This is a genomic window from Hymenobacter cavernae, assembly GCF_014641455.1.
GTDB classification, from domain to species: Bacteria; Bacteroidota; Bacteroidia; order Cytophagales; family Hymenobacteraceae; genus Hymenobacter; species Hymenobacter cavernae.
Map to the genome: position 1 here is coordinate 300,370 of NZ_BMHT01000005.1, position 57,671 is coordinate 358,040.

Here is a 57,671-nt window from a genome sequence, read left to right on the forward strand (position 1 = left end):
GAGCCAGGAGCGGAAGTTGCGGTCGGCGAGCGAAAAGATGGGTGTGGGAAAGGTGTACCACCGCTCCTGCACCCCAAACAGTACCGTAATTTCGCCGTTGCGGCATACTGCCTGCACCGCTACCGAGTGGAAAAGCTGAAGATTGAAGATCCGCTGGCGGTTTTGCTCCAGCCGGCGAGCTAGCTTCGGGGCGGCAATCGTATCTCCTTCTTTAAAGTCCAGCTCCGCACGCAAGGTGCTTTCCTTGGTTACTTCATTCCCGACAAACAGCACGGTAGCCACGCGCAACACACTGTAGCCCGGGCACTGCGCCTGCATCAGGCTGTCCAAGGGTGCACGCCGGACTGAGTCGGGTGGCGCCAGCGGGGCAGCCGTAGCAACAGGATTCCACCCCAGCAGCAAAGCCAGCAGGAGTAAGAAGGTAACGTTCTGAATGTAGCGTTGTGGCTTAATAACGATAAAGGCTGCTGAGCTTAGGTTTGAGCAAGAAGCTTGCCTTTACGCTTGCCTGTTAGCTCCTCAACAGCTGTTAAAGGCTCAGGTATTTCAGCAGGGCGTCGAACCTAGCTTGCTCATCTTCGCCTACTTCGCTGGCCCCATTAAATTGAGCCGTGATGACATAGCCAAACCGCTCCAGCGTAGCGATAATGCGCGTGAGGTTAGGCGTATTGAGCTTGAGCGTCAGGCGAATCTTATAAGGGTCCTGCTCATCCTTGGCTACGTGCGCGCTCAGGATTTTGGCGTTGTTTTCCTCAACGTAGCGGCTGATCTGGGTGAGCGAGTAGTCGCGCTCATCCATGGAAAGCACCAGAATGCCGCCCTGTCCTACCCCAATGGGCATTTGCCCGAAAGCCGCTACAGTGTCGCCGATAGATACGACGCCAACGTACTCGCGCTCATCGTTGAGCACTGGCACCAGCTGCACTTTGTTCTGAATAGCCAGTTCCATCACGCTGTAGAAGTGCTGGTTATACTGCACATGCAGGTCAGCATACCCGATCGGAACGGTTGCCAGCAGCTCATCCGGATTAGGATGATCCAGCAGGTCGGCTTCGGTGAGGAGGCCACGGTACTCACGGTTGTTCAGCACTGGCAGCTGACCGATGTGGAATTCCTCCAGCCATCGGGTCGCTTTGCCGACTGAATCCGACACTTTCAGCGGCGGAATCATGTGATTGAGCAGGTCTTCGGCAATCATGCAGTATATCGGCGAGAAAACGGAGAGCGTAGCCAAACCGTGCTACGCGCAGAATTGATAAGTAAGCAATAAAGCAGACGCTTTGCTTATTAGCAAACAGAGTCGCTGATTGTTTACCGGCTTGCTACCATCTGTGTTGCCGTACGCCGCAAAAACTTATCCAGTAATGCGTTAAACTCGTGCGGGCGCTCCATCATAGGCGCGTGGCCGCAGTGGTCGAGAAAGTGCAGCTCCGAATTGGCAATTAGGCGGTTGAACTCGTGCGCTACCACGGGCGGCGTAATGGTATCGTTCAGGCCCCACACCAGCAGCGTGGGGGCGGCGATTCGACCTAGGTCTTTGCTGAGATTATGCCGCTGCGCCGAACGCGCAATACTAATGATGCGCAGGCACTTAGAGTTGGAATTGGTGACGCTGAACACTTCATCTACCAACTCTTTGGTAGCCACATTCGGGTCGTAGAACGTGTAGCCTACCCGCTCCTGCACAAAGGTGTAGTTGCCGCGCTTCGGAAACGAGCCGCCCATCGAATCTTCAAATAGGCCGCTGCTGCCGGTGAGTACCAGTCGGCGCACGTGCCCCGGATTACGCAGGGTATACTCCAGCGCTACGTGGCCGCCCAGGGAGTTGCCGAGTACGGTAAGTGGCTCATTCAAACCTAGCTCTTTGACGAAACCCGTCACAAACGCCACCAGCCCCGGCACGCTCGCTTTGGTGAGCGGCATCTCGTAGATAGGCAGCAGCGGAATCACGACGCGGTACGCCGGTTTGAACGTTGCAATAACTTCTTCCCAGTTGCTGAGGGCGCCAAACAGGCCATGCAAAAGCAAAAGCACCTCGCCCTGGCCTTCGTCTATGTACTGAAACTCACCGCGTTCTTTAACCTGAAATTCCATAATATGAGTGGGCCCTAGGTCCGGTTGATGCCAGCCCGGCGGCCTTTGCAATGATACAATACTTGACCCAATTGCGGAGCAAAGCTAGCCCTTGCGTGGTGAGCAGCGCTTCGGGGTGAAACTGCACACCGTAAAGTGGCAACGTACGATGCCGGAAGGCCATCAGTTCGCGGTGCTCGTCGGCGGTATAGGCCAGCGGTAGCAGCACCGAGGGAAGCTCCTCAACGACAAGCGAATGGTAGCGCGTAACGGTTAGCTGCGGCGGCAAATCCGTGAACAATGGGTTATCTGTCGCGCAGTCTATCTGCGATACTTTGCCGTGCATCGGCCGAGCGGCGCGCTTTATCTGACCGCCGAAAAACTGCCCCAGCGCCTGATGGCCCAGACAGACACCTAGCATCGGCAACTCGCGGTGGTAACGCTCGATAACCCGCATCAGATTGCCGGCGCTGCTTGGTGTGCCCGGCCCCGGCGACAGAACGATTCCGTCGAACTGCTGGCGCTCCAGCGCGGCCAACGGCACATCATTGCGGCAGACGTGGGCCGTCACGCCTACTTGCCGCAGGTAATCGAGCAGGTTGTACGTGAAGGAATCGAAATTATCCAGCAGGAGAATATGCACGATAGACTAACTGAGTAGCGGCGCTGGATGTTCAACGATCTTGCGCAGCCTTCATTGCGCAGCACTTCTTAGAACACGGCCCGCAGCTGCGTTAGGAGCTTGCCGGCGAAGGGCAGCACGAGGGCTACGAGTTGCAGCGCCACAGGAGTGGCCTTCTTCACTAAGGGTAAGACCTGCGAATCGGCAACTACATTCGGGGAAATCAGCTGGATATCCGCCAGCCCGATGCCATACAGAAACAAGCTCAGGCCCAGCAGCCACTTGACGGCACCTAGGGCACCGCCCAACAGGTTGTCGAGGATACCTAACGGGGTTAGATGCACGGCCGTTTTGATGACTCCGCCCAGCAGATGCACGCCCCAGCCGATGAGCACAAACACCAGCAGAAACGAGAAGAAAGACAACATCCCGAACGCTTCCCCGATATAATGCCGCACGAACGGCACCGCATCACTAAGCAAAGCCAAGCCGCCGACTACGCTCAGCACGAAGGCCAGCAGCGAAGCCAACTCTATAACGAGGCCGCGCCGAAAGCCCTTCACCGCTCCAACGGCTAATAGCAGCAGCAACAGAATATCGAGGCCAGACATAGCGGTGAAATGGTGAGGTGGCGAAATGGTGAGTTTAATGTTCTTTAAGCAATTTAGCTACAGCACCATCTCACTAGTTCACCACCTCACCTTTTACGCGTTTGTGTTGTTGAGCAGGCTGTTTACTACTTGTGAAATCATGCGGCCATCGGCTTGGCCTGAAAGCTCGCGGGCAGCTACGCCCATCACCTTACCTAGGTCGGAAGGGCCAGTGGCGCCAACGCGCTGGATGATGCCGACGAGCTTTTCTACCAGATCCGCTTCGGAAAGCTGCTTGGGCAGATACTCTTCAATGACGGCTAGCTCGGCCAACTCTATTTCTTCGAGGTCGGAGCGGAACTGCTTCTGGTAGGTTTCGGCGGCTTCGCGGCGCTGCTTGGCGGCTTTGGTCAGGAGCTTGATTTCGGCGTCGGGTGTGAGGGCCGCGCCGTGGGCACCTTCGGCAGTTTCGGCCAGCAGAATCTGCGACTTGATGCTGCGCAAGGCTTGCAGCCGCACTTTGTCTTTGGCCAGCATTGCCTTTTTGATGTCTGCGTCGATGGTTTCTTTCAGAGCCATGGGAGGGAGTGGTTTAGTCGGGAACCGCTGCGGGAAATGATTTCAAATTCCGGCGGTTTCGCGAGGCCGTGTACTTTTGAAGCGTACTAGCCGTATGAGAGAACTAGATTCAGGCGTTAAAATCCGATGACAAAGCTAAGCGTAAACATAAATAAAATAGCCACCCTGCGGAATGCCCGCGGGCACAACCGCCCCGACTTGCTACAGGCCGCCCAGGACTGCGAGCGGTTCGGCGCGGAAGGCATCACCGTTCACCCCCGCCCCGATGAGCGCCACGTCCGCTACCAGGATGTGCGCGATTTGAAGAACATCGTGACGACGGAACTGAACGTGGAAGGCAACCCCACGCCCGACTTTCTGGAGCTGGTGCGCCAGGTGCGCCCCGAACAAGTGACGCTCGTACCCGACGCGCCGGACGCCATTACCTCCAACGCGGGCTGGGATACGATAAAAAATCAGGTGTACCTCCTAGGTATCGTCACGGAGCTGAAGGCGCTGGGCTGCCGCGTATCTATCTTCCTCGACCCCGATCTGGCGATGGTGAAAGCCGCCGTCGGAACCGGTGCCGACCGCATCGAATTGTACACGGAAGCCTATGCGCAGCAGTACAAAACTGACCCAGCAGCGGCGCTTGCTCCTTATAAAGCAGCCGCTGAGCTGGCTCAGCAGCTAGGCCTAGGTCTGAACGCCGGCCACGACCTCGATCTGGAAAACCTAGCCTACCTGCACCAGAACTTACCCGGCCTGGAGGAAGTTAGTATTGGTCATGCCCTGATCTGCGACGCTCTGTACCTAGGTTTGGAAAACACTATTCAACTGTACAGAAGACAACTTACATCTACCATTTAACATTTACCAATTAACATTTAACAACCTAGGTGCGAACTACTCCAGGATAACTCGTATCAGGTGAATGATAACTACCAGATGCTACTTGGCAAATGGCAGATGTTAATTGGTAAATGTTAAATGATAACTGAAACTCATGCCCCGTCTTCCGCTCTCCGACTTTCTACAGAGTCCCGTTGATGCTCCTATTCTTGATGCGCGGGCGCCGGTGGAGTATGCGCAGGGGCACATTCCGGGGGCGGTGAGCTTTCCACTGTTTTCGGATGAGGAGCGCGCCCGCATTGGCACGACCTACAAGCAGGTTAGCCAAGAAAAGGCGGTGCTGGTCGGGCTGGATTTCTTTGGCCCGAAGATGAGCCGCATGGTGAAGCAGGCGCAAAAAATCGCGCCCAATAAAGAAGTACGGTTGCACTGCTGGCGTGGCGGCATGCGCAGCGGAGCCGTGCAGTGGCTGTTGGAGCTGGCTGGCTTTCGGGTGCATCTGCTCGACAAAGGCTATAAAGATTACCGGCGGTGGGCCTTGGCGGAGTTTGCACAGCCTAGGCCGCTGCTAGTTCTGGGTGGCCTCACTGGCTCGGGCAAAACCGATGTGTTGCAGGAGCTAGCCCGGCAGCAGCAGCCAGTTCTCGACCTGGAAGGATTGGCCAATCACAAGGGTTCTTCCTTCGGCGCTATTGGTCTGCCACCTCAGCCTACGCCCGAACAGTTTGAGAATGACCTAGCCTTTGTTCTTAGTCAGTTACCTGCCGATGCCGTGCCGTGGGTCGAAGATGAAAGCCTAACCATTGGTTCCATTGGCATCCCCAAACCCTTCTTTGAGCAAATGCGCCATGTCCCGCTGGTGGTGCTCGACATTCCGCAGCCGGTGCGCATCCGCAAACTAGCTTCCGAGTACGGCCGCGAAGACCCGGAGCAGCTAGCCGAAGCCATTCGGCGCATTAGTAAGCGCCTTGGTGGACTAGCCACCAAAGAAGCTCTGGCCGCCATTGAAATTGGTGACATGGAGAAAATGGTGGCTATAGCGCTGAGCTACTACGACAAAACCTACAGCTACGGCCTCGCCGAGAAGAAGAATGTTCGGGTGGTGCGAGTTCCTTCCGATACCTGCGACGCGGTAGAAAACGCGTCGCGGGTGCTGGCCGTAGCGCAACAGGAAGGCTTGCGGCAACTGGCAACGCAGTCGGTCCGTGGGCCTTTGCAGCCGGACACAACGCCGAAAGAAGCTCCCGACAACGCAGCCTGGAGCCAATAAATAGCCTGGCTGCGCACCTAGGTCCGGCCTTCTTTGTTAAGAATAAAACAGCTTTTGCACATGACTCCCGACCAAGAAATCACCGATACCATCCGCCTTACGCAATACAGCCACGGCGCGGGCTGCGGCTGCAAAATCGCGCCGAAAGTGCTCGACCAGATTCTGCACACCAGCCTGCCCCAGCCCCACGACGACAAGCTGCTGGTGGGCAACAGCAGCCGCGACGACGCCGCCGTGTACGACATCGGTGGCGGGCAGGCCCTGATCAGCACGACCGATTTCTTTATGCCCATCGTGGATGATGCGTACGACTTCGGCCGTATTGCCTCCGCCAACGCCATCAGCGACGTGTATGCCATGGGTGGCCGGCCCGTGATGGCTATTGCCGTGCTCGGTTGGCCCGTCGATAAGCTAGCCCCGGAAGTAGCGCGCCGCGTGATTGAGGGCAGCCGCAGCATTTGCCAGGAAGCGGGCATTCCGCTGGCGGGCGGCCATAGCATTGACTCGCCGGAACCCATCTTTGGCTTGGCCGTGACAGGTATGCTGGACATTAAAAACCTGAAGCAAAACGATACAGCCACGGCCGGCTGCGAGCTTTACCTGACCAAGCCGCTCGGCGTCGGGATGCTGACGACGGCTCAGAAGCGGGGCATCTTGAAGCCGAAGCACGAAGCCATTGCGCCGCAGCAGATGATGCAGCTCAACAAAATCGGCTACGACCTAGGTCAGCTGGAAGCTGTGCGCGCCATAACGGATGTTACGGGTTTTGGCTTGCTGGGTCACCTCTCGGAAGTGTGCGAGGGCAGCAACCTGACCGCCGAAATTGACTTCCGCAAAGTGCCGTTGCTGGCTGAAGCCGAAGAATACCGCCAGCAGAAAGCCGTTCCGGGCGGCACTATGCGCAACTGGGACAGCTACGGCCATAAGATCGGGACGATTACGGACGAGCAGCAGCAGTGGCTCTGCGACCCGCAGACCAGCGGTGGACTACTCGTGTGCGTAGCACCGGAAGGTCGCGCCGCTGTGCAGGCCGTTTTTGAAACATATGGTTTGGACTTAGAGCCTTTCGGCAGCCTGCGCGCGCATCAGTCCGACGAGCCCTGGATTCTGGTGCACTAACGGGTGAAGCTACTTGCGTTTCTAAGGCCGCTGCTGGAGTTCAGCTTTGCCGTGCTGACCATTGTGGTAGGCTTGCGCTTTATCACCAGCTTTTTCAGCACGAAAGGCAAAGTATTCCGCCCGACGTTTTTGCGGCAGTTTTACCTGCTGTTTTGGCCGTTGCTGTGCTTGTGCGTGGGGTTGCCGTTCCTGGGTTCGTTCTTATACCTAGGTTCACTCGCGGTCTACGAGCTGATTTTGCTGACGGCGCTGGCCGCGGTAGTCCTAGGTTTTTCGGTGCCGGCGCTGATATTGCACGCGCAGTATTACGCTCGCAATCTGCGCACTACGCTTGTCTTCGACCCCAAGCAAAACAAGCTCGAAGTGTACGAAGGCAATTTCCGCATTCCGTTTGAGCGGCGCGATTTGCAGCGCGTTGAGTACGTCGTCTGCAAATCGCGCCGCTTGTTCTGGAGCAACTACAGCTTTCTGCGCCTGCACCTAGCTACCGGCGAAACCCTGACACTCACTTCTTTGCTCACGAACCTGGAGCCGATAGCGGAGTTTCTGCGTAATACGAGCCTAGAGACGCGTCAGCGCTGGTTCTGCTTTGTTTAATCATCGTTGCAGGCGGCCGACCTGAATAATCTTGCCGCCTTACCTTTGTCTTCATTATGCAACTACACTACCGCGAGCTAGGCCAAGGCACGCCGCTGCTGATTCTACACGGCCTGTTTGGCACTTCCGACAACTGGCAAACGCTGGCTAAGCGCTGGGCTGAAGCTGGCCACCGCGTCATCGTGGCCGATTTACGTAACCACGGCCGCTCACCGCACGCACCCGAACATACCTATGAGCTGATGAGCGCCGATTTGCTGGAGCTTTTCAATACGCTTCAGCTTCAGGACGTAACGCTGCTCGGCCACAGCATGGGCGGTAAAGTGGCCATGCGCTTTGCCCTGGATCATCCTGAGTACCTGGCTCGTCTGATCGTGCTCGATATTGCGCCTGGCTTTTCCGATATGCGCCACCAAGACGAGGTTATAGCTGGTCTGCGCGCCGTAAACCTAGGTAGTTTGCAAAGCCGCCAACAGGCCGATGAAGCGCTGGCACAGCATATTCCGCAGCCCGGCGTGCGGCAGTTCTTGCTCAAAAACCTCTACCGTCGGGAGGATAACTCCTTCGCCTGGCGCCAAAACCTGGATGCGCTGACTATGCACATCGCCGATATCGGCGCGGAAATCACCAGTGCGCAGCCGTTCCTAAAGCAGGCGCTATTCATCCGCGGCGGCCATTCCGACTATATTACGGCCGAAGACAAGCTCTATAGCATTCCGGCGCTTTTCCCAAACTCACAAGTCGAAACGGTTCCCAATGCCGGCCACTGGGTTCATGCGGAAGCTCCAGACCAAGTATTTGAGTTGGTGCAAGCGTTTATGGGCTAGGTTGATTGTTAAATAATTACTACTTCAGATTTCTCCTATTTACAAACTCAACATTCAACACTTCCTTGAAAGGCACCCTTTACCTTATTCCTACGGTACTTGCCGACGACACGGCGGCGCAGGTGTTGCCGGCTCAAATAGCAACGCAGGTAGCGGCCCTCTCCTACTTTCTTGTTGAGAATGCCCGCACGGCGCGTCGTTTTATCAAAAGCGTTTCGCCTGCTCAAGTCATTGAGGAGCTGCACGTTACCGTCATCGACAAAGACTCATCGCCCACTGATATCAGCACGGCGTTGAAGCTGGTACAAACCGGAACAGATGCCGGCGTGATTTCAGAAGCAGGCTGCCCCGGCATCGCTGATCCTGGCGCCGAGCTAGCCCGCGCCGCGCACCAGCTAGGTATTCGGGTAGTGCCGCTGGTTGGACCCTCGTCGCTGCTGCTTGCGCTCATGGCATCCGGCATGAATGGGCAGAGCTTCACGTTTCACGGCTATCTGCCAATTGAGAAAGCCAAGCGGATTGCGGCGCTCAAAAACCTGGAACGGCTGGCTCTCACGCAGAACCAGACGCAGCTTTTCATCGAAACGCCTTACCGCAACATGCAGCTGCTAGAAGATTTGCTCACGCAATTGCAGCCTTCTACGCGCCTGTGTATCGCCGCCAGCCTCACCGCCGCGAATGAATATGTGCGAACCAGTACCGTAGCCGATTGGAAAGGCAAGCTACCCGAGATTCATAAGCAGCCGGCCGTGTTTCTGATCGGACGTTAATTCTCCTTATCATGCATCCTGCATCAGGATGGATGATAAGAGCTTGAAGCTGCCTACTTCATCAGTTGATAAATCGTCAGGGAAGCAACGTAGGCTAGGCCCGTCATGTATAGCAGTTGCAGCATAGGCCACTTCCAGCCTTTTGTTTCACGGTACACAACGGCCAACGTACTCATGCACTGCATCGCAAACACGTAAAATACCAGCAGCGAAAAGGCGCGGGCCGGCGTGAAAAAAGGCTGGCCTTGGTCGTCCTTCTCAGCAGCTAGCTTTTGCTGCACAGTACGCATGTCCGCATCCTGCCCCACGCTGTAAATGGTAGAGATAGTACCTACAAAGACCTCGCGCGCCGCAAACGAAGTTATCAGCGCGATGCCCACTTTCCAGTCGAAGCCTAACGGACGAATAGCCGGCTCCAGCGTACGACCAAAAAGACCAGCGTAGGAATTTTCCAGCTTTTCAGATGCGATACGGTTGTCAGTTTCAGCAGGAGTCAGGTGCTGCTCTGCGGCTACAGCACGCGCCTTTGTTTCCGCTTGTTCCAGCGCGTTGCCGGGGCCGTAAGAAGCTAGCACCCATAATATTACCGATATAGCTACGATAACTTTACCGGCCTGAAATACAAAGGTTTTCACCTTTTCCACGATAGTAATGCCCACGTTTTTCCAACGCGGCCAGCGGTACACCGGAAACTCCATAATGAAGTAGCTCCGCTCCTTGCGCCGCAGCAAAATCTTCAAGGCCAGCGCCGAAAGAATAGCCGCGAAGAAACCTAGCAGGTACAAGCCCATCAGGGCAATACCTTGCAAGTTAAAGAAACCCAGCACCTTCTGATCCGGTACTACCAAAGCAATCAGCACCGTGTACACCGGAATGCGAGCCGAGCAACTCATAAGCGGCGTCACGAAGATGGTGATGATGCGATCCTTCCAGTTCTCAATCGTGCGGGCACTCATGATGGCCGGTACAGCACATGCCACACCCGAAATTAGCGGCACGACGCTCTTACCATTCAACCCAAACTTGCGCATGATGCGGTCCATCATAAACGTGACTCGCGCCATGTAGCCGGTTTCTTCCAGCACCGCAATAAAGGCGAAGAGCAACGCAATCTGAGGAATGAAAATTAGAACGCCACCTAGGCCTGCCAGCACACCTTCAGTCAGCAGATTAATAAGTGGGCCGTGAAAGTTGGTCTGAATGAGCTGATTAATCCAGGTTACGCCTTGGTCAATCAATTCCATCGGGTAGCTAGCCCAGGCAAATACCGCCTGAAACAGCATGAACAATACACCGAAGAAAATGAGGTAGCCCCATACTTTATGGGTCAGAACCCGGTCGAGGCGGTTGCTGTAGGGCTCGTTGCGCTCGGTGCGCGTCACCGATACCGTGTTCAGCAGAATGTCGTTGATGCGCGCGTAGCGGTCAATTGTTTCCTGCGCCTGCCGGGGTGTCGGCTGAAAATCATACTGTTCCGTTAGCTCCTGAATGTAAGCTTTATCGTCGGCCGATAGGAAACTGATGTGCCGGAACTGGTGCGCGTAGTGAAGTGCTAGGTAGTCGTTGTGCAGGTTGAAATAGTAGCGGATCTGCCGGATCATGGGCAGCAACTCTTCGGAGGGCTGATAAAACGAAACTGTAGGCAGATTCAGCGTCTGTGCCATCACAATCTTGAGCGCCGCCACTCCAATGCCTTTGCGGGCATTCATCGGAATAACCGGCACACCTAGCTCCTGCTGCAACTGCGCTACGTCGATATGCACGCCGTGCTGCTCGGCCACATCCATCATATTCAGCGCCAATACCGCCGGCAAACCTAGGTCGGCGAGTTGCGTGAACAGCAGCAGGTTACGCCGCAGATTGGAAGCATCTGCTGTTACTACCACGAAGTCCGGGTACTGCTCAGACGTCTTATCGTAGAGCAGGTCCGTAATAACCTTCTCATCCAGACTCTTTGGGTACAGCGAGTAGGTACCGGGCAGGTCGATGATTTCGGCGCGGTGCTGCGGTGTCAGCTGGCTCACGCCGGTCTTACGATCCACCGTCACGCCCGGAAAGTTGCCGACCTTCTGGTTCAGGCCCGTAAGCTGGTTGAACAGCGACGATTTGCCGGAGTTCGGGTTGCCTACTAACGCAATGCGAGTCAGTCCTTTATGATCACGCGGCAGGTTAGCCGCCACAGCTTCTAAAGCGGCTGCCGATGCTGCCGAGGCAGCTCGGTCAATTGTAATTCCTCCGCCGACCATGCTCCAAAACTTAGTCCTTCAAAAAAATAGTAGCCGCCTCGCTCACTCGTAACGACAACGTGTAGTCGTCATCGCCGAGCACCAGCGTAATCGGGCAACCTAGGGGTGCCCTGCTGTTCAGGCGTACCTGCGTGCCCGGTATACAGCCCATTTCCAATAACTTAAGCGCCATTTCCGGGTCTTTCAGGCAGCAAATCGTGCCGCTTTCCCCAAGGCGAAGATCAGACACACGGCGTTGCTCAGCGGGCTTGAGAGATTTGGAACGAATAGACACAGGCAGGATTCTTTTATTTAGATTCTATTCAAACAAAGGTACTACCCATTTAGGTTTCGCCCAACTTATACCTTATCTGCAATAAAATTTGCCCGAAACAGCTAAGTATCTGATTAAGAGAAACAAGCCAGCTGAACACCTAGGTTATGACTATTCTGCGGAAGGTTGTATTCGATTGGCACACTCATTGCAGTTTCGCTATACCTCACGCTTATACTCTATGTTCAAACGTATACTCCCTCTCGTCTCTTTTGCTCTACTGTTACCATTAATGAGCTGGGCTCAGGAAAATCGCATCTCGGGTCGTATCGTAGATCAACAGACCAAGGAGCCTATTCCATTTGCCTCGCTCGGCCTACGTGACGAACAATCCGGTGCCCTCACAAACGAATATGGCTTCTTCCAAATGTCCGGGCCCGAGAAAAACGCCCAAGACTCCCTCATCGTGCTGGCACTTGGCTACGCCCGCAAAGCCGTTCTGGTAAAACGAGGCGTTAGTCAGAAGGACTTGATTATTGAAGTTCCCAAACGGCAGATCCTGCTTGGCAACGTAACGGTAGAGGCCAGCAAGGTCAAAAACCTAGGTTTGGGCGCCAAGTCGAACACCCCCGGCGATGGCATGATGCAGGGGCTACCGGGTCAGCAATATGCTTTCTACGTGAAAAACGAGAAAGGCAAAAAGCTAGGTAACATCCGCTCAGCCTCCTTCTACATCGGCGAAAACGGCTTCCCACGCGAACCATTCCGGGTGCGCATCTACAAAGCCGACGGCAACTATAACTCGCCTAACACCGACCTTCTCAACGACAACGTTGTGGTCTCAGCGCCAAAAGGCGGTCAATGGTACACCATCGACCTCACTCCCTACAACATTCCCGCGCCTGACGAAGGGTTCTTCGTGGCAATGGAATGGATTGTGAGCGGTGACAACTTCTACACCACCAACTTCATGGACTCTTACACGCCCTATGGTCAGATTATGCGTCCTACGTTCGAGTTCAAAGAAAGCCGGACCTGGAGCTACACCATCGGTAAAGGCTGGAGCCTGCTCACTCTTGCCAGCAACGGCCAACGCTGGAACGCCATGATCAAGGCCGAAGTAGACGTTTATAAATAAGGAATAATTAGCTGTTTATTGATTTGCTAATGTGCTGATATAATTACTTTAGGTAATGATTACTAAAAGTAAGAAGGCCGACTCTTTACGAGTCGGCCTTCTTACTTTTAGAGTTTTTCTTCAGGAAGGTGGTACTACCTAGGTTACTTGGTGCGCACGGCAATTTCTACGCGGCGGTTTTGCTGGCGGCCGCTTGCCGTAGCGTTAGAGGCTACTGGCTCTGCCTCGCCCATCGGCTCAACACTGATGCGTGAGGCATCGATTTTTCCATTCTGGACAAACCAGTTCTTCACGGCGTCGGCGCGCTTTTCGCTTAGGTCTTTGTTGTAGTCTTTGTCGCCGCGCGCATCAGCAAAGCCCATAATACGCACTTCATTTTTGCCGTAGCGCTGGGCAATGGAAGCAGAAACCTGCTGCAACGCTTTGGTTGCCGTTGGCTTTATCTCAGCCTTATCAGTGTCGAACAGCACCTTTTCTTCAAGGCCGTACACGTTGTAGCTTTCATCACCGCGCACGTTGATATCGGGCAGGTTGATTTCCGGCAGCTTTACATCGGCCAGCTTCTCCTTGGTCATGTCCCAGGCACTAGCGGCAACGCCACCGGCATCAGTGGCCATAGCAGCCGTTTTTGCCCCAGCATCCGAAACCGCTCCGGCAGCGGTTTCACCAGTGCGGGCTACTACTGCGGTATCGGCGGTGGCTTCGCTAAGCTGGTCTTTAGTTTCGGGTTTCTTTAGGTCGTTGCAGGACGCTAGCATTGCCGCCAGTGCAACAACAGATAACAAGTTCTTTTTCATAGTGATTGGGAGGAGAGTTGATTTCAGGTAGCATACGAAAAGAGCTAGGTTCAGTTACCTAGCTCTTTTCGTATGCTACCTGAAGATGGGGCGAAGCGCCTTATTTCTGCACCTGCTTCATAATCCACTCCCGAATAATCTCCTTTGCCTCGGGCGAGAATGTTTCCCGCCGCTGCCCATTCACTACCGGCCACTCTTCCGGGTCCGACTGAAATAAGTGGTTGACTTTCGGCAACTTGTAAGCTGTCACGTTCGGATTGGTTTTCAAGCCTTTCGACAAAGCGTTGATATTCGCGTCGGCGGCCGTGTAGTGGTCGGCGGTGCCATTCAGCAACAGCACCGGGCACTTCACTGAAGGAAGCGGCGCCAGCGGGTCAAAAGTAAGGAAGGCGCGATACTGGGGCGTCGTCAGCTGTGCAGCCCGTGCTAGTGCGGCAATCTCATCTACTGAGCCATCCTGCTTTTGCAGCATCGACATGATGATAGAACGCGCCCGCTCATTGTCGGGCGTGCGGCGCACTACTTCCAGAATCTCCTGCTCATTGCGCACGGCGGTCTGCATTTGGTCGCCGTACATGCCCAGCGAATGCAGCATAGTGATTTGCTGCTGATAAACCAAGTCGCTGGCCGGAACACCGTACGCGGCCATTGTCACGATGAAAGCAGGTGCCTTTTCCTTGGCGGCGGCCAGCAGGGCTACGTTGCCGCCTTCCCCGTGACCAATAACCCCAATGTGTGCTCCTTCTATTTCCGGGCGCGAGCGCAGGAATTCAAGGCCGGACTGCACATCGCTCACCAAATCAATGGTTGTGCTGCTGGCAGGCGTGCCGGTTGAGCTACCAATACCGCGGTCGTCGAAGCGCAACACGGCAATGCCACGCCGCGTGAGGAAGTCGGCCAGAGAACCTAGGGGGTGATAGTCACCCAGGGTACCATCCCGGTCGTGTGCGCCGGCATCCGACATGAGCACCACCGCCGGAAACGGACCAGGGCCAGCGGGCACCGTGAGCATACCGCCCAGCCGCAGGTCGGCGGGTATGTTCTTGAACATCACTTCTTCTTCCCGGTAGGGTGGCGTGAGGCGCGCGTTCTTTGTGCTAACCAATGGAGGCAGAAACTGAAGCACCAACGGAGCCGTGTAGCCGGGCTGTTTCCAGGTGCCTTGCAGCTGCTGGCCATCCGAAGCTAGCTTGCCGGTGAAGCGGCTGCCGGCTTCTTCCGCCAGAAACATAATCGTGTCGCCCTGCGTGGCCACTTGCACCATCAGGTTTCCAATGCGTTGCTGAGGCACGTCGAGCGCGGCAAAATAGCCGCCGCTGGTGAGGCTTACCAATCGAAACACGATTTCCAACTCGCCTCCCGGCACTTTCAGACGTCCTTTCCAGCGGCCTTCCAGTGGCGGAGCTTCCGCCCGAACACTCTGACTGGCGGCAGCACCCAGCAGCAGGAACAGCACCAGCCCAAAACGGCACAGACTTGAGTAAATGTTTCTCTTCATTATGCTAGTTGAAAAAGGCTGCATTCAAACGATAGTATTTTGTATTATAACAAGCAAGCACAAGTTTACTTCAGGTTATTGGCAAAAAACAAGGCTGGTTGCAACGGGAAGCACCGATCTACTCAACCGAATTATAAGCCAATTTTTTGCCTGTTCTCTTGGTAATTTGATGTATTCGTGTGTATTTACTAAAACAACAACGGCAGTAATAATCATGCCATTAAAATATAATTATTTCCATTATATCTTATCTGATAGACCCTGTATCCAACCTAGCTTTCTCCTAATAGCCTCCTGTGGCTGGTGCTTGTAAGCGCAGCCTATACCTAGGATCGAGGTAGTGTTAAGCGAAAAGCTAGGTTCTAGATTCTGCGCACCTACTCGGCGAAGAACACGCGCTTCACTCGCTCGCTCACGCTGGTCAACAGCTCATACGGAATGGTGCCAATCCGGGCCGCCAAGGTGGTGAGCGGCATTTCCTCCCCGAAGATGATAGCATTGTCGCCGGCCTGGGCTTCCGGAATAGCCGTTACATCAACCATGCACATATCCATGCACACGTTCCCAACAACGGGTGCCGGCTGACCCCGCACCACAACGTGCCCCACACCATTGCCGAAGCGACGGTCGTAGCCATCGGCGTAGCCAATAGCCAGGGTGGCGATGCGACGCTCGTGCGCCACGGCCTGACCACGTCGTCCGTAGCCGACTGTGTGGCCCGCTGGTAAGGTTTTTATCTGCGAGATGGTAGTCCGGAGGCTGCTCACTGGACGCAGGGCTTCCTGGTTTTCGCCGCTGGCTTCTACCCCATAGAGGCCGATGCCGAGGCGCACCATATCGAAGTGTGCGTCGGGAAAGCGCAGAATACCAGCGGAATTCAGCGCGTGTTTGATCACGGAGTAGCCTAGCGCGGCTTCCAACCTAGGTGTCATGCGCTGGAAGGCGGCGAGCTGCTGCCGCGAAAAGTCGTTGTGCTGGGCCTCGTCGGCGCCGGCCAGGTGGGTGAGCATGCTGGCAACGCGCAGGCGAGCGGCGTTTTCGCGCAACACGATGCTCAGCTCGTCTATATCTTCCTCGGCAAAGCCCAGGCGCCGCATACCAGTATCGAGCTTGAGGTGAATGGCCGGCAAGGGCTGATCGTGGGCTGCCCGCAGATAATCGCGCAGGCGCTCAAACGAGTAGATTTCCGGCTCCAAGTGATACTGCTGCATCTTCTGAAAACTATCCGGCGACGGGTTCATCACCATAATAGGCAGGCTGATACCGTGCTGGCGCAGCTCCACTCCCTCATCGGCGTAGGCGACGGCCAGGTAGTCGGCCCGGTGGAACTGGAGCAGATTGGCTACCTCGTAGCTGCCGCTGCCATAGGCAAACGCCTTCACCATCACCATCAGCTTGGTGCCGGGCATGAGGCGGATGCGGTAATAGTTAAGGTTGTGCACCAAGGCATCCAGGTTTACCTCCAGCACCGTGCCGTGAATTTTCTGCTGAAAGGCGGCCACAATGCGCTCGAAACCAAATCGGCGGGCGCCCTTCACCAGGATCGTTTCGTGCTGAAATTGATCGGAGTGAAAGTTGGCGAGGAAGTCTTCCGTTTGCGGGAAGAAAGCTCGCTCAACACCATCAAACAAAAGCTGATGCTGACTGATTTCCGGCCCAATCCCGATTAATCGCTCTACTTTATGGGTGGCTAGCTGGGCGGCTACGCGGCCGTACAGCTCGGCCGCCGGGAGGCCCGATTCGAGCACATCGGAGAGAATGAGCGTCCGGCGCCCCCGACGCGGCTGGCGTGCCAAGGCATCGAGCGCCAGAGTCAGACCGGCCAGGTCGTTGTTGTAGGTATCATCCAGCACGTAGCAATCGTTGAGCGCCTGCTTCATTTCCAGGCGCATTGCGACGGGTGCAAGACGGTCGAGGCGGCGCTGAATTTCGGTGGCGGGCACCTGACGCCACAGCAGAACGGCCAGGCCATGCAGCGCGTTTTCCACCGAGGGTTCATCGGCAAACGGCAGCGTGAAGGTGTGCTCCTGCGCCAACGGCCTAGCAATGCCTACGTGCACAACCGTGCGGTCGGCGCTGGCCTCTGCCACTGTGACGGCGACGTGCGCGTCGTGGGGGTGGCGGCGGCTCCAGGTAAACAGGCGGTGTTCGGGTAATAGCGCCTGCGCGGCAAGGTGCACCGCTTCGTGGTCACGGCAGTAAAACAGCGTGTCGACGTCGGCGAAGAGCTGCATCTTCTCCCCTACTTTCTCCTGGGGTGAGGCAAAACCCGCGTCGTGCGCGGTACCTAGGTTGGTGAAGATACCCAGGGTCGGTTTGATGACGCGGGCTAGCCGGGCCATTTCGCCGAGCTCCGAAATACCCGCCTCAAAAATACCAAGCGTATGCGTACTGTTCAGCTCCCACACGCTGAGCGGCACGCCCACCTGCGAGTTATAGCTGCGCGGACTTTTGCAAATCAGCTCATCCGGGCTTAACAACTGCGCCAGCCATTCCTTCACAATGGTTTTGCCATTGGAACCCGTGATGCCAAACACCGGAATCCGGAACTGCTGCCGATGATGAGCCGCTACGGCCTGCAAGGCTAATAAGCTGTCTTCCGTCAGCAAAAAGCTAGCTTCCGGGTAAGCACCCAGGCCTTCGGGAATTTCCTCGGCTCGATCTACCACGAACAGGCGCACGCCTCGGCGGTACAGATCGGGCAGGTAGCGGTGACCGTTGTGCTGGGTGCCGCGAATGGCAAAGAACAAGGCGCCACCCGGCTGCCCCAGGCGTCGGCTATCAAGCAGGAGCTGGTGGATGGCAGCGGAAAGGGAGCTAGCCTGAAGCAGCGTGCCGCCGGTAATGGCTGGCAGATCAGAGAAGGAAAGCATAGTACGGATAACAACTGCCACAAAGGTATAGTGGTTACGATTGTAGCCCGACGCGAGTCACAGACGCAGGTTCTGTTGCACCTCTTCTAACAACAGCTTGTTATAGCTTAGCAGAGCGCTGTTACATCGTTTGGTCATGCTAGCAGATTTGCTGGTATGACCAACTTCTAGTCAACAAAAAAGCCTTAGCGTGTGCCAAGGCTTTTTTGTTGACTAGAAGTTGTTTCGCAGACAGTGGGGAGTAGGCAGCCTTAACGAAACTTCAAGCCACTCATGGCTTGAGGGATAAGGTACTGTACCGTCAAGCCAGTTACTAGATACCAGTCATTATGCCTGCCGACTCCACGTACTTGGGCAGGTGCGGCAAAGCCATCAATATTGCCGCGTGTGACATCGTGCCCAAAGTAACGAGCTGCTGGACTGGTCAGGTTACTTACGTCCGTGTACAGACCTCCCACGTCATCTAAATAATCCGTGGAGGTTCTACGCCAGCCAATCTCCAAACCTAGGTCTAACTCCTTGGTAAGGCGGTAGCGGACGCCGCCACCAAACGGTAGCGCAAACTGCGTACGCTGGTAACCCGTGCTTTGCCCTTCTGTGCGCAGGGGTTGCAGCGCTATGTAGCTGCCTTCACTTAGTCCCTGCGGGATTGAGCCCCCACCAACCAAGCCTTTCGGATTATGGTGAAATACAGCAACACCGGCGAATACATACGGCACGAAGTCAGGCCGATGTAAGTAATCACCCCTATTCTCTACCAAATCAAATACGCCGACAGCTGAAAGTTCCAGCAAGTTGTTGCGGAAGTTGATGTTACGCTCATAGCGTAGCGGTGCTCCGGCATCATTATCAGACGCTGATTTGGAATCACGCCCTACAATGCGGCCGTAAGTCAGCATAGCGCGGCCGGAAAGACGCGGCGTGAAGCGCTGGGTAGCGCTCAAGGAAACACCTGGCCGGGTAGAACCCAGACGCAAACTACTCATGCGAACGTCAGGCACCACATCCCCAAAATAGTTTAGTGCATTCAAGCTAAGGCCTACAGTTCGGTAGCGGTTGTGTTTGCTGAAATTTTGCGCTTGGAGGGAAGAGGCCAATAAGGCACACAGTGGCAGCGTTAGAAGCAGACTCGTGTAGCGTTTAATCATCATTTCGTATACAGAGTGAGAGGCATTATTCTTAACTCAACAGTGTGAGCGTACTACCGTTGCTTGATGATAGGAGTACTATGTAGTGCGGCTTTCGCACAAAAATGTTGCCGCTTGTACAAAGTCAACATTACCATTACTGGTGCCTTAGCAGAAAAGCCGTGCTCTGCGAACTCTATGACTTACAGGAAAGCACAACAAATTCTTCTGTTTGCCACTCCAGGGCAGCTTAATGCTATAGGGTAGTTTAAGCTAGGCTCCAAAATAAGTTAGCACCATAGCAAGCCTAGCAAAAGCGTTCTTTAGAATCCGACACTACTTAAATTCTCACTATGGTCCGACTACATCCCATAGTGGGTGAACATACTTATCCTGTAAGATGAGCTACTACCTGTTCCTCTATTTTTAAGATGAACCACATGCAAAGCCTTCTCACGCACACTCCCGCCCCATTCTGTTATCTTCGGGCTGCCTTACGAATCTATTCTGCTCAATGACGACTGTTTCTTCCGCACCCGCGCCGTTGTGGCGACGGGCGTTGCCTCACCTGCTGTCCATCGTGTTCTTTTTGGTGCTGGCAGCGCTGTATTTTTCGCCTATCCTGTTTGAAGGCAAAACGCTGGCCCAGCACGACATTGTGCAGTTTAACGGTGGCGCGCACGAGGCGGCGCAGTACCGCGAAGTAACCGGCAAGGAAGCGCTCTGGACCAACTCCATGTTCTCGGGGATGCCCACGTACCTGATCAGCACCCGCTTCCCGGGCGATTTGTCGGGCTACCTGCACAAGGCTTTCACGCTCGGGCTGCCGGCCGTAGTAGCTAACCTTTTCCTGGCGTTGCTGTGCGGATACATTCTGTTCGTGAGCCTAGGTCTGCAGCCGCTGGTAGCAGCCGTGGGCGCCATCGCGCTGGGCTTTACGAGCTATAACCTGATTATTCTGGCAGCCGGCCACAACACTAAGTCATTGGCCTTGGCGTATGCGCCACTGGTCCTGGCGGGTCTGCTGGTCACATTCCGGCGCAACCGTTGGCTTGGAGCCGCGCTGTTTGCCCTAGGTCTGACGATGAACGTGCGCTCCAATCACTTGCAGATCACCTATTACCTGCTGCTACTGGTGGTCATCTTTGGGGTTGTGGAACTTGTGGCGGCCATGCGCGCCAAGCGGCTTTCCGATTTTCTGGGTCGCGCGGCGCTACTCGCCGTGGGTGCGTTGCTCGCCGTAGGCGTCAGCTTTGGTCGCCTTTACACCACGCTTGAGTATGGCAAGTACTCCATTCGGGGCCGTTCGGAGCTGAAAACGCCACCGCCCGCCGCACCGGGAGCAACGCCGCAACCTGCCGGCGACGACGCCACAGGCGGCTCTGGCCTCGACCGCGACTATGCTTTCGGATGGAGCTACGGGGTTGGCGAATCTATCACGCTGCTTATTCCTAACTACTACGGCGGCGCGTCGCAGGGCAAGCTGAGCGAGTCGTCGGAAACGGCTAAAGCACTGACTACCCTAGGTGTGCCGCCCGTGCAACTGCGCGACTACCTGGCTCAGATGCCGCTCTACTGGGGCGCCCAGCCTTCCACCAGCGGCCCGGTTTACATGGGCGCGGTGGTGTGTTTGTTGTTTACCCTAGGTTTGTTTGTGGCCGACCGCCGCACGCGCAACTGGCTTCTGATCGGCACCATTCTGTCGATTGTGCTGGCGTGGGGCAAGAACTTCGAGACGTTCAACTACCTAATGTTCGACTACTTCCCCGGCTACAACAAGTTCCGTTCGGTGTCGATGGCGCTGGTAATTGCGCAACTCGCCATGCCGCTGCTTGCCGTGCTGGCGCTGGCCCGCCTGCTACGGGCGCAGCCGAATACGGCAGCTGTTGCCGGGCACCCGGCGCTGGCTATCAAAGCCGCCGACTCGCCTGAAACAACTGACCTCAAGCGTAAACTCCTATATGCCATTGGCATCACGGCTGGCATTTGCGTGCTCGCTTTCCTGGCGGGCCTAGGTGCTGATTTTGCCGGTCCTATTGATGCACAAATGCAGCAGCAAGGCTTCCCGTTGGATGCCCTGCGCCAGGACCGAGCCAGCCTGATGCACACGGACGTGTTCCGCTCGCTGGTGTTTATTCTGCTGACCGGCGGCGTGCTCTACGCCTTCCTGCTCCGCAAGCTGACCGCTACAACGGCGGCTCTAATCGTGGGTGTGCTGACGCTCGTGGATTTGTGGGGCGTGGATAAGCGCTACCTGAACGACGCCAATTTTCAGCGCGAAACCGTGGCCCAACAATTCGTTCCTACGCCCGCCGACGAGCAGATTTTGCAGGACAAAGACCTGAGCTACCGGGTATTGAACATTCAGAATCCTTTTAATGAAGCCAACACTTCTTACTTCCACAAGAGCATTGGCGGCTACCACGGGGCAAAGTTGCGGCGCTATCAGGATCTGGTTGATCGTCAGATTGGGCAGAACAACACGCAGGTGCTGAACATGTTGAATACGCGCTATATCATCACTGGCGACCCGAAGCAGCCGGTGCAGCGCAACCCCGGCGCCCTCGGCAATGCCTGGTTTGTGAGTGAGATTGAGAAGGTGCAGAACCCCGACCAGGAAATGGCCGCGCTCAGCAAGCTCAATCCGGCCACTACGGCGGTGGTAGACGCTTCGAAGTTCCCGATTACGAAAACCACTTATAATGTGACCGGCTCCACCATCCGCCTGTCGAACTACTCGCCCGATGAGTTGAAATATCAGGTGAATGCGGCGCAGGACGGCTTCGTGGTCTTCTCCGAAATCTATTATCAGGACGGCTGGAACGCCTACATCGACGGCAAGCTGACCCCGCACCTGCGCGCCAACTACGTGCTGCGCGCTTTGCCCGTGCCGGCTGGTCAGCACACCATCGATTTTAAGTTTGAGCCCAAGGAATACGCCATTGGCAACACGGTGTCGCTGGTGTCGTCGGTGGTGCTGGTGCTGGTGCTGCTAGCGGCGCTCTACTACGCCAACAAGCGCAAGCCCGAGCCGGTGCAAGCCGAAGAAGTGAAGCTGGCGGCTTAAACCAGCAACCAACCTAGCCTAATAGCTGCCTGTCGTTCTGCACGTTGCTGGAATGGCAGGCAGCTTGTTTTTATGACTGCTCCTCTCCTTTTGCAAGAACTGGCCGAGCCCGCGGCCCAGCGCCGGGGCATCCGCCTGCTGCTGCTGCGCGACGACCTAGCCCATCCGGAGTTACCCGGCAACAAATGGCGCAAGCTTAAGTACAACCTGCTGGCAGCCAGGGCCGAGGGCTATAACTCGCTGCTAACGTTCGGCGGCGCTTACTCCAACCACCTAACGGCTGTAGCGGCGGCCGGCCGGCTCCACAGTTTCCGAACTATTGGTGTCGTTCGTGGCGAGCTGCATTCTCCCCTCAACCCCACCTTAGCTCGCGCTACTGCCGACGGCATGGCGCTGCGCTACCTCGACCGCAACTCCTACCGGCGCAAGCACGAACCGGATTTCCTCGCTGCTTTGCTTCGGGAAACCGGCCCGGCTTACGTAGTGCCGGAAGGAGGCTCCAACGCGTTGGCGCTGCCTGGTTGTGCCGAGCTGGTGACGGAGCTAGCTGCGCAAACTTCCTTTGATGCGCTTTGCGTGGCGTGTGGCACGGGCGGCACTTTGGCTGGCCTGCTCACGGGTTTAGGTGGTAAGCAGCAGACGGTTGGCGTTGCCGCGCTAAAAGGCGGAGACTTCCTGAAAGCCGATATCAATACGCTGACGCAAGCAGCAACGGGCACAACCTACACCAACTGGTCTTTGCAAACGGACTACCACTTCGGCGGCTATGCCAGCTTTTCGCCCGAGCTGATGGCGTTTATTCGGCAATTTCAGGAACGGCACGGCATTTTGCTCGACCCGATCTACACCAGCAAGCTGTTATTCGGGGTTCTGGACTTGCTGGAGCAGGATTATTTTGCCGAAGGCAGCACGGTCGTGGCGGTGCACACGGGCGGCTTGCAGGGCTGGCAGGGTTTTCGGCAACGCTTTGCAGCCCGCAGCACGTGGTGGCCCGACCTATATTAAGCAGCTATTTATCAGCCAGCTACCTCCGGCCATTCCGCCGGCTGAAAACCTAGGTCCGACCAAATTCCGGCGCTGCTCGTATTTTTCTTTTAGCAGGCTTTTCCCTGTGCCTTTCTATGCCTCTTGCCCGTTTGCTGCGTCGCCTCCTGCCTTTGCTTTTTTTGCTGGGGCTGGGGTGGTTTCTCTGGAAAAAAATTCAGCCGGCATTGTCCGACCTCAACGATCCGCTCGGCGCGGAACCGCGCATCACCGTGACGCACAACACGGTGCTGACGAAAGTAGAAGGCCTGGGTCGGCTAGAGCTGGTGCGCTACCATTTCAAGGATATCGTCGAATACAAGAAGAGTACTTACCGCTTTCTGCCCGACGCCAAAGTAGCGCTCATCGTGGCTGGCGACGCCGTGGGCTGCATCGATCTGCGCAAGGTGCGGGCGCAGGATGTCGTGTTTGAGGGCGACTCGCTGGTGCGCATTGCTTTGCCCGCCGCCGAGCTGTGTACCTGGCAGGTAGATCATAGCCAAAGCCGCGTATACAGTGTCGAAAACGGCTATTTTCAGGATGCGGCTTTGGTGGATGAAGGCTACAAATACGCCGAGCAGAACGTGCGCCGCGCCGCGCTGCAATCCGGCATTCTGGCCCAAACCGAGCAGAACGCCCAGCAGATTCTGCGGCCCATGCTCGAAACCATGACCGGCCGCCGCGTGGTGCTGACCCGCCAGCTGGCGCCACCAAAGCTGCCCGCGAAGCGCTAAGAGGCTAGGTTGCAGAGCTTATTCCTCCGCTTCGGGCGCCTTACCTAGATCGTCGAGCGCTATCTTGATCAGGTCGGCTTCGTAGCCTTTCGCGGTAAGGAAAAGCTGGAGCTTCTGGCGGCGGGCGCGCGGGTTCTTCTCTTTTTCCTGGCGGTCTTTCTTTTCTAATATGTCCACCAGATTCTGGTAGTACTCGTCGCCGTCGATTTCCTTCAGGCCCTGCTTGATGCAGTACTCGGAAATACCTTTGAACTTGAGGTCCTGCACGATACGGCGGCGGCCCCATTTCTTCAGGCGGTATTTGCCGCGCACGTAGCTCTTGGCGTAGCGCTCCTCATCAAGGAGTTTCTCGCGACTCAGCCGGATGATTATCTCGCCGGCCTCGTCTTCATCCAGCCCGTAGCTACGCAGCTTTTCCTCCACTTCTTTCTGGTTGCGCTCCTGATAAGTGCAGAAAGCGGCTATTTTCTGGAGGGCTTCGGGTGGGGTATAGAATTTCTTCGGGGGCTGATTCATTATCCGCAATTAGCGTTCGAGGGGTTCATACTTCGGTAAAGAAACGACGTTGCCGGGTTGTGTTTCGTTCCGTTTCGGACGAGCTATGCTAGGGTAAGATACGTGCGTGCCGCCAATAGTTGCCGTCAATTTATGCGGAACCTAGGTTCGCGTTCTGGTAGCAGCAATCGGCCCCAGACAGGCGCTTGCCGAGCATTGAAAAGCAGGTGAGTACAGGTGTTTCTTTCTAAAACGCGGGGCTACATTGTGAGCCTTCATACACACCTGTTGAAGCCACAAAATCTTCCTGCTTTCCCACTCCACTTCCCACTTCCTGCTATGACGGAATTACCTTTTTCAGGCCCGACGCCTGGCAATGCGGGTTCTCTGCTTACCACTCCCCTCCAACGACGCAGCTTCTTGCGGTACTCCGGGGCCGGTGTGGCCTTGACGGGCCTGCTGCTCGCCGGCTGCGACGATGATGACTCAACCGACCACAGCGCCGCGTTTGTGGACGTGGGCAGCGGCGACCTAGGTGTGCTCAACTATGCCTACGCCCTGGAGCAGCTGGAATATGCATTTTACACGCAGGTGAAAAATGGCGCGTACTACAAAGGGCTGGGAGCCAGCAGCGTAGAAAAGCAGATTCTGGACGACCTGGCTTTTCACGAAAAGGCGCACGTCGATCTTTTCCGCAACGCCTTGGGTTCCAACGCCATCAAAGACCTGGAGCCGGACTTTAGCACCATCAACTTCGATGATCGGAGCATCGTGCTGGGCACCGCCCGCGCCTTCGAAGATACCGGCGTAGCGGCCTACAACGGCGCTGCCCGCTACTTCGAAACCCCTACTTACCTGCCACTGGCGGGCAAAATCGTGTCGGTAGAGGCCCGGCACGCGGCGCTCATTCGGGATATTCTGTCCTTCAATGCCTTCGTGGCGACGGACGTGGTGGATCTGTACACGCCCGCCGCGACGGGCGGTATCGGAGCCGGCGCGGGTTCCGGGTTGGAAAGATCCCTGCGTCCGGCGCTCATTGTCAACGCCGTCAATCAGTACCTGCAAGTGGGCTCGAAGCTCAACGTCAGCAAGTTCGTCTAGCTGGGCAGCGTCCGTTTCCTCTCACTTCATCTTGTCTTCCTATGGATTTCTTTCAACTCCTTTCTGATATTGAAAAAGTAGACCCCGAAGTTTACGAGCGGTTCGACGCGCGTCGGCGCGTGTTCAAGCACTTCGGCGCGATGGGCAAAAAGCTGACGGCCGCGGCCATGCCCGGCCTGGTCAGCGGCCTGTTCAGCAAAGCCTACGGCCAGGCTACCTCACTGCCCGCCGATGTGGTGAACGTGCTGAACCTAGCTTTGAGCCTCGAATACCTGGAGTTTTACTTCTACGATACGGCCCTGAACCGTCCGACCTACGGCCTGCCCACGAGTGCGACGCTCTTCACCACAACTCCTGCTACTGCAACCAGCGAGCGGCAAGGCATCGTCCTCATCCGCAACGACGAGGAAGGCCACATCAAGACGCTGCGGGCGGCGCTGGGCGCAGCGGCTATTCCGGCTCCCGACCGGGCGCTATTCGACTACAGCGGCGGCGCCGGTTCGCTGAAAGGACCATTTGCCGACGTATTTACCAGCTCTGCTACTTTTTACAAAGTGGCGCAATCGTTTGTTGATACCGGCGTGCGGGCTTACAAAGGCGGGGCGCCAACGTTGTTCAACAACAAAGATCTGCTCGAAACGGCGCTGAACATTCACTCCGTAGAGGCGCGGCACTCCTCGCACGTCCGCACAATTCGGCGCGGCAAAGCGGCAAACCTGGATGGGCCACCCGCAGCATTGGCAGCACCTGGCTCACCTGCTACAGCTCCCAAAAGTTGGATTTCAGGCATCGACAACGGTGGTGCGTCGCCCGGTACGACGGTTTCTACGACGCCCATTTACGGGGCTGGCTCACCCGCTACCGATTACCCGGCCGAAAACAACATCGTGCAAGCCGGTCGCACCATCACCAACGACAGTGGCATCAACGACGTCGCGGCTTCCGAAGCTTTCGACGAGCCGCTTGACCCCAAGACGGTCAGGACCATTGCCCGCAACTTCGTCGCTTCGACATCTACGTTATTTACCTAGGTCGGGCAACTCCGTCCCAAATGAAAAGGCAGCTCCCGGGCTGCCTTTTTGCTTGGCAAAAACTTTCGCTTAGATGCTGAGCCTAGGTTTTAGGGGCGGTTTTTACCTTGAGCAGAGTTCTCAAAAGCTTTCGACTTCTGGCTGTCAACCCGCCGGCCCAGCCGCACGCACCAGCAGGGGTCATCTACCCGAGCAGTTGGTTGCAATTCGAAAACGGCGGCCAGCTGCTCCCGAAATTCCGGCCAGCAGCTCAGCACTTGCTGGCCGGAGCTCAGGCTTTTAAACGTATTTGGCGTGGCCGGCCGAATTGACACCGCGAGCGGGTAAGTGGCTGGTAGCGTGAGCAGATAAAAATCAAGGCAGCTATTGAAGTCTTCCCGCACCAACAAGAGGTTTGCAGTGGGCAGCGTTGCTTGTTGCAGCTTGCGCAACGCTAGGCGGTAAGCCATGTAGGAGTTATAGCGCCGCGCCTCGTTGAGGTGGTTGTGGGAGTGCCACAAGACCGCTGCTTCCGCTCCGATAAGCAGCAAAATACCTAGGTTCCAAGTAGTTCGAAAGCCTTGCCAGCGACTGGCGCCATAGTCGCGCAGCGCCCACAGCAAACCGGCTATTATCAAGGCTAAAAACGGCAGCACCTGCGCCGCATAAACCGGCGTACGCGTTTTAGCCAGCATCAATAACACCAGCACGCCGGCCACTTGCCAGCACAGAAAACCTAGATAACGCGGCAAAACCCGTGCGGGCAACACGGCCACGCAGCCCATCAGCACCGGCGACCACAGCGAGAGATACGGATAGAATAGGTCGCGCAGGTAGCTCCACCACGGATTGAACATGGGTGTTAGCGGCTGGCCGAACCGCCCGACCCAATCGTTGTGCCACGTAGCAGCCAGGTAGCCGGGACTAGCTTGTTCGCGCACAATGTAGTACACCAGTAGCGGCACAAAACCTAGCCCTGAAGCCAACCACACCCGCGCCTGGCGCAGTACGGCCCGATGCTTCCAGAACACATAAATACCCAACGCCGGTAAGGGCAAACAGGCGGCCGCGCATTTAGCAAGCAGTGCTAAAGCCAATCCAACTAAAGTCAAGCTCAGATAACCAATGCGTTGCGTATGCAGATACGCCCAGCAGCTCAGCACATAAACCGTGATAAAGAGGGCCAGCGGCGCGTCATAATCGCCGGAGCGCGCCACATGCTCCCCATTGAACAGCGGCATGGTAGCCAGAATCAACCCGCTTAGCACGCCTACCCCAGGATTCTTCAGCACGCTCCAGCCGAAATAAACCAGAAAACAGACAGTTAGCCAACCGCTCACCGCTGCTGGCAGCCGTATGGCCACCTCGGTGGGGCCTAGCACGCGCATACCAAGGGCTTGCAGCCACGGCATGAGCGGCGGCTTGGTATTCCACAGATCGGGCGGCGCAATAGGGCGCGCCACCCGCCACGGCCCGCTACGCGCGGGTTGTGGGGCCGTCCAGGCGGCAAGTGCCTTCGGACCCAGGTGACCCGGTTCGCCATCGGCGCGCATCGTCAGCCAATCGCCGGTGCGCAGAATCCAGGCGGAGTTTACGGCCACCCGGGCCTCATCCCACAGAAAAAGCGGCATTTTACCTAGGTCGTGGAAAAACAAGGGAGCCACCGCTAACAGCAGTGCCGCCACCAGCACCCGCAGAGAAGTTTTACTTAGAGGCATGCAACGCGAACGAGCCTGAGTGACTCGGAAGGCTCAAAGGTAGAAGAGGAACCTAGGTACTTCGGCACGCCAGCGGCTTCTTCGCGGCGGTCATACGTTATCCTTTCAATAAACCTAGGTTACCGGAAACACTGGCTGCCGGTTTCTCTTTACCTTCACAAAGCCCGACTGCGGTATCTTCTGCTATTTCCTATGACGCGTATCCTTTTACTATGTCTGCTGCTGCTGTTGGCTGCTTCCACCGTACAGGCCGGCGTTGTGCGGGGGCACATCACGAATCCGGGCGGCGAGGCCCTGGCTTTCGCCAACGTGGCAGTGCGCACTACCTCGGTCAGCACGGCCACCAACGAGCAGGGTAACTATCAAATCCGGCTCAACCCCGGCCGCTACGAGCTGGTGTTTCAATATGTGGGCTATCGGCCGCACACCGAATTGGTGCAGGTTGCCGGCGGTGATACGGCCACGGTGCTCAACGTCACGCTGACTTCCGAGAGCTACAAGCTGAACGAAGTGGTGGTGCGCGCCACTGACCGCGACCCGGCCTATACCATTGTGCAGCAGGCAATTCAGTGGCGGCACTATCATCAGCGAGAGGTGGCAGCCTTTAAAGCGCGGGTGTATATCAAGGCCCTGGGCCGCCTGACGGATGTGCCGGGCAAAATCCTAGGTTTGATGAAGGTGGGTCCTGACCTAAAGCCGGGCATTTTCTACCTCTCCGAATCGGTATCGGAAATGACGTTTCAGCAGCCCAATGTGGTACGGGAACGGATGATTTCCTCCCGCGTGAGCGGCGACTCGAAAGGCATCAGCTTCAACCGGGCCGGCTCGGGTCGCGACCTGAACTTCTATAACAACGTGGTAAACAGCGGTTTTTCGGAGCGGCGCTTTGTGTCGCCCATTGCCGCTAATGCCATGTTCTACTACAAATACGAGCTAGCCGGCACCAGTCAGCAGGGCGGGCTGCTGGTGCATAAGATTCGCGTGATTCCGAAGCGGCGCAACGACCCCGTGTTTTCGGGCTACATCTACATCGTGGATGGCACCTGGCGGCTGCATTCCCTGGCCCTTGATCTAACGAAAGATGCGCAGCTCGACTACCTCGACAGCTTTCACCTGGAGCAGATTTTCGCGCCGGCGCCGGGCCCTTCCGATGTGTGGGTGATGCAGTCGCAGAAGGCAACGCTAGCGCTTTCCGGCCTGGGTTTTAAGGGCAACGGCTATATCACGGCCGTATTGTCGAACTACCAGGTGACGCCTACGTTCCCAAACCGACCCGCGCCTACTCCTATGCCCACCGCACCAGCCGCCCAGCCGGAAACACCCGCGCCCGTAGTTCGGGAGACCATAGCCGACGTGAAGAAGCAGAAACCCAGGGTGCGCGACCTAGCAAAGCAGGTGCGCAAAGGCATTCAGCGCGCTGAGAAGGACAGTCTTAGCGGCCAGTCAATCGGACTGCGCCGGGGCGAAGTAATGCGCGTCGATAAGGGCGTGAACGAGCGCGACTCCGGCTACTGGGCAACGGTGCGCCCCATTCCATTGACGGAAGAGGAGAAGGTGGATTACCACGTAAAAGACAGCACCGAAACCATCCGCAACTCCCGGCCTTATCAGGATTCTCTCGACCGCAAGCGCAATGAGTTTGAGCCGCAAAAGCTGCTGCTGGGCGGCTACACGTACTCGAACACCTTCCGCAAACGACAGTTTTATGTCGCGCCGATATTCAACATCCTGCAATACAACACTGTGGAAGGCGTGGTGGCCAACCCACACGCGACCTACACCCAGGATACCGACGACCGACGCCGGTTCTCCGTCACACCTAGCCTTCGCTATGGCTTTGCCAACAAACTATTCAGTCCCAGCCTTGTAGCGAGCTGGCAGCACGACCCTGTGAAGCTAGCCCGCGTGACGTTCAATGTGGGCCGCACCATCGAGAACTTCGACCCGAATAGCCAGCTTACACCCTTCATCAACACGGCCTACACGCTGCTGGCTAACCGCAACTACGCCAAATACTACCGGCGCGAGGGTGCAGCAGTAAACTACGCCCGCGAAATCACGAACGGCCTTACGCTGCAAGGCACGCTCAGCTACTACGACCGGCGGGAGCTGCAAAATGCCACCATCGATCTGCTGCGCGATGTTCGGGGCCGCGCTTTCACGTCCAATCTACCCTTCAACGAAGAATCACCCACCACGAGCTTCGACCGCAACCAAGCGCTTACGTTTGAGCTAACGGGCTCGTTTACACCCGGTCAGCGCTACGTTACGCGCCCGGATGGCAAGTATAACTTCCGCTCCAAATACCCCACGCTGCGCTTCACCTACCGCCAAGGCCTCCCCGACGTGCTAGGTTCCGATGTGCGCTACACCCTGCTCGCCGCCGGCCTCAACCAGAACATCAGCATGGGGTTGCTCGGCAACGGCAGCTACAACGTCGCGGCCGGCGGCTTCCTAGGTCAGCCGCGCTTGTCCTTTATGGATTACCGGCACTTCTCCGGCAACCAGACCTTCTTCGCCAGCAACTTCGCGCAGTTTCAGCTTCTGGATTATTACCGTTTCAGCACACGCCAGCGCTACGTGGAAGCACACTACAATCAACACTTCAACGGCTTCTTCCTAAACAACATCCCGCTGCTGCGGCGCCTAAAGTGGCAGGAAGTTGCCTCCTTCAACTACCTACACACGCCACAAGCCGGCCACTACGTAGAGCTAGGTGTAGGTATTGAGCACATCTTCACGTTGTTGCGCGTCGACTTCTACACCGCTCTGCAATCAGGCCGCAAGCTGGATTCAGGTTTTCGCGTTGGAATAGGGTTTTAAGACCTAGGTTTCAGAGTAGCGCGAAGCGGAAGCTAGCTATTCAATGAGCGCACACGCTTATACCATAAAGCAATCGTAGCTAGATCTTGCGCCTTGCCACAAGCGCAAGATCTAGCTACGATTGCTTTAGCATTGCCCTAGTCAGACACTAGCCTAGCTCGACTATTCAATAGCCTTGCAAAGCCCGATTTCACCGGACAAAAACGACTGAAATTCGCAGCTCAAACTACCTCCGAAAGGCCTTCGGCACAGTATAGAATTTTGCTTGTGTTTGTCGCGCCCTTCATATCGTCTTCATGTCGCGATACGTGTTTTGCACCACTCAGCAACAACACAAGCTTTGCAGCGTCGCCATTTCCCTCGATTCTTTTTCCAAAACATTGCATTAGCACCGGCATTTTCGCTGGCGCTCAATGGCGTCGCACGAGCAAAGCTTTCTGCGAAGCATGTATAGATACGAATTAGACAACACCGCTCATTCAGTGGATTTTATGGTTTGGCAACAGCAATTATCGGATTGCCAACGAGCCAACCAACGGCAGAGAAGGCTGACGCATCGATTAGCGCAGGCTCCTAACGCACCGCCCACTGTTCAGCGCTCTTCTCCCCAGTAGTATATCCTAGTTTAAAACATTTCCTGGACGCCACTAGGCGCCTATCATTGCACTTAACGTTTTATGAAAAGAATTTTCACGCTCATGGTTATGGGCTTAGGTATCTCGTACTTCAGTACGAGCTGCTCGGACAAGAAAGAGGAAAAGGAAGAAAAGGTCAAATTCTTAGTCACCAGTCCTTTGCAGAAGGACACGACCCTGACTAAAGAGTACGTAGCGCAGATCCACTCCATCCAGCACATTGAAATGCGGGCACTGGAAAAAGGCTATCTGCAAAAGATTTTTGTCGACGAAGGGCAGACCGTTAAGAAAGGCCAGCTCATGTTTCAGATTATGCCGCTGATTTACCAGGCAGAACTGAAAAAATCGCAGGCGGAAGCCAATTACGTGAATCTGGAATACCAGAACACGAAACGACTGGCCGATAACAACGTAGTGTCTAAGAACGAGTTAGCCCTGGCAGAAGCCAAGTACGATAAGGCCAAAGCCGAAGTCTCGCTGGCGCAGACGCACCTAGCTTTCACGACCATCCGGGCTCCTTTCGACGGCATCATGGACCACTTCCAGGGGCGGCTCGGTAGCTTGGTGGATGAGGGCGACTTGCTGACCACGCTCTCCGACAACAGCAAAATGTGGGTGTACTTCAACGTGCCGGAAGCCGAATACCTAGCTTATAAGCAGCACACCAAAGGCGACAGCGCCATGAAGGTGAATCTGAAGATGGCCAACAACGAGGTGTTTTCGCACCCTGGCGTGGTACAAACCATTGAGGCTGACTTCAATAATGAAACCGGCAACATCGCCTTCCGGGCCACCTTCCCCAACCCCAAAGCCTTGTTGCGCAACGGCGAAACCGGCAGCGTGCTGATGACCGTGCCGATGAAAAACGCCTTGATCGTGCCGCAGAAAGCCACCTTTGAGGTGCTGGAAAAGAAGTTCGTGTACGTGGTCGACAAGAACAATGTGGTGCACCAGCGCGAAGTGACCGTCTCGGCCGAAATGCCCGATCTATACATCGTCAAAGGCCTAGGTGCCGGCGACAAAATCATGCTCGAAGGCATCCGGAAAGTGAAGGACGGCGACAAGATCGAATTCGCCTACCAAGATCCGAAGACGGTGATTTCCCACCTGAAAGTGTACTCCGAGTAGGGCTGACGGACTTCAAAAAAGAACGTCATGCTGAGCTTGTCGAAGCATCTCTACCGCCAAAGTAGATGATTAGCCCTGCGGTAGAGATGCTTCGACAAGCTCAGCATGACCGCCCCTTAGCTTTAATATAGCAAAACTATGTTTAGTAGATTCCTTCGTCGGCCAGTGTTTGCCATCGTTATATCGGTGGTAATCATGTTCTTGGGTATCCTGGCCATTAATACGCTACCCAACTCCCAGTTCCCGGAGATTTCGCCGCCCATGGTAATGGTGAGCACGGCATATCCGGGCGCCAGCGCCAAGGTGCTCACCGAATCGGTGCTCATCCCGCTCGAGCAGGCCATCAACGGCGTGCCCGGCATGAAGTACATGACTTCTGACGCGGTGTCGGCCGGTGAGGCCAACATCCAGATCGTGTTCAACCTAGGTACCAACCCCGAGCAGGCGGTAGTAAACGTAAACACGCGTATCGCCCAGATCCTGAACCGATTACCGGTGCTGGTACAACGCGAAGGCGTAGTGGTAAACCGCGTGGTGCCGAACATGCTGATGTATGTGAACCTGTACAGCAAGGACAAGAATACCGACATGCGGTACTTGTTCAACTATGCTGGGGTAAACATGCTGCCCGAAATTCAGCGCATCGACGGTATTGGTCGCGCCAGCATCCTAGGTAGCCGCCAGTACGCCATGCGCGTGTGGCTGAAGCCAGACCGCATGCGGGCCTACAACCTATCTGTAGACGACGTGATGGAGGCTTTGAACGACCAGAGCGTTATTGGCTCGCCGGGTCGTATCGGCCGTTCCGACGGTAAGGAAGCCTCTGCCTTGGAATATGTGTTGACTTACCAGGGCCGCTTCAGCGACGTGGAGCAGTATAAGAACGTTATCATCAAGGCCAACGCCAACGGTGAAACACTGCGCCTCAAAGACGTGGCCAATGTGGAGCTAGGTTCGGAGTTCTACGACATCTACTCCAACCTCGATGGCTACCCTTCAGCGGCTATCATGCTGAAGCAAACCTATGGTTCGAACGCCAGTGATGTAATCAAAAGCGTGAAAGCCAAGCTGGATGAGCTGAAGAAGACCATGCCGCCCGGCATGGACTACAAGATCAGCTACGACGTATCGAGCTTCCTTGACGCCTCGACGGAGAACGTAATTCACACTCTACGTGACGCCTTCATATTGGTGGCCATTGTGGTGTTCCTGTTCCTCGGCGACTGGCGCTCTACCCTCATTCCGATCATCGCCGTGCCGGTGTCGCTGGTAGGTGCGTTCATCGCCATGCAGGCCTTCGGGATGACCATCAACATGATTACGCTGTTCGCCCTGGTACTAGCGATTGGTATTGTGGTCGACGATGCCATTGTGGTGGTGGAAGCGGTGCACGCCAAGATGGAGGAAAAGCACCTCTCGCCCTATGGTGCGGTGCGCGAAGTAGTAGGCGAAATCAGCGGCGCTATCATCGCCATTACCATCCTGATGACGGCCGTATTCGTACCGGTAGCCTTCATGAGCGGTCCGGTGGGTATCTTCTACCGCCAGTTCTCTATTACGATGGCTTCATCTATTGTTATTTCTGGTATCGTGGCCTTGACGCTGACACCGGTGCTGTGCGCCATGATCCTGAAGAACAACCACGGCCAGCCACGGAAGAAGACTCCCATCAACCGCTTCATCGACTGGTTCAACCGTGGCTTCGAGCGCCTGACTGGTCGCTACACCAACTTGCTGGAAAAGGTAGTTGACCGTCGTATCCTCACCTTCGCTATTCTGATAGCTTTTGGCCTAGGTATCTTCGGCATCTCCTCGACGCTGCCGTCGGGCTTCATCCCCGCCGAAGACCAGGGCATGCTCTACGCCATCATCCAGACGCCTCCCGGCTCGACGCTAGAACGCACCAACGCCCTCTCGCAACAGCTCTCCAAGCTATCGGAGAAAGTACCCGGTATCGAAAGCATTTCGTCGCTGGCTGGTTATGAGGTACTTACTGAGGGTCGTGGCTCCAACGCTGGCACCCTGCTGATCAGCCTCAAGCCGTGGTCGGAGCGGAAAGAATCCGTTCACGATATCATCATGAGCTTGGAAGAAAAGGCGAAGGAAATTCCGGGCGCGACCATCGAATTTTTCGAGCCACCGGCAGTACCGGGCTACGGCGCCGCAGGTGGTTTCCAGCTCCAATTGCTCGACAAAACCGCTACTGGCGACTACAAAGCGCTGGAAAAGGTGAACGAGGACTTCATGGCGGAATTGAAAAAGCGCAAGGAACTGGCTGGTCTGTTCACCTTCTTCTCGGCCAACTATCCGCAGTACGAATTGCAGATCGACAACCAGCTGGCTATGCAGAAAGGTGTGAGCATCGGCAATGCCATGAACACGCTCTCCATCATGATCGGCTCGACGTATGAGCTAGGTTTTATCAAGTACCAGCGCTTCTTCAAGGTGTTCGTGCAGGCTTCGCCGGAGTACCGCCGCTTGCCCAAGGACGTGCTCGACATGTGGGTGAAAAACGACAAAGGCGAAATGGTGCCGTTCTCGGCCTTCATGAAGATTGTGAAGAGCCAAGGCGCCAACGAAATTAACCGCTACAACATGTACCCTACGGCTTCCATCCGCGGCGACGCGGCCCAAGGTTTCAGCTCGGGTGAGGCTATTAAGGCCGTGCAAGAAGTAGCAGCCAAGACCCTGCCCCGCGGCTACGACATCGACTGGGGTGGCTTGTCGAAAGACGAAGTAGGCCGCGGCAACGAAGCCGTGTACATCTTCCTCGTGGTACTAGCCTTCGTGTACCTGGTGCTAGCCGCGCAGTACGAAAGCTTCCTGCTGCCACTGGCCGTAATCCTCTCGCTGCCCGCCGGTGTGTTCGGCTCCTTCCTGCTCATCAAAACGATGGGCCTGGCCAACAACATCTACGCTCAAGTAGGCTTGGTGATGCTAGTGGGTCTGCTAGGTAAGAACGCGGTACTGATCGTGGAATTTGCGGTGCAGAAGCATGAGGAGGGTATGTCGGTTCGCGACGCAGCTATTGAAGGTGCCAAGGTGCGTTTTCGTCCGATCCTCATGACTTCCTTCGCATTTATCGCCGGTCTGATTCCGTTGGTCATTGCCCACGGCGCTGGTGCTATCGGCAACCGCACCATCGGTACGTCGGCCCTCGGTGGCATGCTGTTCGGTACTGTCTTCGGGGTGATTATTGTGCCGGGCCTATACTACATCTTCGGCACCTTGTCGTCGGGTCGTAAGCTGATTGGGGACGAAAACGAACATCCTTTATCGGAGTTTGAGCCCCATGTTTTAGTTGAAGAAGTTGAGACTCATGCTTAAAAGACAGATTTATAAATACCTAGGTGCAGCCTGTCTGTCGTTAGCTGTTGGGGCTTGTAAAATGCCGGAGTTGGTCGTAAAAAACGAGAGCCGGCGCGTTCCGACCAGCTACAACAACGCAGCTGCTCAGGATACTGCTAGCACGGGAAGGGTTCAGTGGAAGCAATTTTTCACTGATCCTAACCTAGCCTCTCTGATCGACACCGCGCTGCAAAACAATCAGGAGCTGAACATTGCATTGCAGGAAATTCAGATTGCCCGCAATGAAGTTCAAATCCGCAAAGGTGAGTACCTGCCCTTCGTTGGCCTAGGTGCCAGGGCTGATGCCGCACGGCCGGGTCGGTACACGCTCCAGGGTGCGACGGAAGAGGAAATCAACATCAAGCCGGAGCACCGCAACCCCGAACCGCTCCAGAACTACCAGATCGGTGCTTTTGCTAGTTGGGAAGTGGACATTTGGCACAAACTGCGCAATGCCCGCAAATCAGCGGCTCTGCGGTACCTAGCTACCGTCGAAGGTCGGAACTTCACGGTGACGAACCTGATTGCTGAAATTGCCAACTCGTATTATGAGCTCCTGGCGCTCGATAATCAGTTGGCCATTGTCAGGCAGAACATTGAGCTTCAAACCAATGCCCTAGCTTTGGTACGACTCCAAAAGGAATCGGCCCGGGTGACGGAGCTAGCTGTTCAGCGTTTTGAAGCCCAGGTGCACAACACCCGCAGCCTGCAATACAACATTCAGCAGCGCATCACCGAAACCGAGAACCGGATCAACTTTCTGACGGGCCGGTACCCACGCCCGATTGTTCGGAACGACGCGTCGTTCAACGACTTGGTGCCCACCACCATTCAGACGGGTGTTCCCGCGCAGCTCATGCTCAACCGACCCGATATCCGGCAGGCGGAGCAGAATCTGGCGGCGGCGAAGCTGGATGTGCAGATAGCACGCGCCAACTTCTATCCGGCGCTACGCATCACGGGTTCGGCAGGTTTTGAGGCGTTCAAGCCCGCCCTGTTGTTCACGACACCCGAATCGATGCTGTACTCGCTGGCCGGTGATTTGGTAGCTCCTTTGGTTAACCGGAACGGCATCAAAGCCGTGTATGGCAATGCCAATGCCCTGCAAACCCAGGCGGCGTACAACTACGAACGGACCGTGCTGAACGCCTACGTGGAGGTAGCCAACGAGCTAGCTAACATCAATAACCTGGCAAGTAGCTACAACGAAAAGGCCCAGGAAGTGCAGAACTTAAACCAGTCTGTCGCCATTTCCAACAACCTTTTCCGGTCCGCCCGCGCCGACTACACGGAAGTTCTGTTCACCCAGCGCGACGCTTTGGAATCGAAATTCGACCTGATCGAAACCAAGATGCAGCAGCTGAATGCCATGGTCAATGTGTACCGGGCTTTGGGCGGCGGCTGGCAATAATACCAAAGTAAGCGCTGCCGCAACCTAGGTGCGCTTACCCGCCCAACAAATGAAAGAGCCTCCTGCTGTTAGCAGGAGGCTCTTTCGTTTTTACACGGAATAGAGTAAGCTACTTTACTTCCTCAAAATCAACGTAGTCGCCGCCCTTGAAGTCCTTCGGCTGCGGTGCCTTCTGCTTGGGTGGCACGTACTCTACGCGCACTTCGCCGGGTGCGGGCCCCGAGCTAGGTGGCGGGCTGAAGGGCGAGCCCCCGCCGAACTGCTGCTCGAAACGGCGGGTTTGTTTCTGCACGAGGCTGCCCACGAGCAGCCGCAACACCACCGGCACTACGAAGCGCATGATAAAGGAGACAACAAGTAAGGTGAGCAGGAATTTGGCCATCAGGAAGCGACGGGTGCCGCAGTCGTAACAGGTTGAAAGTAAAAATCGGCGGTAACGGCGCTTTCCAACTGCGCCGTCGTGCATGGTACAAGTTCAGAACGCTCCGACAGCACAAATGGTTTGTAACCTAGCTTTTCCAGGAGCGCAACCACATTGCGGCGGTTCTCCAGCCCATTTAGCTCCGTTTGGATGAGCGGGCGAAAACGACGTAGCGTGTTCTGTAAGTGGCGGAACACCTCGTATTCGAAGCCTTCTACGTCGCACTTCACAAAGTCGAGACGGGCTAGGTCAGCCAGCAGCTCATCCGGCACGCGCATCGGCACCTCGTAGGTGCGAGCGTAGGTTTCGTCGGGGTTGCTGGCGGCAATCTTGGTCATGCCGTGGTGAAGCAGGCCGTTGCGCTCGGGCGTGCCCATCTGCACGGTAGTGTTCTGGCTACCCAGAGCGTAGGGCAAAAGCGTCAGGTTATCGTAGCCGCTCAGCCGCACGTTGTCCTTCCAGATGCTTTGGAATGTCGGAATTGGCTCTACAGCCAGCACTTTGCCCTGCGCGCCAACCAGCCGCGAAAGCGCCACGGAGTAGTACCCTAGGTTGGCGCCGATATCAAGGCAGACAAAGCCGGGCCGAACAATCCGTTCCAGAAAAAACAGCTCTGGATACTTGGCCTTGCCCCAACCAGCACCCACCAGCCGCAGATACACGCGACTTACAAGTCGGATATAACGTTCGAAGCCGAGCGCGCGGACCAGCAGTTTGCGGAGTTCTTTCATCGTGGCCGCAAAGGTAGCATACCACAACGGCTCTGCCGAAGCGTCGCTACTTGCGGGCCTTGCTCCACAGCCGCGAAGCCCCGGCCGCTGCCAGGCCACCCACTAGGTACCAGGCAACGGTCATGAGCTTCGTTTGGGGCGTGCGGTTGCTGGGCGCTTCGCCGAGACCCAGCGGGCCGGGCAGCACCACGCCGCCCACACCAGCCGCCAAACCTAGCAGCGCCCCCCTTTGCCAAACGCCTTTTCCACTACCGATAAAGCTGTAATACAAGCCATTAGTCAGAATGTCGCTGGCCATCGTCACGTTGAACAACGTATCACGATCCGGCTGCGGGGCATCGGCCTTGTCCAGGATTTTGCGCAAAGCCCGCATACCTAGGATGTCCATACGCGGCGCAATTTCGGGCGCGATGTGCCGGGCATTTTCGTGCAGCAGCGTGAGAACAATGGAGCCGGCAAAACCGCTGAACAGGGCCTGCGGTAAGTTGCCGGAAGATTTTTTTTTCATAGCGAATCAGGAAGTAGTCAGGCAGATGAACTACCTAGCCAACCAAACGAGCAAGCACTCTGTGGCGTTGCGCGAAGTTCTCGAAACGGGTAACAGAAATTTTTACGCCGTATCCTTGTGCCTTTTTACACAGCTTGCCTATCTTTGCAGCCCTAAGTAGCGCCGGCTGCTTAGCTATCAGCCTTCTTAGCTCAGTTGGTAGAGCAGCTCATTCGTAATGAGCAGGTCGCAGGTTCGAGTCCCGTAGAAGGCTCAGAAAGTCCCGAAAGGTTGCAACAAATGCACTTTTCGGGACTTTTTGCTTTTAGGCATTTGTAGTTCTCAATTATTCGCGAGCTGCCATACAGCCTCAGAAACCTAGGTTACTGATTGCTTCCCGACTGCTGGTGCAGGTTTTCCAGCCCCAGACGCTGCATGGTTTCGCCTTCGAAGTCAAACTCAATCATCACGGCAGGTTCGTTGCCCAGTACCCAACCATCGTGGCCGGGCGTAATGACCACGACCTGTGGCGCTGTGAACGTTTCAGCGGCTCCATCGGCGTATTCAATGCGTAGCTGTCCTTGCGCCAAAAAACCAACATGTGCGTGCTGGCACAGCTCGGTCCCGACAATCGGCTTCATATTCCGCGACCAGCGGAAGTCGGGCGGATATACCACGCGCTTCACTCGGGCAGCCCCGGCCCGCATGAAATCCAACTTTACACCACCGACTTCGCGGTGTTCGGCGCCAGCCATAGGCGCCATCAGAAGATCAGCTGGATTCATAGAACAGGAATTAACGAGGTGGGAGATAAGTGCAAGACCGATAGCTAAATATAGAAATAACCGGCATACTTATGCTGTGCTCGTAAATCGCTAGGCTCCGCCTACAACGAAGGAGCCGCCTCAGATGAATCTGAGGCGGCTCCTTCGTTTTTACTTTCTGAACAGACCTAGGTCGTAGGCTTGAGCAACCTAGGTTTAATGCGAGGCGGAAGCCGTTTCCCGTTGGTCGCGGCGTGGGCGCGTAATCCGGGAGTAAAGGCTGATTTCCTGGTCGAACACGAAGCGCAAGAACAGCTTGGTGTAAGACGTGTGATGCAGCAGCGGCTCGTAAAACTCAGGCGCCAAGGCCTTTAGCTCCGGCAGCTTCGTCCAGGGCACGGAAGGCAAATCGTGGTGCTCGTTGTGGAAACCCACGTTGAGGTTGATGCCGTTCAGGCGACCGTAGTAGCTATAGGTTTCCTGCTCCGGGTCGAGTGTGAGGTAGTGCTCCTGAATCCAGCGGGCACCCAGCGGGTGGAAACCAACTGAAAACCAGAAGCTCATGAACAAATACAGCAGCGCCGGCCAGCCAAAGAAATACACAATAGCCACGTCGAAGGCGAGCTGCGCGGCAATGTTGGCCACTACGTAGCGGTCAACGGCGGCTACTTCGCGGCAGCGCAGCGTGCGAATAACCTGAAACAACGGGAAAAAGAACAGCCAGATGGCTTTTCCAATCGAGTAGTTCCGGATCAATTTGGCCTCGTACCAATCGGGCAAATCGGCATCCAGCTCGTGCACGCCCTGGTGAACGTGGTGCTGCAAGTGGAAGTTCTTGAACGAAATAGCCGTGGGCACCACCGTCGGGAAGTTGGCGAAGATGCCGGCCGCCGTGTTTTGCCACGTCTTCTTAAAAATCAGATTGTGAGCCGCTTCGTGAATCGTGACAAAAAGCGTGTGCGAGAAAAAGGCTCCACCAAAATAAGCCACCAGCAAAATCCAGTACCAGGCCAGGTCGGATACCAGATACGCCAGCAGCACCTGCGTTGCTACGCATCCCACCATCACGGCAAAGGTGACGGGCGCTTTCGTAATCAGGCTTCGGGCTTCCGGGTGTGCTTTAAGAAGTTGCTTCGCCCGCCCACGATGTGGCTCATGGGAATTGACAAGCGTGAAAGAAGCTGGCTGTGGAGGCATGGGACCGGGCAGGTAAGAGGTAGCGGCAGACAGCTGCCAATAAGGATAAGGTAATTACGTCGGGCGGAGACCTGATTTCTTGTTATTTAGCAAAGTTAGGCATCAACATGATTTCTTCGTGAGGGAAATCGTGGCTGCTTGCCAACAGCGCGGCTGCCTGCTGCTACAAGCTTAAATTTCTGAATTAGTTTCCTTTCCGGCCGAAATACTGATTTTAGGCTTCTGACCGCTGACCTAGGTTCGTGCGCGGAATGACGGCCTGATTGCCTAGGTTTGGGAATTCATTTTAGCGACCCGCCCGTGGCCAACTGCTTTACCCGCACTAGCCTGCTCCTAGGTTTATGTTTGTTACTGGGCTTGGCGCCTAACGCCCGCGCGCAGCTCGACAACCGCGCTTTTCTTTACCCGCTCACCGTACGGCCCGCCTATGATCATCAGCTACGGCTGAGTGTCAACGCGTTCCAGTTCTTCAAGGACAACGAGTACTTCAACAAGATTGCCGACGGCTACACGCTGTTTGGCACGCAGTTCAACCCGCGCCTGACGTACTTTCCCAGCCCCAATCTGCGCGTGGAAGCCGGCGTTTTTCTGTGGAAGGACTACGGCAACCCGCGCTTGCAGCAAGTGCGCCCCACGTTTACGGCGGTGTACCAGAGCCCGAACGGCAAGAACCGCGTACTGTTTGGTAACATCGAAAGCCACCTGCACCACGGCTACATTGAGCCACTGTTCGACTTTGAGCGGGTGATTCTGAAGCGCCTCGAAGAAGGCTTGCAATACCAATTCCAGGCCCGCCACGTGCGGCTAGATACGTGGGTAGACTGGCAGCGGCAGCAGTATCGCTATAGCAATTATCAGGAGGAAATCACTGGGGGCCTAGCTTCAGAGTTCATTCTTACGCCCGATTCTACTCGCAATTGGCGCTTCAGCGTGCCGGTACAGTTTACGGCGCAACACCACGGCGGCCAGATTGATACGCTCGACAAGCCGCTCCAAACGCTGTTCAACTACAGCCTGGGTTTGCGCGTAGCCCGGCAGCTGCCTTCCCGCACCGTGCAGCGCCTGCGGGCCGAGGCATACGGCGCCTTCTTCGACGACCATTCGTTCACCAAAGCGTATCCGTACAGCAGCGGCACGGGCTTGTACCTGAACGCCGGCGCTGATACCCGCTTTGTGAATGTGCTGCTGAGCTACTGGCAGGGCAACCACTTCGTAGCGCCGCTGGGCGGACGCTTGTACCAGTCCGTTTCCACGACGGTTGCCAATCCGCAGTTCACCGACGCGAATCGCAAGATTCTTCTTGTGCGCTTTCTGCGTGATTTCCGGTTACCGGGCCACGTGGTGCTTTCCACCCGCCTGGAGCCGGTGTACGACTTTAACGCGCACCTGCTCGACTTTTCGTGTGGCGTGTATCTGAACTTCAATCAGGAGTTCTTCTTAGCGAAGCTGCGCGCCTCTACTTCCGATTAAATAGTAGTTGATAGGATTTTGCGGAGCAGTTATAGAGCCATTGAAAAACAAAAAGGACCAGAGCGGCGGCTCTGGTCCTTTTTGTTTATTGAAGCTAGCTTAACCTAGCTTACAGCGCGAAATCGGTGCTGGTGCCTTTACCGTGCGAACCGCTGCCGGAATCAGAAGTAGCCGGATTTGAAGTTCCGCGGTAGCTGCCTTCGTTCACCGAACCCGGCGAGGAGTAGCTGCTAGTGGAGCTATAGCGCGAGCCGTAGCTGTCGCCTGAACTGAATTTTCCGGTGCCGGTGTGCCCACCAGCAGAGCTGCCGCGATACGCACTTTTGGCACTGTAGTCAGCTTTGCCGCCTTTCGAGCGGAGCGCCAGCCAACCAATACCGCCTAGCAGCAGCGCACCGCCTACTATTTTCTGCGTAGTGCTCAGCTTATTTACCTGTGTAGTGGCCTTGGAACCTAGGTCTTTCAGGTTTTGCGGCAATTGGTTTACCGTGTTCTTGATGCCCGATTGGTCGAGCAGTTTCTTTGCAGCATCGCCCACGGCACCTAGGTTCAGGGCGTCGATGGTGCTATCGAACAGGTTGCCTGATTGCTGGCTGTCCTGGTCGCTTTGGCTTCCTTGCGGGGCCTGCTCTACACCTTCATCGCCGATGGTTAGCGCGTTGTCCTGGCTGGTAGTAGCGGTAGCAGCCGAGCCCAGGTCGTCAGCGGAGGTTGAATCAGTGGTATTAACGGAGGTCAGGTCCGGATCTTGGTCAGGCGACGAATGTTTTTTGCTTTCCATGAGCGATAATGGGTTAGAGTGCAACGGAATGGTCGCTTGACAAGGCAAGTGACTTTCGTGTATTCGTAAACGTTTTCGATGGGGTTGCGGTCAAAGTAGCCTTTTTCTTTTTCGCGCAACTTTCTGTTCAGCTGGGTAGTACGAGGAAAGCATCTTATTGCACCACCCTTTCCCCTCAACAACCTAACGAAACGTCTCTCATGGCACACGATCCTAATTTCTCGGTGGCCCTCGTCACTGGCGCGGCCAGCGGCATTGGGCAGGAGCTAGCTCACCTGCTTGCCAAAGATCAATACCAGCTCATTCTGGTCGACCAAAACCCCGGCGGCCTGCAAGGTTTTGCCGAGCACCTGCAAAGCGTCCACCACATCACCCCTACCCTCATCACCCAAGACCTAGGTGAGCCCGGCGCGGCCCAGAAAGTGTACGACGAAGTTCAAAGCCAAGGGCTTCAGGTTGACATTCTCATCAATGACGCCGGCTTTGGCGTAGCGGGTCCGTTTCTGGAGGCCGACCTGAACCGCAACGTGGCCCTGATCAACACCAACATTACGGCGCTTACCGAGCTAACGTACCTGTTTGGTCGCGACATGAAGCAGCGGGGCAAAGGCCGGATTTTGCAGCTAGCGTCGCTGGCTTCGTTCCAGCCCAACCCGAACTTGGCCGTGTACGCGGCTTCGAAAGCCTATGTACTATCGTTCGCCGAAGCCCTGACAACGGAGCTGAAAGATTCCGGCGTGACCGTAACTGCCCTTTGCCCCGGCGCCACCGAAACGGAGTTCTTCGAAACCGCCGGCGCCGCTGACACGAAAGAAGGCCAGAGCGAGAAAGCCGACCCGAAAGACGTAGCCAAGGACGGTTACGAAGCTCTGATGAAAGGCGAGCCGCGTGTCATTTCGGGTGTTAAGAACAAGATAATGGCCACTCTCGGCAACGTTATTCCCGATTCGTGGCTGGCTGCGTTAGGAGAAAAGCAGTTCGAGAAAGCGCCACAGGAGTAATCTCAAACCTAGGTCTTCAACGATACGCGAAGCGCAGGCTTCGCGCTCCATACCGAAAAGCCGTTCCTAATTAAGGAACGGCTTTTTCATTTTAGCAGCAGAACCTAGGTCGGCTCACCGGCGCCGCGGTGCATGGTGGCAGGGTCGGGCAGCACGCCGTTGTGGGCGTAGAGTTGCGCATCGCGCTGACCGGCCAGGCGCGCTTCGGCCTCGTACTTATTATTGTAGTAGCCCACCCTCGCCGACTCCACCAGGTACTTCCACAGAAAAGCTAGGTAACCGTGTTCCCGAAATTGTTGGATGTGGCACATCTCGTGCGCCACCCAATAGGGGTCGCACAGAAACTCCTCTTTAGTCGCGCCGCTTAGGTGAATTGTGTTACCCAGCACCATTGCCACGCTCGACGAGCCGAGCACCCGGCGGGCAATGCGTGCGAAAGGCGAATTAGGGAGAATACGCGGAGGTTTCATAGGTGGTAAAATCAGCGAGCGGCTTGTACGCGAATGGTTTAGCTTTGGTTTTATCTCAGGCAGGCATATTCCAGAAAAAAGTAGTCCTAAATCAAGAATTTTTCTCGATTTGGTGCCCTTAATTTGGATACCAAAGAATTTATGGTTTAGCTTTAGCCATCGGCGGGAGAAATATTCGTCGGTTTTGCCGCTTTTTGCGGCTCATTTACAGCTTGTTTTTTACTGCTTTACGCTCCGAATTTATCGAGTAAAAAGACGTACGCTCCGGCTCACAAGCCACCAAGGAATCCGATTTTGCCACCCTACGACGGACAATGAAAAACACCATTCTGTATTGCCTCGCCGCTGCTTCCACTACGCTTTCCTTCTTCTTCGAGCGCACACCTGACGCTACCAACTCTGCTTCGGTTCCTGTTGTAGCCGAAGCTTCTCTGCTACCGAGCTTCTTTGATGATACGACGCCGGCCGACGCTACTAGCGCCTCCCGCGATTCGCTAGCTTACCACTACTACGCCCAAACGCTCGGTGTGGACCTAGCTTTCAATGAAAATAAAGACCTGCTCCGTACCGTCACCGATTGGATCGGGACACCTTACCGCTACGGCAGCAACTCCAAGAAAGGTACCGACTGCTCCGGCTTCGTGACGCGGGTATTCCAGGAGGTTTACGGCATCACGCTCAAGCGCAGCTCCCGTTCCATGTTCGAGAACGTGAAGCGTGTGAACAAAGACCAAATGGAAGCCGGCGACTTAGTGTTCTTCCGCCGCGGTCCGGGCCAGCCAATCTACCACGTTGGTATTTATATCAAGGACGGCAAGTTTGCTCACTCCGCTACCAACGGCGGCGTGATGGTCAGTTCCCTCAACCAGCCTTATTACCACCGCAATTTCTACGCAGCGGGCCGGGTTGAGAATGAATAGCCAACGGCTAACTTCTATAGAAGCATCTTTTAGCCCCGTTCAGTAGAACGGGGCTTTTTTTATGCCTGTTGACACTAGGTTTGCAAACGTGTCGCTTTGAAAACTATTTTGCCCTGAATTAGTATAGCAGGCAACTTATGGTTGTGTCCTCAGCCTTCCCCGGGAGTTGCTTCCGGCAATAGTCAATACAAGGCTGAGGCGTGCCTCCTTTAGCTTTCTGCTTTAACTCTCACTCTCTCCTTCTACTTATGGATACACGAAACCCCAAAGGTGAACAGGTTGCTGGCTCTATTCTATTCAAAAAATTCCTCAGCCAGGCCGAAGAATACCTCAAGAAACCTAGCCGCATCAAGCAGTTGCTGAATGATGCTTATGAAAAAGCCAGCGAAAAGAAAGATGTAGGCACCATCGCCCACGAAGTGTGGGAAACGATGCAGACGCTGTTCCGACTGATCAAGCTATCTATTTCGGGTGAATACACGGGCCTACCAACCTCTACAGTAGTAGCGGCCGTGGCGGTCACGATCTACTTCCTGTTCCCTATTGACTTGATTCCAGACTTTATTCCGGTGCTAGGTATGCTCGACGACGTGGCCTTGGTGGCGTGGTTCAGCACCTCTATCAAGGACGAGTTGGATAAGTTTGTGGAGTGGGAACGGACGCGCCCCATCGTTGTTGAGCCTACCGACGTGCGCCCCGGCGGCGCCGTAGTACTGCACACTAGCCACGATGGCACCACGTCCAGCTCTGGACCTAGCCCTCAGGATGCTGACCCGACGCCCTTCGATGGTGCGCGTGCGCAGGTTTCCACTGATTCGGGCAAGCGCCACGGCACTACTGACCTCAAGCCCGCCGAAGGCCCGGTCTCGAACACTGATTCCGGCATCTCCTCACCCGATAGCAGCAACCCCAACCCGAGCCTGACTGGCCCTGACGATACGGAGCTCGCCAAGAACCCCACGCTGCACTCCGACGATATCTACAACACCGACGGCAGCCGCACGCCCAATGATGGCTCCAATGATGCGGGCGGCAACGTGCGCTAAGGAATAAGTAGCCAAGTAGCCGAACCTAGCTCCTACTTTAGGCAACCTAGGTTTGGCTTTACTTCAGCTTCTTCAATAAAAAAGCAGCCCGAAACCATGTACTGGTTCCGGGCTGCTTTTTTGCTGCCTGCTACTTAACCAAAAGTAACCAACAAAGCTTATGCGGCCGTTTCTTGCTCCGGCGTGTGCGAGGCGACGTAGGTCACAAAATCACCCACAGTTGCCAGCGGCACTTCGTCAGGGATAGTGATGTGGAAGTTGCGCTCAAGCTCAAGGATAATGTCTACAACATCGACAGTGTCAAAGCCTAGCTCGCGGCTTAAGTTGCTACCGATACGCAGGCGCCGGGGCTTGATAGCCTTACGCTTGCTGATGATACGCAGCACTTGCTGCTCAATTGATTTGGGAACGGAGGTCGTTGAGGAAATCATAAGGGGAACGACAGAGGTAAAAAAGCAACTATTTAAGCTAGCTGCCTGCTATCAGGGGAAGAGGTCTAGTTGGAGGTCAGATCCTGATGGGCAGCAACCATCAAAAGATTACCGGCAACGGACAGCAACTATAGACAGCAGGCAACTAGTAACAGACGTGAGGTAAGGCAAGTTGACCTAGGCTTCGGCCAGCACCGGCGAACGGGTCGCGTGCGCTTCTTCCGTGTGGGCGGGCGGCGTCTGCGGAACGTCCGGGTTTACACCGGTGATCTTAGAACGAAGCGTTTCATTCAACAAGTACATTACTGGGACTACTAAAAGGGTGATTAGGGTTGCAAACACTAACCCGAAAATTATCGTCCAGGCAAGTGGCCCCCAGAACGTCACCGATTCGCCACCGATGAAGAAGTGCGGATGGAATGAGTTAAATAACTCATAAAAGTTGATATTCAGACCAATAGCCAACGGAATCAGACCTAGGGTAGCCGCTGTAGCTGTCAGGATTACCGGGTTCAGACGTGTGCGGCCGGCTAACACAATAGCCTCCCGCAGCGGCATGCCCTGCGAGCGAAGCATATCGGTGAACTCAACCAGCAGAATACCGTTTTTCACGACGATACCAGCCAGGGCGATAATACCCACGCCCGTCATTACGATACTGATGTTCATGCCCGTAATGGCCAAACCTAGCATTACTCCGATCACTGAGAAGATAATCTCGCTCAGGATGATAAGTGGCTTACTCACCGAGTTGAACTGCGTCACGAGCACCAAGAAGATGAGCGCCAAGGCACCTAGGCCTGCTACGCCAAGGAAGTTGCTGGTTTCCTGCTGGTCTTCCTGCGCGCCACCCATCCGAACGGTATAACCCGCTGGGGTCGGAAAGGACTTCAGCGCCTGTTCAATGTTGCGCACCACGTCGGGGCCAGTGAAGCCGCTCAACACGTTCGAAGAAATCGTGATAATACGCTTCGTGTCTTTGCGCTTAATGCCGCCGTAGGTCGTACCGTAGTTCACGCTCGCAATCGAGGAAATCGGCACCTGCCGCACTTGGCCGGTTGCGTCGCGGAACGTGAGGGGCGAGTTCAGGATGGCGTCTACATCTTCGCGGTAAGGCTTAGCGTAGCGCACCTGAATTGGGTACTCATCATCGGCAGTCTTGAATTTGCTAGCCTCGAAGCCGTAGATAGCTGTGCGCACTTCTGAGCCGATCTGAGCCGTGCTGATGCCTTCGCGGTTAGCACGGGTCCGGTCGATGTTAACAGCAATTTCCGGGTTACGGTCTTCTAGGTTGGAGCGCAGCTGCTCGATACCGCCAATCTTAAGCGAATCGACGTAGCGTGTTACTTTCTTGGAAAGCTTCGCCAGGGTTGGGTAATCGTCGCCGGCTACCTCGATGGCAATTTCCTTACCGGTGGGCGGGCCGCTGGCCTCCTGGTCAACCGAAATCTCGGCGCCTGGTACACCTTTTACCGCTTCACGAATCTGATCCATGTAATCGCGGGTCGGCTTGCCAGTCCGCTCGCCGCTTTCCTTGAAGGCTACGGCAACTTTAGCTAGGTTCGACTGCGAGGTACCGCTCGCCGTCGCTTCGCCGGGGTCACCGGCACCAATAGCCACGTTCGTAATCACCGATTCCACATCGTGGTTGTGCTCGCCAATCACGCCATAGATTCGCTTTTCGAGTATCCGGGCAATTGAGTCAGTCACCTCTACCCGCGTGCCTACTGGCATTTTCAGGTAAGTATAGATGAATTTCGGATCACCTTTCGGGAAGAAGTCGACCTTGGGCTTCCGCGCACCTACAGCCATGATGGACAGCACGAACAGCACGAGCAAGCTAGCCATGATGCCTCCCTGCCGCCACAGCGAGCCACCAACAGCAGCCCCTACCAAGCGGGCATAACCATTCTGGAAGCGAGGCAATACTTTAGTCTGGAAGCCCGCAATCCAGTGCACGAACACGAACTTGTCCAGAACACAGAACAGGATAACGAACACAAACAGATTACCCGTGAACGGTGAGCCAGTTGCGTAACCGATTAGCGCAATCAGCAGCAGCACGCCCATGGCAATCAGGAACCCTTTGGTCAACTTAGGCTTCTCACCGCTGTGGTGGTCTTCGCGCTCCATGAATGACACGGCAAATACCGGGTTCATAATGAAAGCCACGATGAGCGACGACATCAGGGTAAGAATCAGCGTAACGGGGAGGTAGAACATGAAGCTGCCCACAATACCCGGCCAGAACATGAGCGGCACGAACGGCGCTACCGTCGTCAGGGTACCGGCTAGCACCGGAATGAACACCTCACCGGCGGCGTACTTGGCGGCTTGTGCCGTGGTTAGGTTTGGGTGCTCGTGCAGCAAGCGGTGCGTATTCTCGATAACCACAATGGCGTCGTCGACCACGATACCTAAGGCTAACAAGAAGGCGAAGAGCACAATCATGTTCAGCGAGAAGTCCAGCGTGGGCAACATCACGAAGGCTAGGAACATGGAAATCGGCACCGATAAGCCCACAAACAAGGCGTTGGTGGTACCCATGAAGAACATCAGAATCAGCGTCACGAGGATGAAGCCGATGATAATGGTGTTGATCAAGTCATTGAGCGTCACTCGCGTATCGTTCGAGGTATCGCCCGTCACGGTGATGGTCAGCTCCTTGGGTAGCGTCTGCTTCGAATCCTTGATAACCTGCTGAATCTTGTCGGAGGCATCAATCAGGTTTTCACCCTGGCGCTTAATCACGTTCAGGGTAATGGCCTGCTTACCATCCAGACGTGCGTATGATTCACGGTCTTTGAAGGCATCCTGCACCGTGGCAATGTCGCCGAGACGCACGGCTGCACCGTTTAGGTTTTTCACCTGAATGTCAGCAATATCGGCGGCGCGGGCATATTGGCCAGCCACGCGCACGGCCCGTTTCTGATTGCCTACGTCGATAGAACCGCCGGAAATCGTGATGTTTTCGCGAGCAATAGCGCCTTCGATGTCCGAGAAACCTAGGCGTGAAGCTCGTAGCTTGTTCAGGTCAACGTCCACGTTTACTTGTTGCTCCAAGGCACCGATGATGTCGACGCGAGTAATTTCAGGTAGGGCTTCGATTTTGTCCTGAAAATCGTCGGCGTACTTTTTCAACTGGCTGATGGGCAGGTTGCCGGCCAGGTTGATGTTCATGATCGGTACCTCCGACAGGTTCACTTCTTGCACGGTAGGCGGCGTAGGCAAGTCGTTCGGCAGCTCCGAGCTAGCCTTGTCAACGGCGTCTTTGATCAGCTGCTTGGCGTACTGCACGTCCACACCGGAGTTAAACTCCACGTCGACAATGCAATAGTCTTGGTTGGAGGTGGAGTTGATCTTCTTCACCCCGTTCACCGATTTGATTTCTTTCTCAAGCTGGCGCGTCACCAGGTTCTCGATGTCGGCCGGTGAGGTGCCGGGGTAAATCGTGGCCACGATGATGCGCGGAATCACGATGTCCGGGAATTTCTCCTTGCCTAGCTTGATGTAGGCAAAAATCCCCATCACGCACAAGATGAGCGTGATGATGTAAATACTAGTCTTATTGTCAATCGACCAACTGGTCGGCTTGAATTCTTTCTCAATGTCCTGCATAGTCGATTTAGTTGTCGTTCAACGACTAGCCTCAACCTATAAGGTCACGACTTGCCCTTCGTTCACGTTCTGATAGCCAGCGGAAATTACTTGGTCGTTGGCGGCCAGACCCTTCGTCACCTCTACCTTACCGTTGTAGGTAGCACCCGTTTGGATAACGCGCTTGGCAGCCACTTTCTGATTGCCCTTTTGCTCAACCACAAACACATAGCTGTTTTCCTCGTCTTTCTGCACGATGTCCACGGGAACGACCGTTGCGTTGGGGCGGGCGTAATTCTGGATGCGCACCGCTACTACCATGTTGGGGCGGAGCTGTGCGGATTCTTTGCCGTTGAGGCGCAGCTCCACGGTGAAGGTGCGGCTCGTTGGGTTGATGATGCGGCTCACCGTACGCACCGTCGAAGTCAGATTCTCAGCACCTAGGTCCGGAATGCTCACCAAGGCTTTGTCGCCTGCTTTGATGCTGTTGGCGTAAGCTTCGGATATGTCGGCTACGATTTTGCCAGACGAGCCGCTGAGCAGCCGCACCACCGGCACGCCGGGCGAAGCTAGCTCACCTTCTTTCGCGGGCACATCATCGACGGTACCGCCGAAGGGCGCCCGCACATTGTAAAGGTCGCGCTGCTGCTGCTGGGTAGCTAGGTTGCGCCGGAGGGCGTCGTAGTTATTTTTGGCTTGCAGATACTGCACCTCCGTGCCAATCTGCTGCTGCCACAAGCGGTCCTGCTTTTCGTAAATCACCTTCGCCAGGTCGAGGCGCGTGCGCAGCTCAGCAATGCCCGCTTCGAGCACGGCCGCGTCAAGCGTAGCCAGGATTTGGCCTTTACCTACCCGGTCGCCACGTTGCACCCGGATGCTGGTGATGGTACCGGCAGCCCGCGCCGAGACGTTGGCATTCTGATCGAAGTCGGCGCGGCCCTGCACCTCCAGGTAGCTCTGGAAGTTCTCAGGCTGCACATTGATAACGGCCACCGGCACAGCATTGGCAGCGGCGTTGGCGGGCTTATCGCCACCTACTTTAGCTTCCAAATCCGCGATTTTGGCCTGATTGCTAGCCTGTTCTTGTTTTAGCTTGGCTAGCTCCGCGGCTGGGTCCTGCTTACCACCACAGGCAGCGAGCAGGGCTAGCGCCAGCAGCGCCGCAGAAGTAGTATGTTTCATGGGGAGGAAAGGGTTCGTTTTCAGGGAAGAACGATTCATAAGAGATGCGTGGGCTAGCTGCTTGTTATTTCGTGTACAGCGTACCAGCTGCTTTATCAAAATCTACTTTGGCTACCAGCGCGTCGTAGAGCGCTGAGTAGTAGTTGGTTTGTGCCTGGCGCAAGTCAGTTTCGGCCGTCACCAGCTCCACGTTGGAGCCGACGCCTTCCTGAAACTTGATCTTGGCCACGCGGGCAACTTCGGTAGCTAGGTCCAGATTAGCTTTCTGGTTGGCCAGCACATCAAGGTCGTTCTGCAAGGTCGTTTGGCTCTGGGTGCGTTGCAGGTCAATGCTTTGCTGCAAGGTGGTAAAGCCTTTGTTCACCTGCTCCAGCGTGAGCTTGGCCGTTTGCACCTGGTACTTTTTGCGGAAGCCGTCGAATACTGGGATCTGCAATTGCAGGCCGATGTTGCCAAAGCCAAACCAGCTTTGGTTTGGGAAGTTCGTAATCGGGTCCAGCGAGTTAGGACCACGGAACTCCAGCAGCCCTGGCAGCGACTTAGCCGAGCCAATAAAACCGTAGGCGCCTACCAGGTTCAGCGTGGGCAGGTAGCCGGCGCGCTGGTTGCGCACGTCGAGGGCAGCTAGGTCGCGTTGGGTTTCCAGCACCGAGTACTCGATGCGGTTGCTGTAGTTGAAGTTATCATCTACCTGACTTACCGCTTGTTTCAGACGCTCGGCATCGAGCACCGCAGCACTCAGCGAATCGGTGAGCTGCACGGGCTGGCGTTGGTCGAGGCCCATCTGGAACTTCAGCAGCGCCACGCTCAAGTCAATTAGGCGGCCGGCATTCTGCTGCTCAATATTTAGGTTGTTGCGTTGCACCTGAAGGCGCTGAACATCCAGCTTTTCCACAAAACCCTGCTTGAAGGTTTGCTCAGTCTGGTAAAGCAAGGTGTCAAGGCGCTGCACGTTGCGGGTCAGCAGCTTCAGCCGCTCGCGGGCAACCAGCGTGCTGTAGTAGGCTTTCGACACCTGCTCCACCACGTCGATTTCACTTTGCGTTGTTTGCTTCGTTGCCAGCTGTTGATACACTTTCGCGGCTTTCAGACCTAGCAGGTAAGAGCCGTTGAACAGCTGCTGGGAGAGCGAAGCCGACGTGTTGCCGGCGTATTGCAAGCCGAAAGCCAGCGGCTGCGGCGGCGAAGCAACAGCTTCTTTATAAGCTGGTTGCAGCGTTACGGGCTGACCTGATTGAGCATTAGCAATATCTGTATTCGTCAGCGTGGCACCTTGCAACTGCGGGCCAGCAAACGCACCAAAATCGACCAACGACTTCTGGAGCTTAAAGTTGTCGGTGAGGGTAGCCGCAACGTTCACTTGGGGTAAGCCCTGCGACTTGGTTTGCCCGATGCGTGCATCAGCCAACTGCTCATTGATGCGCGTGGACTGCAAAGTCGATTTATTCTTGAGCGAGTAGTCGATAGCCTGTTGTAGCGATAAGGCTAAGGGCGTGCTGGTAGCTACCGGCTGGCCGGTAGAGGGCGTCTGAGCCAGCAGCTGGTGCAGCCCCAGAAAGCTTAGCGCTGCCATGAGTAGCAGGAGCCGAAGCGAGTTTTTCATAGTGTGTAAGGGAGTGTGTCCGGAGAAAGTAGTGTTATTCCTCTTCCGTCACATGACGGTATTCGTTGATTAGCTTATGCCCTTTCAGGCTGGCAATGCCTAGCATAAAATGCTCGAGGATACAGGTTTGCACCCGCTGCTGCTTGAATTGCCGGGGCGGATAAACTTCTGCGTTCAGCAACAGCTCAATCAAGGCTAGGCGCATCCGGGCTATCACTTCCACGTCCAGCTCCGGCCGGTATAATCCTTCGGCAATGCCGCGCTCCAGATTGGCCTTGATCTGAGCCAGCACGAAGGTATTCTTGTAGTCCAACCACAGCTGCCAGGCGCTGGGATAGTACTTCTGCATGTCGTAGAAAATGCCCGGCACGATGTCCGCGAACTGACTACGCATCCAGTCCAGCATGATGAAGAACTCATCAATGGCATTGGCTGCCTTGTTGAGCAGCTGTTGCCCATCACACTGCTTCGTGGTCAGATACAGTTCCAGAGAGGCTTGCACTATCTGATCTTTGTTCTCGAACCACTTGTAGAGCGTCTTCTTCGACATCGACAGGTGCGTGGCGATGTCATCCATGGAAACGCTTTTCAGACCTCGTTGCCCGAATAGCGCCCCGGCCGATTGAATGATACGATCTTTGATTTCCATAATTCTGGGACAAAGATACTCAGGAAACTTTTTTCGATCCCAAAGTTTCCAAATATATTTTTCAATATTCTCGATCGTTATTCAGCCGGCTACCTCCTAAGACGGTGGTTAACACAGGATACTTTACACTTTGGAAAATATTTTCTGCAAGGCGCCAAAAAGCTAGCTTTCTACGCAATGCTTTAACTATAAACCACATAGCTGCAACACCAGCAACCTGTCATTCTACTAATGGCCAGGTGTCGTACCTTGGCGACTGTTCTTTTACCTAGCTTCTGCTTTATGAAAATTCGCACCGGCTTCGGCTACGACGTGCACCAGCTCCGCGAGGGCCTCCCCTTTTGGCTCGGCGGCATTCAGATTCCGCACACCCACGGCGCCCTCGGCCACTCCGATGCCGATGTGCTCATTCACGTTATCTGCGACGCGCTGCTGGGAGCTGCCAACCTGCGCGACATCGGCTTTCACTTCCCCGATACCGATCCGCAGTACAAAGGAATCGACTCGAAGCGGCTGCTGGCCGAGGTGGTGCGCCTGCTGGACGAGCGGGGCTACACCATTTCCAACATCGACTCGACAATTTGCCTGGAAGCGCCCAAAGTGAATCCGCACATTCCGGCCATGCAGGAAACGTTGGCGGCCGTGCTGCGCATCCCCACCGATGATATTTCCATCAAAGCCACGACCACTGAAAAGCTAGGTTTTGTAGGCCGGCGCGAAGGCGTGGCCGCCTACGCCAGTGTGCTCATTATGCGGTGAGGTGGTGAAATGGTGAGTTGGTGAGTCGCGAATGCCCCTGCTCACCATCTCACCACTCACCATCTCACCACTCACCACTTACCATCTCCCTCACCATTTCACATGACCAAGAACACCTTTTATACTTTGCTACTCGCCGCCTGCTGTGCTACTTCGGCCGCGGCTCAGCAAGCTCCCACCAAAGTCAAGGTAAAAGCGAAGCCCAAAGCCAGCACCGCGCCCGTAGTGCCTCCGCTGACACCAGCACCCGCCGCGGCTGACCTGGCCACTACCTACGCCAACACCATCACGCAGGAAGATTTGCGTAAGCACCTGTCCATCATTGCTTCCGACGAGTACGAGGGCCGCGAAACCGGGGAGAAAGGCCAGAAAATGGCCGCTGCGTACATCGCTAAGCAGTTTCAGGACCTAGGTTTGGTTGGTCCGGTAAAGAACTCCGACAACCCCTACATTCAGCATTTCACGATGGTGCGCTCTACCTGGACCAACGACGCCACGCTGAAAGTTGCCAACCAGACGTATAAATGGACCACGGATTTCGTCGGGTATGGCCGGACGCCTTTTGCGGAAGAAACCACCGTGCAGCCGGTTTTCGTAGGCTACGGCACCGAAGCGGACTACGCCGGTAAAGACGTGACGGGCAAGGATGTCGTTGCGCTGATTAATGAAGCCGGCAACAACGAGTACCGCAGCAAAAGCGCCACCGCGAGCAGCAAAGGCGCCCGCAGCCTCTTCCTGATCAATGCTAGCCCCAGCACGACCTTCGCGGCGGCTTCGGCGCCTATTGCGGCCTACCTGAACCGGCCCACGATCATGTTTAAGGATGCGCCGCAGCAAGGCGGTGGCCGCGCGGCGGTGTTTATCGTGTCGGCGCCGATGGGCTACAAGCTGCTCGGCACCACCGAGGCCGCCATGACGAAATACCTAGCCTCGGCTAAGCAAGGCGGCGCGCAGCCGACGGCTCCGTTCAAGCCGGCCAGCTTCCGCATCAAAACCCCACAAAATCAGCAGGACTTCACGACTGAAAACGTGATGGGCTTGCTGGAAGGCACCGACAAGAAAGAGGAAATCCTGGTGTGCTCGGCGCACTACGACCACGTCGGCATTATCAAAGGTGAGGTGTACAACGGCGCCGACGACGACGGCTCAGGCACGGTATCGGTGCTGGAAATGGCGCAGGCGTTTGCTCAAGCTAAGAAGGACGGCCATGGTCCGCGCCGCAGCATCTTGTTCCTGACGGTGACCGGTGAGGAGAAAGGGCTCCTAGGTTCAGAGTACTATACCGAGCATCCAGTGTTCCCGCTCGCCAGCACCATCGCCGACCTGAACACCGACATGGTGGGCCGCACCGACAAAGACCACGAAGGCAAAGGCGACTACGTGTACGTCATTGGCTCCGACAAGCTCTCCTCGGAGCTGCACACCATCTTACAGGATGAGAACAAGCAGCACACGAACATCGACCTGGATTTCCGCTTCAACGACCCGGCCGATCCGAACCGCTTCTACTACCGCTCCGACCACTATAACTTCGCTAAGCACAAAGTGCCGGTGGCGTTCTTCTTCAACGGTGTACACGCCGACTACCACGGCGCCGGCGACGAAGTAAGCAAAATCGAGTTTCCGCAGATGGAAAAGCGCGTGCACCTGATTTTCTACACCGCCTGGAACCTAGCTAACCGCGACAATCGGATTGTGGTCGATTCCAACAAACCCTAAAGAGTGACTGGGTGTTTGCTCTTGAACCTAGGTTTAGAGCAAACACTCAGTTAATCAGCCACTCGGCTACTAATGCTTTATGAACAAACATTCTGTTTACGCGCTGCTTTTCGCAGCTGCTTGTGGCGTAAGTGTGCCGGCAACGGCGCAAAAAGTAAAAGCCAAGAAGGCGAACAAGACGGCTTCTGTGGCCGCCTCTGCTCCATCCGCTGATTTATCGGCGACGTACGCCAACACCATCACGCAGGAAGATTTGCGCAAGCACCTCTCCATCATTGCTTCTGATGCGTATGAAGGGCGCGAAACCGGTGAGAAAGGTCAGAAAATGGCCGCTGAGTACATTGCCAAACAGTTCCAGGACCTAGGTCTGACGGGGCCGGTTCAGGGCTCCAACAATCCGTACATCCAGCACTTCCAGTTGGAGCGCACGCACTGGGGCGATGTTACGTTTGTTGCTGGCAATAAACCTTTTAAGTGGCTGGAAGATTTCTTTATCTACGGCAAGTCGCCGTTTCAGGAGGAGACGACATTGCAGCCGGTTTTTGTGGGCTACGGCATTGAGCAGGAAGGCTTTTCCGACTACGCCGGCAAGGATGTAAAAGGCAAAGACGTGGTGATGCTAGGTGGTGAGCCCAGAACCAAGGACGGCAAGGCGGTGCTAGGTGCCGATGGCAAGCCCAGCAAGTGGAGCACCGACCGCAGTGCAAAAATGGGCGTGGCTATGCAAAAAGGCGCCCGCA

48 protein-coding genes, 1 tRNA gene and 1 pseudogene (2 of these 50 only partly in view) are annotated in these 57,671 nt (G+C 55.7%); 24 read left to right on the forward strand and 26 right to left on the reverse strand.

The features are described 5' to 3' along the window. From IEX74_RS14820 to IEX74_RS14845, 6 genes are all read right to left on the reverse strand, one after another. Window positions 1–402 carry the beginning of a BamA/TamA family outer membrane protein gene (locus IEX74_RS14820; protein WP_188814792.1) on the reverse strand. The gene continues 1,020 nt to the left of window position 1, outside the view, so the window shows 402 of its 1,422 coding nt (coding positions 1–402); it begins with the start codon at window positions 400–402; its stop codon lies off the left edge, out of view. Window positions 403–529: 127 nt separating this feature from the next. Beyond that, the gene (locus IEX74_RS14825) at window positions 530–1,234 is read right to left on the reverse strand and encodes a CBS domain-containing protein (protein WP_229755315.1); all 705 of its coding nucleotides are present in this window, start codon (window positions 1,232–1,234) and stop codon (window positions 530–532) included. A 77-nt stretch (window positions 1,235–1,311) separates the two neighbouring features. After that, window positions 1,312–2,094 carry an alpha/beta fold hydrolase gene (locus IEX74_RS14830; RefSeq protein WP_188814793.1) on the reverse strand — a complete coding sequence of 261 codons (783 nt, stop codon included), beginning with the start codon at window positions 2,092–2,094 and terminating at the stop codon, window positions 1,312–1,314. After that, window positions 2,078–2,716, reverse strand: a complete 639-nt coding sequence (locus IEX74_RS14835) for an anthranilate synthase component II (RefSeq protein ID WP_188814794.1) — start codon at window positions 2,714–2,716, stop codon at window positions 2,078–2,080. The genes IEX74_RS14830 and IEX74_RS14835 overlap by 17 nt, the downstream gene beginning before the upstream one ends. A 68-nt stretch (window positions 2,717–2,784) precedes the next feature. Continuing rightward, window positions 2,785–3,306: a CvpA family protein gene (locus IEX74_RS14840; protein ID WP_188814795.1), complete on the reverse strand. Its 522-nt coding sequence runs from the start codon at window positions 3,304–3,306 to the stop codon at window positions 2,785–2,787. A 93-nt stretch (window positions 3,307–3,399) separates the two neighbouring features. Further along, window positions 3,400–3,864, reverse strand: a complete 465-nt coding sequence (locus IEX74_RS14845; RefSeq protein ID WP_188814796.1) for a GatB/YqeY domain-containing protein — start codon at window positions 3,862–3,864, stop codon at window positions 3,400–3,402. Between the two features lie 126 nt (window positions 3,865–3,990). On the opposite strand from IEX74_RS14845, the gene IEX74_RS14850 reads away from it, so the two are divergent. From IEX74_RS14850 to IEX74_RS14875, 6 genes are all read left to right on the forward strand, one after another. After that, window positions 3,991–4,713, forward strand: a complete 723-nt coding sequence (locus IEX74_RS14850; protein ID WP_188814797.1) for a pyridoxine 5'-phosphate synthase — start codon at window positions 3,991–3,993, stop codon at window positions 4,711–4,713. Between the two features lie 136 nt (window positions 4,714–4,849). Continuing rightward, window positions 4,850–5,965, forward strand: a complete 1,116-nt coding sequence (gene mnmH / locus IEX74_RS14855; RefSeq protein WP_188814798.1) for a tRNA 2-selenouridine(34) synthase MnmH — start codon at window positions 4,850–4,852, stop codon at window positions 5,963–5,965. A 78-nt stretch (window positions 5,966–6,043) separates the two neighbouring features. Then, entirely contained in the window at window positions 6,044–7,084 is a 1,041-nt protein-coding gene (gene selD / locus IEX74_RS14860) for a selenide, water dikinase SelD (protein ID WP_373285581.1), read from the forward strand. A gap of 3 nt (window positions 7,085–7,087) precedes the next feature. Continuing rightward, window positions 7,088–7,681: a PH domain-containing protein gene (locus IEX74_RS14865; RefSeq protein WP_188814800.1), complete on the forward strand. Its 594-nt coding sequence runs from the start codon at window positions 7,088–7,090 to the stop codon at window positions 7,679–7,681. A gap of 56 nt (window positions 7,682–7,737) precedes the next feature. Beyond that, window positions 7,738–8,508 (forward strand): alpha/beta fold hydrolase, encoded by a 771-nt coding sequence (locus IEX74_RS14870; RefSeq protein WP_188814801.1) that lies wholly within the window; start codon window positions 7,738–7,740, stop codon window positions 8,506–8,508. Window positions 8,509–8,573: 65 nt separating this feature from the next. Then, on the forward strand, window positions 8,574–9,278 hold the full coding sequence (locus IEX74_RS14875; protein ID WP_188814802.1) for an SAM-dependent methyltransferase: 705 nt from the start codon (window positions 8,574–8,576) through the stop codon (window positions 9,276–9,278). Between the two features lie 53 nt (window positions 9,279–9,331). Here the strand turns inward: IEX74_RS14875 and feoB are convergent, their stop codons facing one another. Beyond that, on the reverse strand, window positions 9,332–11,524 hold the full coding sequence (gene feoB / locus IEX74_RS14880) for a ferrous iron transport protein B (protein ID WP_188814803.1): 2,193 nt from the start codon (window positions 11,522–11,524) through the stop codon (window positions 9,332–9,334). A gap of 10 nt (window positions 11,525–11,534) precedes the next feature. Next, window positions 11,535–11,753 (reverse strand): FeoA family protein, encoded by a 219-nt coding sequence (locus tag IEX74_RS14885; protein ID WP_262892040.1) that lies wholly within the window; start codon window positions 11,751–11,753, stop codon window positions 11,535–11,537. A 316-nt stretch (window positions 11,754–12,069) separates the two neighbouring features. Between IEX74_RS14885 and IEX74_RS14890 the strand changes: the two genes are divergently transcribed. Further along, window positions 12,070–12,915: a carboxypeptidase-like regulatory domain-containing protein gene (locus IEX74_RS14890; RefSeq protein WP_188814804.1), complete on the forward strand. Its 846-nt coding sequence runs from the start codon at window positions 12,070–12,072 to the stop codon at window positions 12,913–12,915. 143 nt (window positions 12,916–13,058) lie between these two features. On the opposite strand, the gene IEX74_RS14895 is transcribed toward IEX74_RS14890, so the two are convergent. From IEX74_RS14895 to IEX74_RS14910, 4 genes are all read right to left on the reverse strand, one after another. After that, window positions 13,059–13,712, reverse strand: a complete 654-nt coding sequence (locus IEX74_RS14895) for an OmpA family protein (protein WP_188814805.1) — start codon at window positions 13,710–13,712, stop codon at window positions 13,059–13,061. A 100-nt stretch (window positions 13,713–13,812) separates the two neighbouring features. Then, window positions 13,813–15,210 carry an alpha/beta hydrolase family protein gene (locus IEX74_RS14900; RefSeq protein ID WP_188814806.1) on the reverse strand — a complete coding sequence of 466 codons (1,398 nt, stop codon included), beginning with the start codon at window positions 15,208–15,210 and terminating at the stop codon, window positions 13,813–13,815. Window positions 15,211–15,587: 377 nt separating this feature from the next. Then, window positions 15,588–18,083 (reverse strand): bifunctional UDP-N-acetylmuramoyl-tripeptide:D-alanyl-D-alanine ligase/alanine racemase, encoded by a 2,496-nt coding sequence (locus IEX74_RS14905; protein WP_188814807.1) that lies wholly within the window; start codon window positions 18,081–18,083, stop codon window positions 15,588–15,590. Between the two features lie 251 nt (window positions 18,084–18,334). Then, a complete protein-coding gene (locus tag IEX74_RS14910; protein WP_188814808.1) occupies window positions 18,335–19,234 on the reverse strand; it encodes a DUF6089 family protein in 900 nt (299 codons plus the stop codon). A gap of 490 nt (window positions 19,235–19,724) precedes the next feature. Between IEX74_RS14910 and IEX74_RS14915 the strand changes: the two genes are divergently transcribed. The 3 genes from IEX74_RS14915 (at window position 19,725) to IEX74_RS14925 (ending at window position 24,034) form a co-directional block, all read left to right on the forward strand. Continuing rightward, a complete protein-coding gene (locus tag IEX74_RS14915; RefSeq protein ID WP_188814809.1) occupies window positions 19,725–22,277 on the forward strand; it encodes a YfhO family protein in 2,553 nt (850 codons plus the stop codon). Window positions 22,278–22,349: 72 nt separating this feature from the next. Next, complete coding sequence (locus tag IEX74_RS14920; RefSeq protein WP_188814810.1) at window positions 22,350–23,282, forward strand: 1-aminocyclopropane-1-carboxylate deaminase/D-cysteine desulfhydrase; 933 nt, start codon at window positions 22,350–22,352, stop codon at window positions 23,280–23,282. 116 nt (window positions 23,283–23,398) lie between these two features. Then, window positions 23,399–24,034, forward strand: a complete 636-nt coding sequence (locus IEX74_RS14925; RefSeq protein WP_188814811.1) for a DUF4230 domain-containing protein — start codon at window positions 23,399–23,401, stop codon at window positions 24,032–24,034. A gap of 18 nt (window positions 24,035–24,052) precedes the next feature. Here IEX74_RS14925 and IEX74_RS14930 read toward each other — a convergent pair whose 3' ends face one another. Further along, a complete protein-coding gene (locus tag IEX74_RS14930; protein WP_188814812.1) occupies window positions 24,053–24,550 on the reverse strand; it encodes a regulatory protein RecX in 498 nt (165 codons plus the stop codon). 318 nt (window positions 24,551–24,868) lie between these two features. Between IEX74_RS14930 and IEX74_RS14935 the strand changes: the two genes are divergently transcribed. Together IEX74_RS14935 and IEX74_RS14940 are read left to right on the forward strand one after the other, a co-directional pair. Beyond that, window positions 24,869–25,630 (forward strand): ferritin-like domain-containing protein, encoded by a 762-nt coding sequence (locus tag IEX74_RS14935; RefSeq protein WP_188814813.1) that lies wholly within the window; start codon window positions 24,869–24,871, stop codon window positions 25,628–25,630. 41 nt (window positions 25,631–25,671) lie between these two features. Then, complete coding sequence (locus IEX74_RS14940; protein WP_188814814.1) at window positions 25,672–26,661, forward strand: ferritin-like domain-containing protein; 990 nt, start codon at window positions 25,672–25,674, stop codon at window positions 26,659–26,661. Between the two features lie 89 nt (window positions 26,662–26,750). Here the strand turns inward: IEX74_RS14940 and IEX74_RS14945 are convergent, their stop codons facing one another. Next, a complete protein-coding gene (locus IEX74_RS14945; protein WP_188814815.1) occupies window positions 26,751–28,358 on the reverse strand; it encodes an ArnT family glycosyltransferase in 1,608 nt (535 codons plus the stop codon). A gap of 192 nt (window positions 28,359–28,550) precedes the next feature. Here IEX74_RS14945 and IEX74_RS14950 point away from each other — a divergent pair, with 192 nt between their 5' ends. The 4 genes from IEX74_RS14950 (at window position 28,551) to IEX74_RS14965 (ending at window position 37,703) form a co-directional block, all read left to right on the forward strand. After that, window positions 28,551–31,181, forward strand: coding sequence for a DUF5686 and carboxypeptidase regulatory-like domain-containing protein (locus IEX74_RS14950; protein WP_188814816.1), 2,631 nt, complete (start codon window positions 28,551–28,553; stop codon window positions 31,179–31,181). Between the two features lie 677 nt (window positions 31,182–31,858). Beyond that, window positions 31,859–32,944: an efflux RND transporter periplasmic adaptor subunit gene (locus IEX74_RS14955; RefSeq protein WP_188814817.1), complete on the forward strand. Its 1,086-nt coding sequence runs from the start codon at window positions 31,859–31,861 to the stop codon at window positions 32,942–32,944. A gap of 138 nt (window positions 32,945–33,082) precedes the next feature. Beyond that, the gene (locus IEX74_RS14960) at window positions 33,083–36,271 is read left to right on the forward strand and encodes an efflux RND transporter permease subunit (protein WP_188814818.1); all 3,189 of its coding nucleotides are present in this window, start codon (window positions 33,083–33,085) and stop codon (window positions 36,269–36,271) included. Beyond that, a complete protein-coding gene (locus IEX74_RS14965) occupies window positions 36,264–37,703 on the forward strand; it encodes a TolC family protein (protein WP_188814819.1) in 1,440 nt (479 codons plus the stop codon). Before IEX74_RS14960 ends, IEX74_RS14965 begins: the two co-directional genes overlap by 8 nt. Before the next feature lie 109 nt (window positions 37,704–37,812). Here IEX74_RS14965 and IEX74_RS14970 read toward each other — a convergent pair whose 3' ends face one another. Genes IEX74_RS14970 through IEX74_RS14980 form a run of 3 tightly spaced genes read right to left on the reverse strand, consistent with a single transcriptional unit; the run spans window position 37,813 to window position 39,363 of the window. After that, complete coding sequence (locus tag IEX74_RS14970; protein ID WP_188814820.1) at window positions 37,813–38,085, reverse strand: DUF4834 family protein; 273 nt, start codon at window positions 38,083–38,085, stop codon at window positions 37,813–37,815. Further along, entirely contained in the window at window positions 38,085–38,855 is a 771-nt protein-coding gene (locus IEX74_RS14975; protein ID WP_188814821.1) for an FkbM family methyltransferase, read from the reverse strand. Before IEX74_RS14975 ends, IEX74_RS14970 begins: the two co-directional genes overlap by 1 nt. Window positions 38,856–38,901: 46 nt before the next feature. Then, window positions 38,902–39,363 (reverse strand): hypothetical protein, encoded by a 462-nt coding sequence (locus IEX74_RS14980; protein WP_188814822.1) that lies wholly within the window; start codon window positions 39,361–39,363, stop codon window positions 38,902–38,904. 180 nt (window positions 39,364–39,543) lie between these two features. Here IEX74_RS14980 and IEX74_RS14985 point away from each other — a divergent pair. Further along, window positions 39,544–39,616, forward strand: a tRNA-Thr gene (locus IEX74_RS14985). A 109-nt stretch (window positions 39,617–39,725) separates the two neighbouring features. On the opposite strand, the gene IEX74_RS14990 is transcribed toward IEX74_RS14985, so the two are convergent. Both IEX74_RS14990 and IEX74_RS14995 read right to left on the reverse strand, forming a co-directional pair. Continuing rightward, window positions 39,726–40,127: a cupin domain-containing protein gene (locus IEX74_RS14990; RefSeq protein ID WP_188814823.1), complete on the reverse strand. Its 402-nt coding sequence runs from the start codon at window positions 40,125–40,127 to the stop codon at window positions 39,726–39,728. Window positions 40,128–40,322: 195 nt separating this feature from the next. Beyond that, window positions 40,323–41,303, reverse strand: coding sequence for a fatty acid desaturase (locus tag IEX74_RS14995; protein WP_188814824.1), 981 nt, complete (start codon window positions 41,301–41,303; stop codon window positions 40,323–40,325). A gap of 273 nt (window positions 41,304–41,576) precedes the next feature. Between IEX74_RS14995 and IEX74_RS15000 the strand changes: the two genes are divergently transcribed. Then, the gene (locus IEX74_RS15000) at window positions 41,577–42,773 is read left to right on the forward strand and encodes a lipid A deacylase (RefSeq protein WP_188814825.1); all 1,197 of its coding nucleotides are present in this window, start codon (window positions 41,577–41,579) and stop codon (window positions 42,771–42,773) included. Between the two features lie 109 nt (window positions 42,774–42,882). On the opposite strand, the gene IEX74_RS15005 is transcribed toward IEX74_RS15000, so the two are convergent. Continuing rightward, window positions 42,883–43,554 (reverse strand): hypothetical protein, encoded by a 672-nt coding sequence (locus tag IEX74_RS15005; protein ID WP_188814826.1) that lies wholly within the window; start codon window positions 43,552–43,554, stop codon window positions 42,883–42,885. Between the two features lie 200 nt (window positions 43,555–43,754). Between IEX74_RS15005 and IEX74_RS15010 the strand changes: the two genes are divergently transcribed. Continuing rightward, window positions 43,755–44,555 (forward strand): SDR family NAD(P)-dependent oxidoreductase, encoded by an 801-nt coding sequence (locus IEX74_RS15010; RefSeq protein WP_188814827.1) that lies wholly within the window; start codon window positions 43,755–43,757, stop codon window positions 44,553–44,555. Window positions 44,556–44,659: 104 nt separating this feature from the next. On the opposite strand, the gene IEX74_RS15015 is transcribed toward IEX74_RS15010, so the two are convergent. Further along, entirely contained in the window at window positions 44,660–45,025 is a 366-nt protein-coding gene (locus IEX74_RS15015; RefSeq protein WP_188814828.1) for a hypothetical protein, read from the reverse strand. A 314-nt stretch (window positions 45,026–45,339) separates the two neighbouring features. Here IEX74_RS15015 and IEX74_RS15020 point away from each other — a divergent pair, with 314 nt between their 5' ends. Together IEX74_RS15020 and IEX74_RS23380 are read left to right on the forward strand one after the other, a co-directional pair. Then, entirely contained in the window at window positions 45,340–45,945 is a 606-nt protein-coding gene (locus IEX74_RS15020) for a C40 family peptidase (protein WP_188814829.1), read from the forward strand. A gap of 431 nt (window positions 45,946–46,376) precedes the next feature. Next, window positions 46,377–46,547: pseudogene (locus IEX74_RS23380) on the forward strand (YkvA family protein); the annotation flags it as partial. A 602-nt stretch (window positions 46,548–47,149) separates the two neighbouring features. On the opposite strand, the gene IEX74_RS15030 reads toward IEX74_RS23380, so the two are convergent. The 5 genes from IEX74_RS15030 to IEX74_RS15050 all read right to left on the reverse strand — a co-directional run bounded on the left by IEX74_RS15030 (window position 47,150) and on the right by IEX74_RS15050 (window position 54,453). Continuing rightward, window positions 47,150–47,422, reverse strand: coding sequence for an acyl carrier protein (locus IEX74_RS15030; protein ID WP_188814830.1), 273 nt, complete (start codon window positions 47,420–47,422; stop codon window positions 47,150–47,152). Between the two features lie 177 nt (window positions 47,423–47,599). Continuing rightward, window positions 47,600–51,040, reverse strand: coding sequence for an efflux RND transporter permease subunit (locus IEX74_RS15035; protein WP_188814831.1), 3,441 nt, complete (start codon window positions 51,038–51,040; stop codon window positions 47,600–47,602). Between the two features lie 36 nt (window positions 51,041–51,076). Next, complete coding sequence (locus IEX74_RS15040) at window positions 51,077–52,201, reverse strand: efflux RND transporter periplasmic adaptor subunit (RefSeq protein WP_188814832.1); 1,125 nt, start codon at window positions 52,199–52,201, stop codon at window positions 51,077–51,079. Between the two features lie 64 nt (window positions 52,202–52,265). After that, complete coding sequence (locus IEX74_RS15045; protein ID WP_188814833.1) at window positions 52,266–53,804, reverse strand: TolC family protein; 1,539 nt, start codon at window positions 53,802–53,804, stop codon at window positions 52,266–52,268. 34 nt (window positions 53,805–53,838) lie between these two features. After that, window positions 53,839–54,453 (reverse strand): TetR/AcrR family transcriptional regulator, encoded by a 615-nt coding sequence (locus tag IEX74_RS15050; RefSeq protein WP_188814834.1) that lies wholly within the window; start codon window positions 54,451–54,453, stop codon window positions 53,839–53,841. A gap of 282 nt (window positions 54,454–54,735) precedes the next feature. Here IEX74_RS15050 and ispF point away from each other — a divergent pair, with 282 nt between their 5' ends. The 3 genes from ispF to IEX74_RS15065 all read left to right on the forward strand — a co-directional run. Beyond that, complete coding sequence (ispF, locus tag IEX74_RS15055; protein WP_188814835.1) at window positions 54,736–55,212, forward strand: 2-C-methyl-D-erythritol 2,4-cyclodiphosphate synthase; 477 nt, start codon at window positions 54,736–54,738, stop codon at window positions 55,210–55,212. 102 nt (window positions 55,213–55,314) lie between these two features. Next, window positions 55,315–56,931 (forward strand): M28 family peptidase, encoded by a 1,617-nt coding sequence (locus IEX74_RS15060; protein WP_188814836.1) that lies wholly within the window; start codon window positions 55,315–55,317, stop codon window positions 56,929–56,931. A 79-nt stretch (window positions 56,932–57,010) separates the two neighbouring features. Next, window positions 57,011–57,671 carry the 5' end (the start) of a M28 family peptidase gene (locus IEX74_RS15065; protein ID WP_188814837.1) on the forward strand. Its footprint extends 995 nt past the window's final position, so 661 of the gene's 1,656 nt are visible here — the first part of the coding sequence; its start codon is at window positions 57,011–57,013; its stop codon lies off the right edge, out of view.

Bases quoted from the DNA above. Each gene is read 5' to 3' on its own strand.
- IEX74_RS14830 (WP_188814793.1), bottom strand. From the start codon at position 2,094: ATGGAATTTCAGGTTAAAGAACGCGGTGAGTTTCAGTACATAGACGAA.
- IEX74_RS14840 (WP_188814795.1), bottom strand. From the start codon at position 3,306: ATGTCTGGCCTCGATATTCTGTTGCTGCTGCTATTAGCCGTTGGAGCG.
- IEX74_RS14845 (WP_188814796.1), bottom strand. From the start codon at position 3,864: ATGGCTCTGAAAGAAACCATCGACGCAGACATCAAAAAGGCAATGCTG.
- IEX74_RS14850 (WP_188814797.1), top strand. From the start codon at position 3,991: ATGACAAAGCTAAGCGTAAACATAAATAAAATAGCCACCCTGCGGAAT.
- mnmH (WP_188814798.1), top strand. From the start codon at position 4,850: ATGCCCCGTCTTCCGCTCTCCGACTTTCTACAGAGTCCCGTTGATGCT.
- IEX74_RS14870 (WP_188814801.1), top strand. From the start codon at position 7,738: ATGCAACTACACTACCGCGAGCTAGGCCAAGGCACGCCGCTGCTGATT.
- feoB (WP_188814803.1), bottom strand. From the start codon at position 11,524: ATGGTCGGCGGAGGAATTACAATTGACCGAGCTGCCTCGGCAGCATCG.
- IEX74_RS14890 (WP_188814804.1), top strand. From the start codon at position 12,070: ATGAGCTGGGCTCAGGAAAATCGCATCTCGGGTCGTATCGTAGATCAA.
- IEX74_RS14895 (WP_188814805.1), bottom strand. From the start codon at position 13,712: ATGAAAAAGAACTTGTTATCTGTTGTTGCACTGGCGGCAATGCTAGCG.
- IEX74_RS14900 (WP_188814806.1), bottom strand. From the start codon at position 15,210: ATGAAGAGAAACATTTACTCAAGTCTGTGCCGTTTTGGGCTGGTGCTG.
- IEX74_RS14905 (WP_188814807.1), bottom strand. From the start codon at position 18,083: ATGCTTTCCTTCTCTGATCTGCCAGCCATTACCGGCGGCACGCTGCTT.
- IEX74_RS14910 (WP_188814808.1), bottom strand. From the start codon at position 19,234: ATGATGATTAAACGCTACACGAGTCTGCTTCTAACGCTGCCACTGTGT.
- IEX74_RS14915 (WP_188814809.1), top strand. From the start codon at position 19,725: ATGACGACTGTTTCTTCCGCACCCGCGCCGTTGTGGCGACGGGCGTTG.
- IEX74_RS14920 (WP_188814810.1), top strand. From the start codon at position 22,350: ATGACTGCTCCTCTCCTTTTGCAAGAACTGGCCGAGCCCGCGGCCCAG.
- IEX74_RS14925 (WP_188814811.1), top strand. From the start codon at position 23,399: ATGCCTCTTGCCCGTTTGCTGCGTCGCCTCCTGCCTTTGCTTTTTTTG.
- IEX74_RS14930 (WP_188814812.1), bottom strand. From the start codon at position 24,550: ATGAATCAGCCCCCGAAGAAATTCTATACCCCACCCGAAGCCCTCCAG.
- IEX74_RS14935 (WP_188814813.1), top strand. From the start codon at position 24,869: ATGACGGAATTACCTTTTTCAGGCCCGACGCCTGGCAATGCGGGTTCT.
- IEX74_RS14940 (WP_188814814.1), top strand. From the start codon at position 25,672: ATGGATTTCTTTCAACTCCTTTCTGATATTGAAAAAGTAGACCCCGAA.
- IEX74_RS14945 (WP_188814815.1), bottom strand. From the start codon at position 28,358: ATGCCTCTAAGTAAAACTTCTCTGCGGGTGCTGGTGGCGGCACTGCTG.
- IEX74_RS14950 (WP_188814816.1), top strand. From the start codon at position 28,551: ATGACGCGTATCCTTTTACTATGTCTGCTGCTGCTGTTGGCTGCTTCC.
- IEX74_RS14955 (WP_188814817.1), top strand. From the start codon at position 31,859: ATGAAAAGAATTTTCACGCTCATGGTTATGGGCTTAGGTATCTCGTAC.
- IEX74_RS14960 (WP_188814818.1), top strand. From the start codon at position 33,083: ATGTTTAGTAGATTCCTTCGTCGGCCAGTGTTTGCCATCGTTATATCG.
- IEX74_RS14965 (WP_188814819.1), top strand. From the start codon at position 36,264: ATGCTTAAAAGACAGATTTATAAATACCTAGGTGCAGCCTGTCTGTCG.
- IEX74_RS14970 (WP_188814820.1), bottom strand. From the start codon at position 38,085: ATGGCCAAATTCCTGCTCACCTTACTTGTTGTCTCCTTTATCATGCGC.
- IEX74_RS14975 (WP_188814821.1), bottom strand. From the start codon at position 38,855: ATGAAAGAACTCCGCAAACTGCTGGTCCGCGCGCTCGGCTTCGAACGT.
- IEX74_RS14980 (WP_188814822.1), bottom strand. From the start codon at position 39,363: ATGAAAAAAAAATCTTCCGGCAACTTACCGCAGGCCCTGTTCAGCGGT.
- IEX74_RS14990 (WP_188814823.1), bottom strand. From the start codon at position 40,127: ATGAATCCAGCTGATCTTCTGATGGCGCCTATGGCTGGCGCCGAACAC.
- IEX74_RS14995 (WP_188814824.1), bottom strand. From the start codon at position 41,303: ATGCCTCCACAGCCAGCTTCTTTCACGCTTGTCAATTCCCATGAGCCA.
- IEX74_RS15005 (WP_188814826.1), bottom strand. From the start codon at position 43,554: ATGGAAAGCAAAAAACATTCGTCGCCTGACCAAGATCCGGACCTGACC.
- IEX74_RS15010 (WP_188814827.1), top strand. From the start codon at position 43,755: ATGGCACACGATCCTAATTTCTCGGTGGCCCTCGTCACTGGCGCGGCC.
- IEX74_RS15015 (WP_188814828.1), bottom strand. From the start codon at position 45,025: ATGAAACCTCCGCGTATTCTCCCTAATTCGCCTTTCGCACGCATTGCC.
- IEX74_RS15020 (WP_188814829.1), top strand. From the start codon at position 45,340: ATGAAAAACACCATTCTGTATTGCCTCGCCGCTGCTTCCACTACGCTT.
- IEX74_RS15030 (WP_188814830.1), bottom strand. From the start codon at position 47,422: ATGATTTCCTCAACGACCTCCGTTCCCAAATCAATTGAGCAGCAAGTG.
- IEX74_RS15035 (WP_188814831.1), bottom strand. From the start codon at position 51,040: ATGCAGGACATTGAGAAAGAATTCAAGCCGACCAGTTGGTCGATTGAC.
- IEX74_RS15040 (WP_188814832.1), bottom strand. From the start codon at position 52,201: ATGAAACATACTACTTCTGCGGCGCTGCTGGCGCTAGCCCTGCTCGCT.
- IEX74_RS15045 (WP_188814833.1), bottom strand. From the start codon at position 53,804: ATGAAAAACTCGCTTCGGCTCCTGCTACTCATGGCAGCGCTAAGCTTT.
- IEX74_RS15050 (WP_188814834.1), bottom strand. From the start codon at position 54,453: ATGGAAATCAAAGATCGTATCATTCAATCGGCCGGGGCGCTATTCGGG.
- ispF (WP_188814835.1), top strand. From the start codon at position 54,736: ATGAAAATTCGCACCGGCTTCGGCTACGACGTGCACCAGCTCCGCGAG.
- IEX74_RS15060 (WP_188814836.1), top strand. From the start codon at position 55,315: ATGACCAAGAACACCTTTTATACTTTGCTACTCGCCGCCTGCTGTGCT.